This window comes from Roseateles violae, assembly GCF_030410485.1.
Lineage (GTDB): Bacteria > Pseudomonadota > Gammaproteobacteria > Burkholderiales > Burkholderiaceae_C > Roseateles_D > Roseateles_D violae.
In genome coordinates this window covers 1-54,558 of sequence record NZ_JAUHHC010000003.1, presented here as the reverse complement: position 1 = coordinate 54,558, position 54,558 = coordinate 1, and the positions used below count along the sequence as shown (strand labels likewise).

The window sequence follows — 54,558 nt, the reverse complement described above, 5'->3', positions numbered from 1 at the left end:
CTCGGCAAAGCGCTGCAGGCAGTCCAGGCCGCGCTGCATCGCCGCCTCGGTCAGCCGGCCGTCCTCGTCGAGGCCGGCCCCCAGGCGCACCGTCTCCTTCAGGTATTCGAGCCGGCGGTAGCGGCCGCGCGGCAGCTCGGCGATCTCGAGCCGGAAGCTGTTGGAGCCTATGTCGATGGCGGCGAGTGCGGTGGCGGGGTGCAGGGTCATGGCCGCGATTGTCGGGGCAAATCTGCAGCCTTCCGCGGCTGTGCCTAGAATCGCGCGCACCGATCAAGAGCCCAAGGAGCGCCCCGCATGCTGAAGCAAGACCTCGACAGCCTGACCCCCAGCCGCGACTTCAACCGCCGCGATTTCGTGCAGACGGCCGTCGGCAGCGGCTTCGCCGCCGCGGTGCTGCCGGTGACCGCGCAGACGATCAAGACCGATGCGGCGGGCCTGGAGGCCGGCGAGGTGATGATTCCGGTCGGCGACTTCAAGCTGCCGGCCTACCGCGCCGTCCCGGCCGGCAAGAAGAACGCGCCGGTCGTGCTGGTCGTCAGCGAGATCTTCGGCGTGCACGAGCACATCGCCGACGTCGCGCGGCGCTTTGCCAAGCAGGGCTATCTGGCGATCGCGCCGGAGCTCTTCGTGCGCCAGGGCGATGCCGGCAGCTATGGCGAGATCGCCAAGCTGATGTCCGAGGTGATCGCCAAGGTGCCCGACGCGCAGGTGATGGGCGATCTGGATGCCTGCGTCGCCTGGGCCAAGACGCAGGGCGCCGACACCTCCAAGCTGGCCGTCACCGGCTTCTGCTGGGGCGGACGCATCACCTGGCTTTATGCGGCGCACAACCCGGGCGTGAAGGCCGGCGTCGCCTGGTACGGCCGCCTGCTGGGGCCGACCAATCCGCTGCAGCCGCGGCACCCGATCGAGCTGGTCGGCGAGCTGAAGGCGCCGGTGCTGGGCCTGTACGGCGGCCAGGACACCGGCATCCCGCTTGACACGGTTGATAAGATGAAGGCCGCGCTGGCGGAAGGTTCGCCGGCCGCGCGGCGCAGCCAGTTCCAGGTCTATGCCGACGCGCCGCATGCCTTCAACGCCGACTACCGGCCCAGCTATCGCAAGGACGCGGCCGAGGACGGCTGGAAGCGCTGCCTCGAATGGTTCAAGGCCCAGGGCGTGGCCTGAGACCGGAAAAGAATAGATAGAAAGAATGACTGGACGAACCGCGCCGCCTCCCGGCGCGGTTTGTTTTTGGACTGACATGACCCTGCTCTATATCGTGCTGGCCACCCTGATCGGCGGCCTGCTGTCGGTGCTGATCGCCGCCAGCCTGACCGTGGCCCTGCTGGGCCGCGTGGTCAAACATCTGGTGAGCCTGTCGACCGGCGTGCTCCTGGGCACGGCGCTGCTGCATGTGCTGCCCGAGGCCTTCGAGGGCGGCGCCAGTCCGCATGCGCTGTTCATGACCCTGCTGGGCGGCCTGCTGTTCTTCTTCCTGCTCGAGAAGGCCGAGCTGTACCGCCACACCCATCACCACGAGGGCGACGGCCACCACCACCATCACCACTTCGACGAGGAACAGGCCGGCCGCGGCGGCTTCTCGGTGCTGGTCGGCGACTCGATCCACAACTTCTGCGACGGCATCATCATCGCCGCCGCCTTTCTGGCCGATCCGCGCCTGGGCCTGGTGACCTCGCTGGCCATCATCGCGCACGAGATCCCGCAGGAAGTCGGCGACTACATCGTGCTCCTGAACGCCGGCTTCTCGCGCGCCAAGGCCCTGCTCTTCAATGCGCTGTCGGGCCTGGCGGCGGTGGCCGGCGGCGTGCTCGGCTACTTCGTCGTCGGCCCCTGGGAGGGGCTGTTCCCCTATCTGCTGGTTGCCGCCTCCAGCAGCTTCATCTATGTCGCCGTGGCCGACCTGATCCCGCAGCTGCAGCGCCGCCTGCCGCTGCGCGAGACGGCGATGCAACTGGCCTGGTTGGGCCTGGGCCTGAGCCTGGTGACGCTGGTGCGCCTGGCCGCCGGGCACTGAGGACCGGCCGAGCCGGGCTCACCTCACGATCAGGACCGGGATCGTGCAGTGGGTCAGCACCTTCTGCGTCTCGCTGCCCAAGAGCAGGGCCGAGACGCCGCGGCGGCCGTGCGAGGCCATCACCAGCAGATCGCACTGGTTGTTGTTGGCGTGCTCGATGATCGCCTCCCAGGCATGCAGGGCCTCGACCGTGTGGGCCGAGCAGGGCACGCCGGCCTCGGCGGCGGTGGCGACGACCTCCTTGACGCGCGCGCCGGCAATGCGTTCCTGCGCATCGAAGAACTCCTGCGGCGGCGTCGGCTGCATCTCCGACACGGCACTGTAGGGGAAGGGCTCCTTGACGCTCAGCGTGTAGAGCTGGGCGCCGTGGACGCGGGCCATGCCGATGGCGGCGTTGACCGCCTTGGCCGTGATGTCGGAACCGTCGGTGGGAACCAGAATGCGCTTGAACATGGCAGACCTCCTGGTGGAGTGAGCAGGGGACCGGTGTTACAGCGGCTCCATCTTCGCCATTCGTCTAGCCTTTCGCAACCGGGCGGCGCGGATCGCCGGACCACTCGCTCCAGGAGCCCGGGTAGAGCAGCGAGCCGGCCAGGCCGGCATGCTCCATGGCCAGCAGGTTGTGGCAGGCGGTCACGCCGGACCCGCATTGATGCACGACCTGCGAGCCGGCGAACGGTGCCAGCAGGGGCTCGAACTCGGCGCGCAGCTGCGCCGCCGGCTTGAAGAAGCCGCGCTCGTCCAGATTGTTCTTGAACAGCCGGTTGCTGGCGCCCGGGATGTGGCCGGCCTGCTGGTCCAGCGGCTCGACCTCGCCGCGGAAGCGCTCCGGCGCGCGCGCGTCGATCAGGCGCAGCCGGCCCAGCTGTGCCAGCAGCTGATCGGCCTCGATGCTGCCGACCAGCGGCTCGCCGGGGCGGAAGTCGCCGGGCGCCGGCGTGGCGGGCAGTTCGCGGCTCAGCGGGCCGGTCCAGGCGGCCTTGCCGCCATCGAGCACGGCGACCGCCGCATGGCCCAGCCAGCGCAACATCCACCACAGCCGCGCCGCATACATGCCGCCCTGGGCGTCGTAGGCAACGACCTGGGTGTTGGTGCTCAGCCCCAGCCCGGCCATCGTGGCCGCGAAGGCCGCGCGCTCGGGCAGCGGGTGGCGGCCGCGGAAGGCGCCGTCGGGGCCGCTCTTGGGGCCGCAGAGATCGCGGTCCAGGTGCAGGTAATGGGCGCCGGGCAGATGACCCTCGGCATAGGCGCGCTCGCCGGCCGCGCTGTCGGCGAGGTCGAAGCCGCAGTCGATCAGCAATAGCGGCGCGCGGGTGGCGATCAGCTGCTGCAGTGCGGCGGCGTCGATCAGCGTGGTTTTCATCATGGGGGCTCATCCAATCAGGGTTCGGTCGTCGAATGTTGCTGGCTGTCCTTCGGCGTCGTGCTGGCGCGCAGCAGCGTCGCTGCCAGGCCGGCGGTGATGATCAGGGCCATGCCGCCCAGGGCCCAGCCGGTCACCGGGTCGCGGAACAGCGCGACGCCGTAGACAAAGGAGAACACGATGCCCAGGTACTGCAGGCAGGCATTGACCAGGGTCTTGCCCTGGCCATAGGCACGCGTCATCAGCAGTTGGGCGATCGTGGCCAGAAGGCCGACGGCCAGCAGCAGGGCGATGCCCTTCAGCGTATGGCCATGCGGGCTGCCCTGCTCGCTGAGGCGCAGGGCCAGCGTGCTCAGCGCGCCGGCCGTCACGCCGCCGACCGAGAAGTAGAAGACGATGCGGTATTCGGGCTCGCCGGCACGGCCCAGGGCCGTCACTTGCAGATAGGCCAGCGCGGCCAGCATGCCGGACAGGAGGCCGGCCAGACCATGCCAGGCCTGCTGCTGATCGATGGTCGGGCGCAAGACCAGGGCGACGCCGGCGAAGCCCAGTAGCACGGCGGCGACCAGGCGGCCGTCGATGCGCGCGCTGCCCATGATCACGGCGCCGCCCATCAGGAACAGCGCCATCCAGACCGAACTCATGTAGTTCAAGGTCATCGCCGTCGCAAGCGGCAGTTTGCCGATCGCATAGAACCACAGCGACAGCGAGATCACGCCGGACAGGCTGCGCCAGAAATGCATCGCCGGCACGGCGGTGCGCAGCGTCTGGCCGCGCACGAGACACAGCGTGCCCAGCATCGCCATGCCGACCAGGCCGCGGTACATGACGATCTCGCCGGCGTCGTAAAGCTCGGAAGCCAGCTTGACGCAGACCCCCATCGTGGCGAACAGAAAAGTGGCGGCGATCATCAGCAGCGAGGCAGGCATCACTGCATTGTCACCGCCCCGGGCCGAGCGCCGTCCCCTTGGGGGACCGACCGCCGTGTCCGGCGGTCGAGGGGCTAAGGCAACGCCACCTCGCGGCGATACCACTCGTGGAAATGCTGCATGCCGTCTTCCATCGGGCTCTGGTAGGGGCCGACCTCGTTGTCGCCGCGCTCCAGCAGCGCGCGGCGGCCGAGGTCCATGCGCTCGGCGATCTCGTCGTCTTCGACGCAGGTCTCCATATAGGCGGCCTGGTGCGCCTCGACGAAGTCGCGCTCGAAGGCGGCGATTTCCTCGGGGTAGTAGAACTCGACGATATTGGTCGTCTGTTGCGGGCCCTTGGGGAACAGGGTCGAGACGACCAGCACATGCGGGTACCACTCGACCATGATGTGCGGGTAATAGGTCAGCCAGATCGCGCCCTGCTCGGGCGGGGCGCCGTCGCGGAAGCGCAGCAGCTGCTCGTGCCAGCGCCGGTACACGGCCGAGCCGGGCTTGGCCAGCTCCTTGTGCACGCCCACCGTCTGCACCGAATGGTGGCGGCCGAATTCCCAGCTGAGGTCCTCGCAGGTGACGAACTGGCCCAGGCCCGGGTGGAAGGGGCCGACGTGGTAGTCCTCCAGATAGACCTCGATGAAGGTCTTCCAGTTGTAGTTGCACTCGTGCACCTGGACCTTATCCAGCACATAGCCGTCGAAGCTCAACTCGGCGCGCGGGCCCAGCCGCGCCAGCTCGGCGGCGACGTCGTGGCCGTTGTCCTCGAACAGCAGGCCGTTCCATTGCTGCAGCTTGTAACGGTTCAGGTTCAGGCAGGGGTCCTGCTCGAAATGCGGGGCGCCGACCAGCTCGCCCTTCAGGTCATAGGTCCAGCGGTGCAGCGGGCAGACGATATGGCTGCGCGAGGCGCCGACCTGGCCGCGACCGCGCAGCATCAGCGCCTGGCGATGCCGGCAGACATTGGAGATCAGCTCGATGCCCTGCGGCGTGCGCACCAGCGCGCGGCCCTCGCCCTCCTGGGGCAGCGCGTAGTAGTCGCCGACCTCGGGCACGGCCAGCGCATGGCCGAGATAGCGCGGGCCGCGCTGGAAGATCTGCGCCTGTTCGCGACGGAACAGGTCCTCATCGAAGTAGGAACTGACGGGCAGCTGGGTCTGGCTGCGTTCGAGGGCTGAGAGAGTGATGCTCAGGTCGGACATGATCCAAGGGCTCTTTCCAGAAACCAATGTCAACCCCCCGGACCGTTGCTGATGGGCACGAGACCGGGTTTGTGTCAAAAAGCCCGGCAAGGAACGTTCCGGCCGGGCTCGTGGCGGACCCGGCGCAGCACCATCGGATGCGTCGGGCATGAGGGCGGGATTGTACCCAGGTCGCCGTTGCCGGGCCGGCCGCTTGTCAAGACGCCTGTTCCTATTTCCCGTGGCGGCGAGGAAACATCGGGCGCGGACCGGCTGGATACAATTGTCGTTTTCGCGTATGTCGATGAGCAGAACCAGCAGCACCGCCAAGACGGCATCGAAGGATGCCGCAGCCCCAAGCAGCTACGAGCACGCACTCGAAGAGCTGGAGCGTCTTGTCGCGGCCATGGAAGGTCAAAACCTGCCGCTGGATCAGTTACTCGAGAGTTACAGACGCGGGGCAGAACTGCTGGGATTCTGTCGCGACCGTTTGCAGGCCGTAGAACAACAAGTCAAGGTGCTGGACGGCGAAGGGTTGAAACCATGGGAGGCCTCCTGAGCGTGGATTCTGGCGTGTTCGAACAATGGAGGCAGCGCTCGCTCGCTGCTTTTGAGATCGCCCTGGACGGCTTCGTGCCGGCCGGTGCGCCGGCCGGCCTCGGCGAAGCGATGCGCTATGCGGTGCTCGGCGGCGGCAAGCGCCTGCGCCCGCTGCTGGTGCTGGCTGCCTGCGAGGCGGTCCATGGCCACACCGAGGCGGCGATGCGCGCGGCCTGTGCGGTCGAGCTGATCCATGCCTATTCGCTGGTGCACGACGACATGCCCTGCATGGACGACGATGTGCTGCGCCGCGGCAAGCCGACCACCCATGTCGCCTTCGGCGAGGCGGTGGCGATGCTGGCCGGCGATGCGATGCAGGCGCTGGCCTTCGAGGTGCTGACACCGGAGACCGGCGTCGAGCCGGCGCTGCAGGCGCGGCTGTGCGCACTGCTCGCCCGCTCGGCCGGCTATGACGGCATGGCCGGCGGCCAGGCGATCGATCTGGCCAGCGTCGGCAAGCAGCTGGACGAGGCGACCTTGCGCGATATGCACCGCCGCAAGACCGGCGTGCTCTTGCAGGCCAGCGTGCTGATGGGCGCGGCCTGCGGGCCGGCCGATGCGAAGGCGACGGCCGCGCTGTCCGACTACGGCGCGGCCCTGGGCCTGGCCTTCCAGGTCGTCGACGACATCCTCGACGTGACCCAGGACTCGGCCGTGCTCGGCAAGACCGCCGGCAAGGACCAGGATGCCAACAAGCCGACCTACGTCTCGGTGCTGGGCCTGGAGGCGGCCGGCCGCCTGGCCGATCAGCTGCGCGACCAGGCGCACCGCGCGCTGGCCGCCAGCGGCCTGACCGACACCGCCTGGCTGGGTCTGCTGGCCGATATGGTCGTCGAGCGCAATAGCTGAGGCATGGCCGCGATGAGCTACCCCCTGCTGGAAAAAATCAACAGCCCGGCCGATCTGCGCCGGCTGCCGCGCACCGAGCTGGTCAAGTTGGCCGGCGAGCTGCGCGCCTATGTGCTGGACAGCGTCTCCAAGACCGGCGGCCATCTGGGCTCCAACCTCGGCACGGTCGAGCTGACCGTCGCGCTGCACTATGTGTTCAACACGCCGCACGACCGCCTGGTCTGGGACGTGGGCCACCAGACCTATCCGCACAAGGTGCTGACCGGCCGGCGCGAGCAGATGTCGAGCCTGCGCCAGCTGGGCGGCATCAGCGGCTTCCCGCGCCGCGACGAGAGCGAGTACGACACTTTCGGCACCGGCCATTCCTCGACCTCGATCTCGGCCGCCCATGGCATGGCGATGGCCGCCAAGATCAAGGGCGAGGACCGCAAGGCGGTCGCCATCATCGGCGACGGCTCGATGACGGCCGGCATGGCCTTCGAGGCGCTGAACAATGCCGGCGTCTCGCATGGCGGCCTGCTCGGCGACGTGCTGGTGATCCTGAACGACAACGACATGTCGATCAGCCCGCCGGTCGGCGCGCTGAACAAGTACCTGGCCCGGCTGATGAGCGGCAAGTTTTACGCGACGGCGCGCGAGAGCGCCAAGTCGGTGCTGAAGAACACGCCGCTGTACGAGGTGGCGCGCCGCTTCGAGGAGCATGCCAAGGGCATGGTCGTGCCGGGCACGATCTTCGAGGAGTTCGGCTTCAACTACGTCGGCCCGATCGACGGCCACGATCTCGAATCGCTGATCCCGACCCTGGAGAACCTGCGCGGCAAGAAGGGCCCGCAGTTCCTGCACATCGTCACCAAGAAGGGCGCCGGCTACAAGCTGGCCGAGGCGGACCCGGTCAAATACCACGCGGCCTCGGGCAAGTTCGACCCGGCGATCGGCTTCGTTAAGCCGGCGACGCCGCCGAAGACGACCTTCACCCAGATCTTCGGCGAATGGCTGTGCGACATGGCCGAGCAGGACCAGCGCCTGGTCGGCATCACGCCGGCGATGCGCGAAGGCTCGGGCATGGTCGAGTTCCACAAGCGCTTCCCGACCCGCTATCACGATGTCGGCATTGCCGAGCAGCATTCGGTCACCTTTGCCGCCGGCCTGGCCTGCGAGGGCCTGAAGCCGGTCGTCGCGATCTACTCGACCTTTCTGCAGCGCGCCTACGACCAGATGGTCCACGATGTGGCGATCCAGAACTTGGCCGTCGTGTTCGCGCTCGACCGCGCCGGCCTGGTCGGCGCCGATGGCGCGACCCATGCCGGCAATTACGACATCGCCTACACGCGCTGCATCCCGAATATGGCGATCCTGACGCCGGCCGACGAGAACGAGTGCCGCCAGGCCCTGTTCACCGCCTTCCGCCACGAGGGCCCGGTGACGGTGCGCTACCCGCGCGGCGCCGGCGCCGGCGTCGCGGTGGAAAAGCAGATGACGGCCCAGCCCTGGGGCAAGGGCGAGATCCGTCGCGAGGCCGGCAAGAACGGCGGCAATCGCGGCAGCGGTCCCCGCATCGCCATCCTGGCCTTCGGCACCGTGCTCTATCCGGCGCTGGAGGCGGCCGATCGGCTCGACGCAACGGTGGCGAATATGCGCTTCGTCAAGCCGCTCGATCATGAGCTGGTCGCCGAGCTGGCGCGCAGCCATGACGCGCTGGTGACGGTCGAGGAGGGCTGCGTGATGGGCGGCGCCGGTTCGGCCGTGCTCGAGTCGCTGCAGGCCGCCGGCCTGAACGTGCCCGTCCTGGTGCTGGGCCTGCCCGACGAATTCGTCGAGCATGGCGACCCGGCCAAGCTGATGGCGCTGTGCGGGCTCGACGCCGCCGGCATCGAGCAAAGCATTCTCAAGCGCTTCGGCGCGCGCCCCTCGCTGGTGAGGCCCGCCGCCAACCAGTGAGGCGATGAAGCCCTTGCGCGGGCAAGGCCGTGGCAATGCTGTCATGCTCGCGCCGAAGAAGAATCATTTCCGTCCCGCATGAACCAAGTCACCAGCGCCCTGCATATCCCCGACACCCAGAGCGAGCGCGACGAGCGCCACCTCGTGATCCAGCGTGTCGGCGTCAAGGATGTGCGTTATCCGCTGCAGGTGCAGGTCGGCAAGGCGGCCCAGCCGACGGTCGGTCTGTGGACCCTGGACGTCGCGCTGCCGGCCGAGAAGAAGGGCACGCATATGTCGCGCTTCGTCGCCTGGCTCGATGCGCTGAAGGCGCCGCTGGACGCGAAGAGCCTGCGCGAGCTGCACGGCCAGATGCTGACGAAGCTGGAGGCCGTCGAGGGCCGCATCGAGGTGCGCTTCTCCTTCTTCATCCGCAAGCGCGCGCCGGTCTCGGGCATCGAATCGATGCTGGACTACCAGGGCGCGCTGATCTCGGAGACCCGCGCCGGCCGGACCTCGGTCTGGGCCGAGGTGGCCGTGCCGGTGAAGAGCCTGTGCCCCTGCTCGAAGGAGATCTCCGACTACGGCGCCCACAACCAGCGCTCGCTGGTGACGATACGTGCCGAATTGCCGGACGCTGAACTCGGCTGGCTGGAACTGGTGCGCTTCGCCGAGGAAAGCGCCTCCAGCGAGATCTGGCCCCTGCTCAAGCGCAGCGACGAGAAGTGGATTACCGAGAAGGCCTACGAGAACCCGAAGTTCGTCGAGGATCTGGTGCGCGACGTGGCGCTGCGGCTGAATGCCGAGCCGCGGATCGGGCGCTATACGGTGGATGTCGAGAACTTCGAATCCATACACAACCACTCGGCCTACGCGCGCATCGAGCGCAACTAAGCGGCGAGCCGGCTCTCGATCGCCGCGACCTCGTCGCGCAGACAGCCCAGGAACTCCGCGGCCAGCGGCTGTCCCGGCCGATGCTCCGGCCGCAAGACGCTGACCCTGAACGGCACCGAGACCGAGAAGCGCCGCCACTGCAGCCGCTCGCCGGCGCAGGCCAGCGCCGTCAGCGGGTTGACGATGGCCAGGCCCAGCCCCTGCTCGACCATCGCGCAGACGGCCTGCGCGCTGTGCGTCTCCACCGTCATCCGACGCCGCACGCCGGCCGCGGCGAACAGCGCATCGAGCTGGGTCCGGTACGGATCTTCGGCAGCCAGGCTGACGAAGCGCTGGTCCTCGAAATCGGCCGGCTCCAGCACCGTCTTGTCCAGCAGCGCATGGCCGGCCGGCAGCACGCAGACCTCATCCAGGCTTAGCAGCGGCTCCATCGCCGTGCCCGGCGCCGCCGTGCTGCCCTCGGTCAGGCCCAGATCGAAGCGCTGGGCGCTCATCCATTCCTCCAGCAGCGGCGATTCCTGTGGCGTCACGCTCAGGCTGGCGCCCGAATGGCGCGCGACGAAGGCGGCGGAGGCGGCCGGCAGGAGCGCATGGGCCAGGGCCGGCAAGCTGAGGATGGACAGACGCTCGCCTTCCGCGCGGCCCAACTCGCCGGCGCGGGCGATGACGCGCTCCAGGCCCTGGAAGGAGCGCTGCACCTCGTCGAACAGGGCCAGCGCGCGAGCGGTCGCCTTCAGCCGACCACGCTGGCGCTCGAACAGGGCGTAGCCCAGCAACTGCTCCAAGCGCGCCAGCTCGCGGCTGATCGTCGGCTGGGAGGTATGCAGGAGGTCGGCGGCGCCGGTCACCGCGCCGGCGGTCATGACGGCGCGAAAAACCTCGATATGGCGGTGGCTGATGCTCATCGATCAAACCATATCAGGATTGAATCGACTTTCAAACTCAAAGCATTTGATTGAATGAATGAGGGCGGGCATGCTGTGCGCAGTCCAAGATCCAGGAGTTCCAGATGGCCAATCCCTTCAGCCCCGCCCGCCTGCAAGCGCTGGCCCAAACCTTCGGCAGCCCGCTCTGGGTCTATGACGCGGCGACGATCCGCGCGCGCATCGCGGCGCTGAAGTCCTTCGACACCATCCGCTTTGCCCAGAAGGCCTGCTCGAACACCCATATCCTGCGGCTGATGCGCGAGCAGGGCGTCCAGGTCGACGCCGTTTCGCGCGGCGAGATTCTGCGTGCGCTGGCGGCCGGCTACCGGGCCGGCGCCGACGGCGAGATCGTCTTCACCGCCGATCTGCTCGACCGCGAGACTCTGGCCACCGTCGTCGAGCACCGGGTGCCGGTCAATGCCGGCTCCATCGACATGCTGGGCCAGCTAGGCGCCGTGAGTCCGGGCCATCCGGTCTGGCTGCGCATCAACCCCGGCTTCGGTCATGGCCACAGCAACAAGACCAATACCGGCGGCGAGCACAGCAAGCATGGCATCTGGCACAGCGATCTGGGCGCTGCGCTCGATGCGATCGCCCGCCACGGCCTCAAGCTGGTCGGCCTGCACATGCACATCGGCTCGGGCGTCGACTACGGGCATCTGAGCCAGGTCTGCGGCGCGATGGTGCACCTGGTGCGCCAGGCCAAGGCGGCCGGCCACGATCTGCACGCGATCTCGGCCGGCGGCGGCCTCTCCATCCCCTACCGCGAAGGCGATCCGTCGATCGACGCCGCTCATTACTTCGGCCTCTGGGACATGGCGCGCCAGGAGGCGCAGAGCATCCTCGGCCACGCGCTGGCGCTGGAGATCGAGCCGGGTCGCTATCTGGTCGCCGAATCCGGGGTGCTGCTGAGCGAGGTGCGTGCAACCAAGCAGGCCGGCGCCAATCATTTCGTGCTGGTCGATGCCGGCTTCAACGAGCTGATGCGCCCGGCCATGTACGGCAGCTTCCATGCGATGAGCGTGATCGCCGCCGACGGGCGGCAGCTCGAACCGCGCGCCTCCGTCGTCGCCGGCCCCCTGTGCGAGTCGGGCGACGTATTCACCCAGGAGGACGGCGGCGTCGTCGTGCCGCGCGAACTGGGCGAGGCCCGGGTCGGCGACCTGCTGGTGATCCACGACACCGGTGCCTATGGCGCCTCGATGTCCAGCAACTACAACAGCCGGCCGCTGATCGCCGAAGTGCTGGTCGACGGCGAGGCCGAGCGCCTGATCCGCCGGCGCCAGACGGTGGAGGAATTGCTGGCCTTGGAAGCCTGAGCTTTATTGCTATCGCACAATGCGAAATCAATAGAAGTGCTCAATAGTCAGCGCCAATGGTGGTCATTTGATTAACCAAAACTAAGGGAGCGTGCATGCCGATATCATTCATGCCATCCCTTAAACCAACTGGTAATCACCATGTCGCTGATCAATACCCAAGTCCAGCCCTTCAAGACCGAGGCCTTCCACAACGGCAAGTTCATCACCGTCACCGAAGAGTCGCTGAAGGGCAAGTGGTCCGTGCTGATCTTCATGCCGGCCGCCTTCACCTTCAACTGCCCGACCGAGGTCGAGGACGCCGCCGACCACTACGCCGAGTTCCAGAAGGCCGGCGCCGAGGTCTATATCGTCACGACCGACACGCATTTCTCGCACAAGGTCTGGCACGAGACCTCGCCGGCCGTCGGCAAGGCCAAGTTCCCGCTGGTCGGCGACCCGACCCACAAGCTGACCAATGCCTTCGGCGTGCACATTCCCGAGGAAGGTCTGGCCCTGCGCGGTACCTTCGTGATCAATCCGGACGGCATCATCAAGACGGCCGAGATCCACTCGAACGAGATCGCCCGCGACGTCAAGGAAACGCTGCGCAAGCTGAAGGCTGCCCAGTACACCGCCGCCAACCCGGGCCAGGTCTGCCCGGCCAAGTGGAACGAAGGCGCCAATACCATCGCCCCTTCGCTGGACCTGGTCGGCAAGATCTGAGTTCATCGATGAAGACGAATGCTGCGAGCCCGGGAGGGCTTGCAGCTTCCCGCAGAGAGCCGCGCAAGCGTCTCTGAGAGCGCCTCGTCCGACGGGGCGTTCCCGGAGAGGCTGGCACCGCCACGCCTGAACGAACAAGGAGCAGCACCATGTTGGACGACACCCTCAAATCCCAGCTCAAGGCCTATCTCGAGCGCGTCACCCAGCCCTTCGAGGTCGAAGCCTCGCTGGACGACTCGGCCTCCTCGCGGGAGTTGCTGGGCCTGCTGCAGGACATCGCCGCGATGTCCGACAAGATCAGCCTGAAGACCGGCGGCCAGGACGCCCGCAAGCCCTCGTTCAGCCTGAAGCGCCTGGGCACGGATCAGAGCCTGCGCTTTGCCGCGATTCCCTTGGGCCACGAGTTCACCTCGCTGGTGCTGGCCCTGCTGTGGACCGGCGGTCACCCGCCCAAGGTCGAGCCCGAGGTGATCGAGCAGATCAAGGCCCTGGACGGCGACTACGCCTTCGAGGTCTATATGAGCCTGTCCTGCCACAACTGCCCGGACGTCGTGCAGGCGCTGTCGCTGATGTCGGTGCTCAACGCCAAGGTCAAGACCGTCGTCATCGACGGCGGCCTGTTCCAGGACGAGGTCAATGCCCGCGAGATCATGGCCGTGCCCAGCATCTGGCTGAACGGTGCACCGTTCGGCTCGGGCCGGATGACGGTCGAGGAGATCGTCGCCAAGCTCGACAGCGGCGCGGCCGACAAGGACGCCGCCAAGCTCTCGGCCAAGCAGGCCTTCGACGTACTGGTCGTCGGCGGCGGCCCCGCCGGCGCGGCCGCGGCCGTCTATGCGGCGCGCAAGGGCATCCGCACCGGCATCGCCGCCGAGCGCTTCGGCGGCCAGGTCAACGACACCCTGGCGATCGAGAACTACATCTCGGTGCTGGAGACCGACGGTCCCAAGTTCGCGACCAGCCTGGAGGCCCATGTGAAGGCCTATGGCGTCGATGTGATGAATCTGCAGCGCGGCGACAAGCTGATCCCGGCCGCCGAGCCGGGCGGCCTGGTCGAGGTGCAGCTGGCCAACGGCGGCTCGCTGAAGAGCAAGACCGTGATCCTGACGACCGGCGCGCGCTGGCGCAATGTCAATGTGCCGGGCGAGCAGGAGTACAAGAACAAGGGCGTCGCCTACTGCCCGCACTGCGATGGCCCGCTGTTCAAGGGCAAGCGGGTGGCGGTGATCGGCGGCGGCAATTCCGGCGTCGAGGCGGCCATCGACCTGGCCGGCATCGTCGCCCATGTGACCCTGCTGGAGTACGGCGATCAGCTGCGCGCCGACGCCGTGCTGGTCAAAAAGCTGGAGAGCCTGGCCAATGTGACCATCCTCAAGCAGGCGCAGACGACCCAGTTCACCGGTGCCAGCGGCAAGCTGAACGGCCTGAGCTATACCGACCGGGCCAGCGGCGAGGCCAAGCACATCGAGCTCGAAGGCGTGTTCGTGCAGATCGGCCTGGTGCCCAATACCGAATGGCTGAAGGGCGTGGTCGAGCTGAGCAAGCATGGCGAGATCATCGTCGACGCCAAGGGCCAGACCTCGGTGCCCGGCGTGTTCGCCGCCGGCGACGCGACCACCGTGCCCTTCAAGCAGATCATCATCGCCGCCGGCGAAGGGGCCAAGGCCGCGCTGGGCGCCTTCGATCATCTGATGCGCAGCTGATCCGGGCAGCTGGCTGCGCCTTGCAGCGCCGAATCGCGGCGCTGAAGGGCGCCGCGTCCTTCAGACTTGGGGGGGACGGCAGATTTCGGCACCGCGGCGGCGCCGGGCGGCTTATGCTCGTCGTCGGCCCTTGTTCATTCGAAGACATCAGGAGTCGCGCATGAAGAAATCGCTGCCCTTGCTATTGGCGCTGTGCGCATTGCTCGGTTCGCCGTTCGCCGCCCACGCCCTTGTCTACCAGTTCAACGCCACCCTGAACGGGCCCAGCGAAGTTCCGTCGACGGCCAGTACTGCGACGGGCATTGCCAGCCTGCAGTACGACGATCACGGCACGGCTTCGCTGCTCGACGACACCTACAGCTTCTCCGAGGCGGTGTTCGGGCTGTCCGGCCCCGCTACTGGCTATCACATCCATGCCGCGGCGTCGTCCACCGAGACGGGGCCGGTACGCATCAACTTCGCCAGCACGCCGGGTTACCTCGTGACCGTGTCGGGCAACAACGTCCTGGTCGGCGCTGCCAATCTGCCGGCGCCCGCGATTCCGGCGACGCCTTCGAGCTCGTCGAATGCCGGCTATCCGGCGATGTCATTCCTTGCCGTGCTGCAGAACGGGCTGGCCTATGTCAACGTCCACACCGCCAGCTATCCGGGCGGCGAAGTGCGCGGGCAGTTGCTGCAGGTCTCGGCAGTGCCGGAGCCGGGAACCTCGGCCCTGTTGCTGGCCGGTGCCGGCGTCATCGGCATGGCCGCGCGCCGCCGCCTGAAGCGCTGAACAGGCGGCGCTGCGGGACCAGGGCCGGCTTTGCCGGCCTTTCGCATTTGTAGACCTGCTGCGTGAGAATCGGCAGGCACTGGCTTGCCACTCGAGGAGATTCCGATGCATGAAGGTTCCTGTCACTGCGGCGCGGTCCGCCTGCGGCTGCCGTCGACGCCGACGGTAGCCACCGATTGCAACTGCTCGCTGTGCCGCCGCGGCGGCGGGCCCTGGGTCTACTTCGAGTTCGGCAGCGTCGCCATCGAAGGCCATCCCGAGTCCACGATCGACTACATCTGGGGCGACAGGACGCTGCGGACCATCCGTTGCAAGACCTGCGGCTGCGTCACTCACTGGGAGCCGCTGCAACCCACGCCCGGCTGCAAGCATGGGGTCAATCTGGGCAACTTCGATCCCGCACTGATCGCCTCGGTTCGGGTGCGCAGATTCGACGGCGCCGACAGCTGGAAATTCATCGACGAGTGAGCGCCGCCGCCGGGCTCCGCAGGATTACACCGCGCTGAGCGCCGCCGCCCGCCGCCCGCGCCACAAGCCCTCCAGGCTGTAGATCGCCAGCGCCGCCCAGATGCAGGCGAAGGCAGTGAGCCGCGCCGGCTCCAAGGGCTCGCGGAACAGGAAGACGCCCAGCAGGAACTGCATCGAGGGCGAGATGTACTGGATCAAGCCCAGGGTCGTCAGCGGCAGGCGTCGGGCGCCGGCGGCGAACAGCAAGAGCGGGATCGCCGTCACCGGCCCGGCCAGCAAGAGCCAGCCGAGCTGCGCCGAGGTGCCGGCGACAAAGGCGCTATGGCCCTGCGCGGTCCACAGCGCCAGCGCGCCGGCCGCGACCGGCGCGACCAGCAGGGTCTCCAGGGTCAGCCCCTCCATCGCGCCCAGCGGTGCCGTCTTGCGCACCAGACCGTAGAAACCGAAGCTCAGCGCGATCACCAGCGCGATCCATGGTGCGCGGCCGGTCTGCACCGTCATCCACAGCACGCCGGCCGTCGCCAGGCCGACGGCCGCCCATTGCAGCGGGCGCGGCCGCTCGCGCAGGAAGACGAAGCCCAGCGCCACATTGACCAGCGGATTGATGAAGTAGCCCAGGCTGGCCTCCAGCACATGGCCCTGCTGGACCGCCCAGACATAGGCCAGCGAGTTGACGACCAGCAGGCTGGCCGACAGCCCGAACAGGCCCAGCAGCCGCGGCTTGCGCAGCACCGCCGGCGCCCAGGCCCAGCGCCGCAGCACCGTCATCAAGAGCGCCACGAAGGCCAGCGACCACAGTGTGCGGTGCGCGATCACCTCCAGCGCCGGCACCTCGGTCAGCTGCTTGAAGTAGAGCGGGAACAGGCCCCACAGCAGATAGGCCAGCGCGGCATAGGCAATGCCTGGATTCATCTCGAACTTCTTCTTGGTGTGACGGAAGCGGCATTCTCGGCCGGCGCGCCGATCGGCGCTGGCCCAGGGCTTTAGGCACTGTTCAGCCAGCGCCCAGGCGGCAAGAATCCGTCCATGGCCCGCATCGTCTTCACCCCCCAATTGCGCCGCTTTGTCGAAACTCCCGAGGTCCAAACGTCGTGCCAGACGGTGCGCGAGGGCCTGGAGGCCGCGTTCGCCGTCAACCCGCGGCTGCGCGGCTATGTGCTCGACGACCAGGGCCATCTGCGCGCCAACGTGGTGATCTTTGTCGACGGACGGCGGCTGCGCGAGTTCCGGCTCCTGAACGAGCCGCTGGGACCCGACAGCGTCGTCCATGTGCTGCAAGCATTGTCCGGAGGCTAGACCGATGACCAATCCCAGCAAGAGCGCCTGGGTCGCCACCCGCAAGGGCCTGTTCGAGCTGCGCCACGACGGCGCCGGCTGGCAGATCGCGAACCTGAGCTTCATCGCCGAGCCGGTGACCATGGTGCTGCCAGCGCCGCCGGGGCAGCGCATGCTGGCGGCGCTGAACCTGGGGCACTTCGGCAGCAAGATGCATGCGTCCGACGACGGTGGCAAGAGCTGGACCGAGGTGGCCGTGCCGACCTTTCCCCCGCAGCCCGAGGGCGATGGCAGCGATCAGGGGCCGGCCTGGAAGCTGCAGCAGGTCTGGTCCATGGAGCGTGACGGTGCCGGCACCGTCTGGGCCGGCACCATCCCTGGCGGCCTGTTCAAGAGCGGCGACGGTGGCGCCAGCTGGCAGCTGGTCGACTCGCTGTGGAACCTGCCCGAGCGGATGGAATGGATGGGCGGCGGGTACGACGCGCCGGGCATCCACTCGATCTGCCCGCATCCGAGCAAGCCCGAGGAGACGCTTCTGGGCGTCTCCACCGGCGGCGCCTGGCGCAGCACGGACGGCGGCGCCAGCTGGCAGATCCGCGCCAGCGGCATGAATGCCGACTACATGCCGCCCGAGCGCCAGCAGGACCCGATCGTGCAGGACGTGCACCGCATCGCCCGCTGCGCCGGCGCACCCGAGGTGCTGTGGACCCAGCATCACTGCGGCATCTGGCGCTCGGCCGACAACGGCGCCAGCTGGCAGCGGCTGCATGCTGAGCCCTCCAGCTTCGGCTTCGCCGTTGCCGCCCATCCGCGCGACCCGAACACCGCCTGGTTCGCGCCGGCGATCAAGGACGAGCGCCGCCTGCCGGTTGACGCCGCCCTGTGCGTGACCCGCACCCGCGACGGCGGCAGGAGCTTCGAAGCGCTGCGTCGGGGCCTGCCGCAACAGCATTGCTATGACCTGATCTACCGCCACGGTCTCGACGTTGACGCCAGCGGCGAGCGCCTGCTGATGGGCAGCACGACCGGCAACCTCTGGGCCAGCGACGATGCCGGCGACAGCTGGCAGGCCGTCGCGCTGAACCTGCCGCCGATCTACGCGCTACGCTTCGGGGCATGAGTAGCGCCGAGGCGTCCTTTCCCCTGTTGACGAGTGCGCGGCTGCGGCTGCGCGAGCTGACTCCGGCCGACGCGCCGGCTCTGTTCGCCATCCATGGCGATGCCGAGGCGATGCGCTGGTTCGGGAGCGATCCGCTGCAAAGCGTGGCGGAAGCCGAGAAACTGGTCGAGACCTTCGCCGGCTGGCGTTGCCTGCCCAACCCCGGCACGCGCTGGGGCCTGGAGCGGATCGCCGACGGTGCCTTGGTCGGCAGCTGCGGCCTCTTCGCCTGGAACCGCGCCTGGCGCCGCTGCACCTTGGGCTATGAGCTGGCGCGTGCGGCCCAGGGCCAGGGCCTGATGACGGAGGCGCTGCTCACCGTGTTGGCCTGGGGCTTCTCGGCCGACGGCATGGGCCTGAACCGGGTCGAGGCGATGATTCATCCGAAGAACCAAGCTTCGCTGCGCCTGGCCGAGGGCCTGGGCTTCCGGCGTGAGGGACTCTTGCGCGAGGTGGCCTTCTGGGGTGGCCGGCACGAGGACCTGGAGATGCACGCTCTGCTGGCACGCGATCGTCAGCCCGCAGCCTGAGCGCGCAGGAGCTGCCACTCCGGCCCCGGCGGCGCCTTCAGCACAAGCGGCCGGCCGTCGGCCGGATGCGCAATCTGCAGCTCCAGCCCATGCAGCCACAGGCGCTGCAGGCCCAGATAGGCGGCGACCGCGCGATTCAGCGGGCCCTTGCCATGAGTGGCGTCGCCGATGATCGGGTGGGCGATGTGCTTCAAGTGCCGCCGGATCTGATGCCGCCGGCCGCTGAAGGGGCTCGCCTCGACCAGGGCGAAGCGGCTGCTCGCGAAGCGCGTATCGGTCTGCAGCGGCCATTCCAGGCGCTGCAGCAGCCGCCAGTCGGTGCGCGCGTCCAGCAGGGTCTGGCCGGCCGAGGGCTTCTCGGGGTCGCGCGCCAGCGGATGCTCGATGGATCCCGACTCGGCCGCGGGCCAGCCGCGCACCAGAGCCAGATAGCGCTTCTTCGCCAGGCCCTGCTCGAACAGCGGCCCGACCCGGGCGGCGATCTCGGCGCTGAGCGCGAACAGCAGCAGGCCCGAGGTGCCCTTGTCGAGCCGGTGCACGGGCCAGACCGGGCGGCCCAGCTGGTCGCGCAGCAGCTGCAGCGCGAAGACTTCTTCCTGCGCGTCGAGCGCTGTCCGATGGACCAGCAGGCCGGCCGGCTTGGCGATGGCGACCAGGTGGTCGTCGATGTAGACGATGGGCAACATGAGGCTTGTGAACTCTTACCGAATGCCGATGAATACGGGGCTTCCCCTCCTCAGGGGGGAATGACAGCGGCGCCGCCGACCGAAAAAATCCTGTCACAGGCCGCGCGCATGATGTGCAGGCAAACCAGCAGTCCTTGCTTTTTTCGGGAGTTGAACATGCCGCAGATTCTCCACGTCGGACACCGCTCGCCCTGGGTCAGCGCGATCGCCTGGCTGCTGATGGCGTTCGGCCTCGCCGGGCTCGCCTTCCTGGGCTATCTGGCCAGCTTCGCCGCGGCCGGCCACGACGCGCTGAGCCTGCTGACCCTGGCCGAGCTGGCGATTGCCTCGCTGCTGGCGCTGACCAGCGGCCAGGGCCTGCTGCGCCGCTACGAGTGGGGCCGCCGTCTGTCGGTGGCGCTGCTGGGCCTCTTGATGCTGGCGCTGCCGGCCTTGCCCTGGCTGACCGACTCGAGCCTGGGCCTGGCGATCCTGAGCCTGGCGATCAGCGCCGCGCTGATCTGGCCGCTGCGCCAACTCAGCTCGCTGGACGTGCGGCAGGAATTCGCCTGATCAGCGCTCAGTCGACGTCGCCGTCGACATAGAGCCAGGCGCCGTCCTCGCGCACGAAGCGGCTGATCTCGTGCAGGCGATGGGCGCGCCCGCCCATCTTGCCGCGGGCGACAAACTCCACCGTCGCATGGTCGGCGTCCTGCTGACAATGCCTTTTCACCTCCAGCCCCAGCCAACGCAGGCCCGGCTCATTGGGCGCCAGGCTTGCCGGCCGTGTGCTCGGATGCCAGCTGGCCAGCAGGTAGTCCAGCTTGTCCAGCACGTAGGCGCTGTAACGCGAGCGCATCAGCGCCTCGGCATCCGGGGCGCGCAGGCCCAGACCGGCGGCAAAGTCCTGGTGCCAGCGGCCGCAGCAGGCTTCGTAGATCCGGCCGCTGCCGCAGGGGCAGGCGGCACTGCTCGTCATCGTCATTGCAGATCCAGCTCCCAGATTTCGCCGACCAGGTCCTGGCCGAAGCTGTGGTGCGATTCGCTGCCGACGAGGATATAGCCCTCGGCCGCGTAGATGCCGCGGGCGGCCAGCAGCAGGCTGTTCGTCCACAGCCGGATGCGGCGGTAGTCGGCCCGGCGGGCGAAATCGCTGCAATGCCGGACCAGCCGCCGGCCGAGACCCAGGCCGCGGGCCGAGGGTTCGACCAGCAGCAGGCGCAGCTGGGCGACGCCGGCCTCGGGCGCGTCGCTGCCCTCGTCGCGAGCCTGGACCAGGCAGACGCAGCCGAGGCGCTCGCCCCCGCGCTCGGCGATCCAGCAGGCTTCGCGCGCGGGGTCCAGCCGCTGGGCGAGGCGGCCGGCGATCGTCGCGACCAGGGCCTCGAAGCCGAGATCCCAGCCGAACTCGGCGGCATAGAGCTGGCCATGGCGGGCGACGATCCAGCCGATGTCGCCGGGGGCGGGCGGGCGTAGCGTGACCGCGGCGGCGGCCGGCGTCGGAGGGCTCTGCATGGACATGCCGCCATTTGACCAAAAGCCGGCTCCGTAAAATGCCTGGATGAATTCCCACCCCTCTGACGATCTGTTCGGCGCGCCCGCTGCCGTTGCCGCGCCGCAGACCGGCCTGCTGAAGAACCTGAACCCCGAGCAGTACGCGGCCGTCACCGCGCCGGCCGAGCCGGCGCTGATCCTGGCCGGCGCCGGTTCGGGCAAGACGCGCGTGCTGACGACCCGCATCGCCTGGCTCTTGCAGACCGGCCAGGTGTCGCCCGGCGGCGTGATGGCGGTGACCTTCACCAACAAGGCGGCCAAGGAGATGATCACCCGGCTGACGACCATGCTGCCGGTCAATGTGCGCGGCATGTGGATCGGCACCTTCCACGGCCTGTGCAACCGCTTCCTGCGCGCGCACTGGAAGCTGGCCGGCCTGCCGCAGGGCTTCCAGATCCTCGACGCCAGCGACACCGTCTCGGCGATCAAGCGGGTGATCAAGGCGATGAAGCTGGACGAGGAGCGCTACGTGCCCAAGCAGGTGTCCTGGTTCATCGCCGGTGCCAAGGAGGATGGCCAGCGCCCCGGCGATATCGAGGCCTGGGACGAGCAGACCAAGACCCAGGTCGCGATCTACCAGGCCTACGAGGACCAGTGCGCGCGCGAGGGCGTGGTCGACTTCGCCGAGCTGATGCTGCGCTCCTACGAACTGCTGCGCGACAACCTGGCGCTGCGCCAGCATTACCAGCAGCGCTTCCGCCACATCCTGGTCGACGAGTTCCAGGACACCAACAAGCTGCAGTACGCCTGGCTGAAGATGTTCGCCCCACCGGGCAATGCGGGCGGCAGCGGGCAGAGCGTGCTGGCCGTCGGCGACGACGACCAGAGCATCTACGCCTTCCGCGGCGCGCGGGTCGGCAATATGGCCGACTTCGAGCGCGAGTACCGGGTGCGCAACGTCATCAAGCTGGAGCAGAACTACCGCAGCTTCGGCAACATCCTCGACGCCGCCAACGAACTGATCAGCCGCAACAGCAAGCGCCTGGGCAAGACCTTGCGCACCGAGGCCGGCCCCGGAGAGCCGGTGCGCGTCTACGAGCAGGCCAGCGACTTCGCCGAGGCGCAGTGGCTGATCGAGGAGGCGCAGGCGCTGCACCGCGGCGGCATCGCGCGCGCCGAGATCGCCGTGCTCTACCGCAGCAATGCGCAGTCGCGGGTGATCGAGTCGGCGCTGTTCAATGCCGGTATCCCTTATCGCGTCTACGGCGGCCTGCGCTTCTTCGAGCGCAAGGAGGTGAAGGACGCGCTGGCCTATCTGCGCCTGATCGAGAACCCGCACGACGACACCAGCTTTCTGCGTGTCGTCAACTTCCCGGCGCGCGGCATCGGCGCGCGCACGATCGAACTCCTGCAGGACGCGGCGCGCAGCAGCGGCCGCAGCCTCTACCAGAGCGTCGGCGCCGTCGCCGGCGCGGCCGGCGCCAAGCTGGCCGGCTTCGCGAATCTGGTCGACTCGACCCGCAACCTGACCCAGGGCCTGAACCTGCGCAAGATCATCGAGGAGGTGCTGGAGACCTCGGGCCTGAACGAGTTCTACCGCAATGACAAGGACGGCGCCGAGCGGCTGGAGAACCTGGGCGAACTGATCAATGCCGCCGAGGCCTTCGTCACGCAGGAGGGCTTCGGCCGCGATGCGGTCGCGCTGCCGGTCGACGAGCTGTCGCCGGGTACGCTATCTGATGGTCGGGCCGAGGGTCTGCCGGCGGCGGTCGCCCAGGCCGCCGTGACACCCGATGCGGAGACGGGCGAGATCATCTCGCCGCTGGCCGCCTTCCTGACCCATGCGGCGCTGGAGGCCGGCGACAACCAGGCCCAGGCCGGCCAGGATGCGATCCAGCTGATGACGGTGCACTCGGCCAAGGGCCTGGAGTTCGACGCCGTCTTCATCACCGGCCTGGAGGAGGGCCTGTTCCCGCACGAGAACTCGCTGTCCGACAGCGACGGGCTGGAGGAGGAGCGGCGCCTGATGTATGTGGCGATCACGCGCGCGCGCCAGCGGCTTTACCTGAGCTTCTGCCAGACGCGCATGCTGCACGGCCAGACCCGCTACAACATCAAGAGCCGCTTCTTCGACGAGCTGCCCGAGAGCGCGCTGAAATGGCTGACGCCGAAGAACCAGGGCTTCGGGTCCGGCTATGCCAAGGAGTACCAGGACGCCTGGTCGCGCGGCTCGGGCCTGAAGTCCATGGTCGGCGCCGGCAATCGCCCGGCCTGGAACAGCAACCCGCAGAAGGCCGCCTGGGTCGAGCCGCCGGTGCCGGCCGCGATGGTCAAGAAGGTCGACGACGAGCACGGCGGCCTGCGCGTCGGCAAGGGCGTGTTCCACACCAAGTTCGGCGAAGGCGTGCTGGTGACCTTGGAAGGCAAGGGCCAGGACGCGCGGGCGCAGGTGAACTTCGGGCGGCATGGGCTGAAGTGGCTGGCGCTCAGCGTTGCCAAGCTAACGCCGATCGATTGACGTCGGTGCCTGGCCCCGCGGGGAGGCGACTGCGTAAGCGACGCATCCCCCCAACAGAAGGATGCTTCACCGGGGTTGCTACCGAGCAAGCCCTGGGCCAAGCCCGTTCAGAATTCGGCTTCATGCGCTTGTTTAGGCGCGAGCCCAACTTGGATTCGGCGGGCTGCTTCGCAGACCGCTGAGCCGGTTCGTCAAGCCTCGAACCCGTCAGGAAGCACCGACATGAATCTCAATACCCCGCGGGTCTTTGTTCAAGACATTGCCGGTGCCAAGAGTTTCTACGGAGGCGTGCTTGGCCTTCGCATCAAGGCGGACGGCGAGTCGTATGGCTACTGCGTCTTTGATGCTGGCTCTGCGACGCTTGTCGTTGAGGAGGTGCCTGCTGACGCCCCCCAGGAGGACGGCGATCTCGTCGGGCGCTTCACCGGCCTTTCCTTCGAAGTGCGCAGCGTCCAAGCCGCATATGAGGATCTGCGTTCGCGCGGTGTGTCATTCAGTGGCGTGCCGGAGAAGCAGTTTTGGGGAGGAACGCTTGCCACGCTCCAGGACCCATCTGGCAACCAGCTGCAAATTTATGAGCAGCCACGGGCTTAACTCGTCGCTGGGGCCGACCCTCGCGAGCTACGCCGGCTCGGTCGTCTGAGCGGCGAGGTTGCCGCGGCGGGCGGCGACGCCGCCCGCCGAGCGTGAACCTTGCTGGCTACGAGCGAGTTCCCGGCGGCCCCTTACCGCGGCACAAGCAAGCACTCAGACCCCGATCTCCCCGCCGTCCTTGCGCGTGACCACCACCGTCGCCGAGCGCGGGCGCTTCTTCGCGGCCGTATCGGTCTGGCTGGCCGGCCAGTAGCTGCCGTAGCTCTTGGCCGCCCAGTCGGGCGCGCTGTCCTCGCCCGGGTGCTGGACGTTGAAGAACAGGGTCTTGTGGTCCGGCGTCATGGCGATGCCGGTGATTTCGCATTCCTTGGGGCCGACCAGGAAGCGGCGCACCGTATCGGCCGTCGCGCTGGCGCCCTTGATGGTTGCCGTGCCGCCTGCGGCCGCCGCCGCGCCGCCGTCGCCGACCTTGCCCGGCACCGCGGCCAGCATCATGCAGTTGGTGACGTCGGTGTAGGCGCCGTCGTCGGTCTGCACCCACAGCATGCCGCGCTTGTCGAAATACAGACCGTCGGGGCTGGAGAAGTCGTTGACGTCGCTCAGGCCCGACAGGTTCACGTCGGCCGCGGCGTCCGACTGCGCGCCGAACAGATAGATGTCCCAGGCGAACTTGGTGACGCTCGCCGCGTCCTCGCGCCAGCGGATGATGTGGCCGTTCGGATTGCCCTTTTGCGAAGTCGTCCCCTTCAGGTCCTCGTAATAGCGCGGATTGGCGGCGTCGGGCTTCAGCTGGCTGCCGCTCGGCGTGGCGCTCAGCGCGACGCGGTTGCTGTTGTTGGTCAGGGTCATATAGACCTCGCCGTTGAGCGGATTGACGGCGCCCCATTCGGGGCGGTCCATCTTGGTGGCGCCCAGCTTGTCGGCGGCCAGCCGGGCGTTGATCAGCACATCGGCCTGGTCGACGAAGGGGTAGGCGGCGTTCGTCCCGTCGAGGCCGTTCTTGCCATAAGCGAGCTCCAGCCATTCGCCGCTGCCGTCGGCGTTGAAGCGGGCGACATAGAGCGTGCCCTCGTCCAGGTACTTGGCGCCGGCCGTCAGGCCCTTGCCGACGTCGGCCGTGTCCCACAGGGCCTTGGAGACGAATTTGTAGATGTACTCGTTGCGCGAATCGTCGCCCTGGTAGATGACGACGGGCTTGCCCGCGACGGCCGGGGCGGGCCAGGCGCCCTCGTGGTTGAAGCGGCCCAGGGCCGTGCGCTTGGCCGGCACCGAGTCGGGGGCGAAGGGGTCGATCTCGACCACCCAGCCGAAGGTGTTGATGGTGTTGCGGTAGTCGTCGGCCGCCGTCGCCCCGGTGACCGAGGAATTCCAGCGCGCGAACAGATCGTCGCTGCCGGCCGTCTCCCACAGATAGGGGCTCTTGCGGTTGGGCGGCAGGCCGTAGCGGGCCAGGCTGGCGTTCTCCTTGGCCGTGCGCAGCGCCTCGTCGCCGGCCGCGCGGCTGATCACATTGAGGTAGTTCTCCTCGCAGGTCAGATAGGTGCCCCAGGGCGTGTAGCCATTGGCGCAGTTGTTGTTGGTGCCGCGCGTCTGTGTCGCGGTGCCGGAGAACTTGGTCGCCAGCATGGCCGCGCCGCGCGCCGGGCCGGCGAAGTCCATCACCGTGGCCGAGGTGATGCGGCGGTTGAAGCGCGAGCCGCGCACCATGCTCATGCCGGTGCCGCCGGCATCGCGCTTGACCTCGGCGACGCTGACGCCATGCGCGTAGATCTCCTTCTCGACCTCGGCCGCATTGCGCGCGGCGCCGGCGGCGCGGCCGGCCGGGTGCAGGCCGTAGGGCGCGACCACGTACTCGTGGTTGACGCACAAGAGGCCGCGGTCCGAGCGGTCGGCCTGGTAGGCGCCGGCCTCCGAGAGGCCGAACCAGTACATGCCGTCGTGGCCGTCGCCGATGCGGCGCTTGTAGGAGTCGGCGCTCTCGCTGCCGTCGTCCTTCCACGATTCGTCGCCGTAGTGCAGCGGGTCGCCCAGCGCATGCAGGATGCTCACCTGGTAGCCCTCCGGCACGGTGACCAGATCGTTCTTGTTCTTGGCGACGGCGGGGAAGCCGAGCTTGGGCGCGGCCGGGGCCGGGGCGGGCGTTGGTGCCGGGGCCGGCGCGGCGGTCACCGTGTCGTCGCCGCCCCCGCAGGCGGCCAGCGAGACGCCGCCCAGCAGCGCGGCGGCCGTCGTGCTGATGCCGCCCATCAGCGTCTGGCGGCGGCTCAGGCGCAGCGCCAGGATGTCGTCGATGTGTTGGTTGGCGCTGGGGTTGACGATCGCGTCGTCGTCGTAGCTGCAGGCGCTGTCGCCGGGCAGGGCTTGGCTGTTCTTCGTGATGCTCATCGAATGCTCCGCTTGAGTTAGCGGGCGCATTCTGCGAAGCGCCAATGTCAGCGCTGTGACATCGCCGAGCGCAGAGCGCCCGATCAGCTCTGCGGCAGCTCGCGCGGGGTGCCGAACATGAAGCAGTCGACGAAGGTGAAGTACAGCGAGGCGTAGAACACCGTCGACAGCACCAGGCCCAGCGGCGCGATCAAGAGCGGCAGCAATTGCGGCGCGCCCAGCAGGCCGCCCAGCAGGCTGCAGAGCAGGGCGGCGCCGATCACCAACGCGCTCCACAGCAGCGAGTTGACGACGAAGGCGCCCTTGTTGCGCCAGACGCCCAGGGTGCTGGAGAACAGCGATTGCATCAGCCCCTGGCCGCCCCAGTGCACCAACGCCGGCGCATGCCAGAAGGGCACCGACAGCAGGGCCGCCAGCGTCAGCCGCGTCATCGCGCCCCAGAACAGCGCCGGGTCGGCCGCGGCCTCGGCCACTTGCTCGGGCGGCGCGCCGCTGGCCAGCAGACGCTGCAGCGCGTCGAAGCTGCCGCCGTCGACCGCCGAGGACAGCAGGCTGATCAGCAGCGTCGCCAGCGCATAGGCACCGCACAGTTGCAGCTGCGTATTGCGGCGCTGCCGCGTCAGCTTCAGCGGAGCCAGGTAGACGGCCGCCGTCGGCGTGCGGTTCTGCAGCACCAGGTGCGTGGCCAGCATGAAGCCCAGCGACAGCAGCGGCCAGGCCATCAACAGCAGCACGATGCCGACGAAGGGCAGGAGCATCATCGCGATCGCGGCGAAGATGAAGATCGCCAGCAGGCCGGTCAGCGCCAGCGGCTTGCGCTGGAAGACCTTGAAGCCATGGCGTATCCACAGCCCGCCATTGCGTGGCGGCACCGTCTGCAGATGCAGCAGCATCGCCGTGCTCGGTGCCGGCGCGCCCGGCGGCGCGGAAGGAGAGGGAGGAAGACTGCTCATGGCTGCGAGGTCTCAGCTGCTTAGTGCATGCCAGGGGCGCGCGATGCGCTCGCGCAGCACGCGCTCGAAATGGGCCGGGTCATGGGGTTTCAGCATCGAGGCCTCGCGCGGCAAATGGAAGTCCCACAGCCGCGAGATCCAGAAGCGCAGCGCCGCCGCGCGCAGCATCGCCGGCAGCAGCCGGTGCTCGGCGCCGCTCAGGGGGCGCACCTTCTCATAGGCGGCGACGAAGGCGGCGGCGCGCGTCTCGTCCAGGCGGCCGCTATCCAGATCGATGCACCAGTCGTTCAGGCAGACGGCCAGATCGAAGAGCCAGCTGTCGACGCCGGCGAAATAGAAGTCGAAGAAGCCGCTCAGCTGCTCGCGGCCGGGAAGCCCCTCGAACATCACGTTGTCGCGGAACAGATCGGCGTGGATGGGGCCGCGCGGCAGCTCGGCATGGGTCTGCGAGGCGGCCAGCTGCTGCTGGAAGGCCAGCTCCGCGCTGATCAGCTCGGCCTGCTCGGGCGCGAGGAAGGGCAGCACCACCGGCACCGTCTCGGTCCACCAGGCCAGGCCGCGCAGATTCGGCTGGTGCAGCGGGAAATCCTGGCCGGCCAGGTGCATGCGCGCCAGCGCGGCGCCGACCTGCTCGCAGTGGAAGACATCGGGCGCCAGCTGGTGGCCGCCGCGCAGCTTGTCGACCAGGGCGGCCGGCTTGCCATTCAGCTCGAACAGGATCTGGCCCTGCTCGTCGGCCTGCGGATCGGGCACCGCCAGACCGCGCGCGGCCAGGTGCTTCATCAGCTGCAGGTAGAAGGGCAGCTGCTCGAAGCTCAGGCGCTCGAACAGCGTCAGCACGAACTCGCCGGCCTCGGCGCTGACGAAGTAATTGGTGTTCTCGATGCCGGCCTTGATGCCGCGCAGGCTCAGCAGGCGGCCCAGCCGCAGACGATCGAGGAGCGCTTGTGCTTGGTCGGGCGTGACTTCGGTAAATACGGCCATGGGCGGGCTGGCGGGCGTGTTGCGGCGGCTGGAAGGGGCGGAGCCCCGACGGTTGGGGGCGTCAGAAGTCCATCACGCGCCAGACACGCTTGCCCACCAGGTCGCGGGTGGTGTTGGCGCCGGGGGAGAGGTCGTGGGTGGCGTCGCCGACGATGATCTCGTAGGCCGGCGCGCTGCCCTTCTTCGGCTGCACGGTGATCTTGCGCGTCTCGCCGCGCACGCGCAGCTCCTCGATGCGGGTGCTGTCGTCCTCGATCACCCGGCGGTCGACCTTGGCCTCCGGCACCTCATCGGGCAGCACGGTCCAACCGGGCTTGGGCGGCGGCGGGGCGGTGGGCTTGTCGTCGGCGGCCCGGGCGGCACCGGCGGCGAACAGCGCCAGGGCGGAAAGAAGCAGGGTGGGGCGAAGCATCGGCCCATTCTATGTGTCCCAGGGCCGGTGCGCGGCGTCCGCCCTTGGACGGGCGCCGGCGGGCCGGCGCTTGCCGTGCGGCGACAATGGCTGCATGAGCAAACCAATCTTGCTGCTGGTCGACGGCTCCAGCTATCTCTACCGTGCCTACCATGCGCTGCCCGATCTGCGCGGCCCCGGCGGCGTGCCGACCGGCGCCCTGCACGGCATGGTCGCGATGATGAAGAAGCTGCGCGAGCAGATCGGCGCCGAGCACGCGGTCTGCGTGTTCGACGCCAAGGGCAAGACCTTCCGCGACGACTGGTATCCCGAGTACAAGGCGCAGCGCGCGCCGATGCCCGACGCGCTGCGCGAGCAGATCGAACCGATCCACGAGGTCGTCAAGCTGCTCGGCTGGCCGGTGCTCGAGGTGCCCGGCATCGAGGCCGACGACGCGATCGGCACCTTGGCGCGCGTCGCCGCCGAGGCCGGCCATGCGGTGATCGTCTCGACCGGCGACAAGGACATGGCGCAGCTGGTCACGCCCGACGTGACCCTGATCAACACCATGAGCAACGAGAGCCTGGACGCCGCCGGCGTGCAGGCCAAGTTCGGCGTGCCGCCCGAGCGCATCATCGACTACCTGACCCTGATGGGCGACGCGGTCGACAATGTGCCGGGTGTCACCGGCGTGGGCCCGAAGACGGCCGCCAAGTGGATCGCCGAGCATGGCTCGCTGGACGGCGTGATCGCCAATGCCGACAAGATCAAGGGCGTGGCCGGCGAGAACCTGCGCAAGGCGCTGGACTGGCTGCCGATGGGCCGCAAGCTGGTGACTGTGCGCTGCGACTGCGATCTGGCCGAGCATGTGGCGGGCTGGCCCTCGCTTGACACGCTGGCGTTGAAGGCCGTCGACGAGGCCGGCCTGCTGGACTTCTACGGCCGCTACGGCTTCAAGACCTGGCTGAAGGAACTGGGTGCGAAGACGGCCGCCGCGGCCGCCCCCGCGGAGCCGGTCAATGGCGATATGTTTGCCGACGCGCCGGCGCCGGTCGCCGCCGCGGTCGAGCGCCGCTACGAGACCATCCTCGACTGGGAGAGCTTCGAGCGCTGGCTGAGCAAGGTGCAGGCGGCCGAGCTGGTGGCGCTGGACACCGAGACCGATTCGCTGGAGCCGATGCTGGCTCGCATCGTCGGCATCTCCTTCGCCACCGCGCCGGGCGAGGCGGCCTATATCCCGCTGGCCCACAGCGGCCCCGATGCGCCGGCCCAGCTGCCGCTGGACGAGGTGCTGGCCAGGCTGAAGCCCTGGCTGGAAAACGAGCAGGCGGCCAAGCTGGGTCAGAACCTCAAGTACGACACCCATGTGCTGGCCAACCACGGCATCGCGCTGCGCGGCGTGCGCCACGACACCATGCTGCAGAGCTATGTGCTGGAGGCGCACAAGGCCCATGGCCTGGGCGCGATCGGCGAGCGCTATCTTGGCCGCAGCGGCATTGCCTACGAGGAGCTGTGCGGCAAGGGCGCGCACCAGATCCCGTTTGCCCAGGTCGATGTCGCCCGCGCGGCCGAGTATTCGGCCGAGGATTCGGACATGTGCCTGCAGGTCCATGCGCTGATGTGGCCGCGCATCGAAGCCGAGCCCGGCCTCAAGCGCGTCTATGCCGAGATCGAGATGCCGACCAGTGCCTTGCTGGCCCGCATCGAGCGCAACGGCGTGCTGATCGATGCAGCGCGCCTGCAGGCGCAAAGCCATGAGCTGGCGCAGCGCCTCGTCGCGATCGAGCAGGAGGCCTATGCGATCGCCGGCCAGCCCTTCAATCTGGGCAGCCCCAAGCAGATCGGCGAGATCCTGTTCAACAAGCTGGGCCTGCCGGTCGTCAAGAAGACGGCCACCGGCGCGCCCTCGACCGACGAGGAGGTGCTGGCCAAGCTGGCCGAGGACTACCCGCTGCCGGCCAAGATCCTCGAATCGCGCGGCCTGGCCAAGCTGAAGAGCACCTACACCGACAAGCTGCCGCTGCAGATCAACGCCAGCACCGGGCGCGTGCACACCAACTATGCGCAGGCGGTGGCGGTGACCGGCCGCCTGTCCAGCAACGAGCCGAATCTGCAGAACATCCCGATCCGCACGGCCGAGGGCCGGCGCGTGCGCGAGGCCTTCGTCGCCCCGGCCGGCTGTTCCGTCGTCAGCGCCGACTATTCGCAGATCGAGCTGCGCCTGATGGCCCATATCAGCGAAGACCCCGGCATGCTGCGCGCCTTCGGCGAGGGCGTGGACATCCACCGCGCGACCGCCAGCGAGGTCTTCGGCGTGCCGGTCGGCGAGGTGACGAGCGAGCACCGCCGCTATGCGAAGACGATCAACTTCGGCCTGATCTACGGCATGGGCGTGTTCGGCCTGGCGTCCAGCCTGGGTATCGAGCAGAAGGCGGCCAAGGACTATATCGACCGCTACTTCACCCGCTTCGCCGGCGTGCGCGACTATATGGAGCGCACCAAGCAGTTCGCGCGCGACAAGGGCTATGTCGAGACCCTGTTCGGCCGCCGCATCTACCTGCCCGAGATCAATGGCGGCAACGGCCCGCGCAAGGCCGGCGCCGAGCGCCAGGCGATCAATGCGCCGATGCAGGGCACGGCCGCCGATCTGATGAAGCTGGCCATGCTGAAGGTCCAGGCCGCGCTGGACGAGCAGGGCAAGGCCACGCGCATCGTCATGCAGGTGCACGACGAAATGGTCTTCGAGGTGCCTTCAGGCGAGCTCGACTGGGTCAAAGCCGAGGTGCCCCGGCTGATGGCCTCGGCGGCCGAGCTGCGCGTGCCGCTGCTGGCCGAGGTCGGCGTGGGGCCGAACTGGGATGAAGCCCATTGAGGCGGACCGAGGGCGATCAGTCGCCCTTGAAGCCGCTGGCCTTGACGGCCGCGGCCCAGCGCAAGGCCTCGTCCCTGACCATCTTCTCGGCCTCGGCGCGGCTGCTGCCGGTGACGCTGAAGCCGGCCTCGACCAGCTTCTGCCTGACCTCGGGCGCGCGCGCCGCGGCGGCGAACTGCTGGCTCAGCTGATCGAGCGTCGCCGCCGGCGTGCCGGCCGGCGCGAAGACCGCGAACCAGGCCGAGAAATCGACCTTGGGCAGGCCGGCCTCCGCAAAGGTCGGCACATCGGGCAGCAGCGGCGAGCGCGCCGCGGCGGTGGTGGCCAGCGCGCGCATCTTGCCGGCCTTGATCTGCGCGGCGCCCAGCGCCGTCGTCACGAAGGCGGCCTGCACATCGCCGGCAATGATGGCGGTGACCGCGTCGCCGGTGGCGCGGTAATGGATGGGCTCGATCTTGAAGCCGCCGGCCTCGGCGAACATCTCGGCGCCGAAATGGCCCGGCGTGCCGGCGCCGAAAGTGGCGAAGTTGAGCCGGTCGCCGCGCGCCTTCGCCGCCTTCACGAAATCGGCGACGCTGGTCGGCGGGGCCTGCACCGGCACGACCAGCAGGAAGTCCGAGCGCACCACCTCGCTGAGCGGGCTCAGCTCGCGCGCCGGGTTGTAGGGCAGCTTGGAGAAGGCCGCCGGCGCGATGCTGATCGAGCCGACCTCCCCCAGCAGCAAGGTCGTGCCGTCGGCCGGCGATTTGGCGACCGCCTGCGCGGCGATCTGGCCGCCGGCGCCGGCGCGGTTGTCGACCACGACGTTCTGCTTGCCCGTCTCGCCGACCTTCTGCGCCAGCAGCCGCGCGACCACATCCGGCCCGGTGCCGGGCGGGAAACCGACGATCAGCTTCAAGGGCGCGGTCTGGGCGATTGCCAGCGCCGGGGTCAGCAGCATCAGGGTGAGGAACAGGCGAGGCAGGCGCATGCGAGAGTCTCCGTTGTTGGGCCCGCAGTGTGCGCCGCCGGTCGGCGGCGGGCTGTCATCCGAGAGGCCGACAGCCGCGCCGGCGCTCAATGCGCGCCGCGCAGCGCCGCGAACAGCTCGCTCTTGAAATGCAGGCCCAGGCGCTCGAAGGCGCGGGCGCGGTAGGTCTTGACCGTCGCGCGGCTCAGGCCGAGGTCGGCGGCGATGCCGTCATAGCTCCAGCCGCGCAGCAGCCGCTCGCAGACGTCGAGCTCGCGCTCGGTCAGCTCGGCGCAACGCCGGCGCAGCGCCGCGCGCGTGTCGGGCGCCGCGCTCTGCTGCGGCGGACACAGCGCCAGATGGCGCTGGACCGTCGCCAGCAGCAGCGGCGCCAGGCCGCCGAAGCCGTCGAACTCGCCGGCGCTGAACAGGCCCTGCTGCTCGTGGCGGTACAGATTGACGGCCAGCAGGCCACCATCGGCCGCGCGCTGCACGACCGACAAGCGCTCCAGCATGCCGTGGCGGCGGTAGATCGCGTCACGGTGCGCGCTGCTGGGTGCCTCGTCGGCGCGCATGCGCAGCAGCGCCGCCTCGCCGCGGCGCACCGCGTCGAAGCTGCGGTCGGCGCGGTAGAGCCCGTCCAGATAGGCGGCAAAGCATTGCCGGGTGGTGTCGGCAACGCCGAGGCTGGACGACAGGTGCAGGATCGGCGCCTCGCCGTCGGCCAGCCGGTAGACCGACCAGGACCCCGCGCGCAGGCCACCGTCGTGGAGGCCGCCCAGCGCGCGGGCGGCGAAGTCCGGTGCACCCAGCGCAGCGATCAGCGGCAGCAGGCCGCGCAAGACGGGCGGTTCCCGTTGGGCGGTCAGCGGAACAAGCGTCGGCATCGTCTGCGGTTCTCCATGCGGGCGGTCATCCCCTGGGATGACGGCGGGGCGGCGCGGCCGGCGCGACACTGGCGCGATCCCGCCGCCCCGATCGATCTTGCCATGCCCGAACCGCTGCCGCCACCGCCCGCCCTGACGCCGATGACCCGCATCCACTGCGAGGTGCTGCCCCTGGTCAGTCTCGGCGAAGCGCCGGGCGGCGAGCGCCGCTATGTGCCGCTGGGCGGCGGCCGGGTACAGGGGCCGGAGCTGAATGGCCGCGTCGTCGAGGGCGGCGTCGACTGGCAGCTGCGCCGCAGCGACGGCGTGCTCGAGATCGCCGCCCACTATGTGCTGCGTGCCGATGCCGATGGCGGCCTGATCGAGGTGCGCAGCGAGGGCCTGCGCCATGGCCCGCCCGAGGTGATGGCGGCGCTGGCCCGGGGCGAGTCGCCGCCGCGCGAGCGCTATTTCTTCCGCACGCTGATGCGCTTCCAGACCGGTGCGCCGGCCTGGCTGCATCTGAACAAGGTGATGGCGATCGCCTGCGGCGAGCGCCGCGCCCGCGAGGTCGTGCTGGACGTCTACCGGCTGGGCTGAGTACGGCGGGCGCGCAGCGCCAGCAGGCCGGTGACCAGCAGCAGCGCGCTGGCCGGCTCGGGCACCGGCGTGCCTACGAGGACGGGATTGGCGAGCGCCGCGGCGACGCTCAGGCCCTGCGTGTCGGCAAAGCCGACGCTGAAGGTGTGGGTCGCGTCGACCGAGCCGCCATAGCGGCCCCAGCTGCCCAGCTGGATCTCGAGGAAATAGCTGCGCCCCGTCTCCAGATGGATGTCGACTCCGAAGCTGAAGGGCGAGGCCAGCACGCCGGCCTGGAAGCTGTAGGCCTCGCTGCGATAGCCGCCGGCGCCGAGCGCATGCGATTCGATCAGGTCGCCGACGAAGAAGGTGTCGGTGTCGACGCCGATGTGGTCAGCGCTCAGCGAGAACACGCTGATGCTGGCATTGAGCAGCGCCGCGGCGGCCGCCGGCGCGCCGTCGAAGCCGTCGTCGCCGACCAGATGCTGGGCACTGAAGTCAAGGCTGGCGCCGATATGGCGATCGGCCGGGCCGCTGCCGTCCCAGCGGTAGCTCTGCAGCACCGTGTTCCAGGCCGAGACGCGCGCATAGGTCGTGCCGCTAAAGGCGCCCTGCTTGATCAGCAACTGGCCGAGGCCGCCCCCGGCGTCGACCGAGGCCCGGCTGGCCTGGCCGCCGGCAATCGCCAGGCTGTTGCTGGCGACGGCGGCGCTGCTCAGCCCGCCCAGCGCGGCCTGGTAGCGTTCCTCCTGCATCGTCGCGATGAAGTCGTTGTTGATGTCGCAGCGATCGGGCAGCAGCGAGCCGGCCGCGCGCGCTTCGGGGCTGCGGCAGTCGCGCACATAGACGGCCGATTGCGCCGCGTTGGCGATCTCGAGCAGGGCGGCGGCGGCCGGGGTGGCGGCGGCCAGCAGGGCGAGCAGCGCTGCTTCGGCGGCAAGGGTGCGGGGCTGGGTGATCGGCATAGGGTCCTCGCTGGCGGTGGCAATGCATCTTCAGCGCCATGTCGCGCCGCCGCAAGACGATTTGCGCGCTCGACACGCCTGCGGCTCGGCAGTTCTGAGGATGCGCCGCGGGCACGGCGGCTTGTATTCACCCGGGCCGGCCGGCCATTACCATCGCTTCTTCTTTATCGCGAGGTGTTCCGTGAAACTCGAAGAGCTGCTGGCCAACGACGCCTTGATCCCTTCGCCGCCGGAGGCGGTCCACCGCATTCTTGCCGAGCTGCAGCAGGACGAACCCGATATGCGGCGGGTCAACCAGCTGCTGGCGGAAGAGGGGGGGCTGACCCTGCGCCTGCTGCGGCTGGTGAATTCCGCGCGCTACAGCCCCGGCGTCACGCCGATCGGCACGGTGGAGGCGGCCACGGCCCTGCTGGGCCTGAAGACGACGCGCCAGCTGGTGCATGCGGCGGCCGTCGGCGATGCCTTTCATGCGGTACCCGGCGTGAACATGCCGGAGTTCTGGCGCCACGGGCTGGACGTCGCCAAGATCGCGCACTCGCTGGCCGGCGATCTGAAGCTGGACGCCGGCATCGCCTTCACCGCCGGGCTGGTGCACGGCGTGGGCGACCTGATCCTGAAGCGGGCCATGCCCGGGCTCGCCAGCCTGCAGCCGGCTTTTGCCACCGACGACGGCCGCTATGCGGCGCAGAAGGCGGAGCTGGGCTATGCCTACCCGGAGGTCGGCGCGGCCTTCGCCGCGCGCTGGCGCTTCCCGGCCAGCCTGGTCGAGGCGATCCGCCATCAATGCGATCCGCAGGACGGCGGCGACACCCTGGCCAGCGTGCTCTACCTGTCCAGCTGGAGCGCCCGCGCGCATGAGCTGGACATCGCGGGCACCGCGCTGTTCGACAGCTTCCCGCAGGGCGTGGCGCGGGCGATCGGCCTGAGCGATGCCGAGCGGCTTTGCGACGGCCAGATCATCGAGTGGACCTCGGCGGACGAAGCGCGCGATTTTTCCTGAACGCCGTATCACGACGCAGTGAGGCGAGCGGGCGGTCATCGGCTGGCCTCGCAGCCAGGCCGTCGGCGCGCGCTCGGTTAGCATCCGCTCCCATGAATTGGCCCTATGAACTGCAAATCGGCTGGCGCTACACGCGCGCGGGCCGGGGCGGGCGACGCAACCGCTTCATCTCCTTCATCTCCGGCGTGTCGGTGCTGGGCATCGCGCTGGGCGTGGCGGCGCTGATCATCGTGCTGTCGGTGATGAACGGCTTCCAGAAGGAGGTGCGCGACCGCATGCTGTCGGTCGTCGCCCATATCGAGCTGCTGTCCTACCAGGGCCAGGCGCTGGCGGACTGGCGCCAGACGGTGGCGCAGGCCAAGGCCAATCCCGAGGTCGGCGGCGAGATCGTCGGCGCCGCGCCCTTCGTCGCGGCGCAGGCGCTGATCGCGCGTGGCGACGAGATGCGCGGCGCGGTGATCCGCGGCGTCTCGCCGGCCGAGGAGGCGACGGTGACGCCGCTGGCCGCGCAGCTGAAGGACGGCGTGCTGGCCGAGTTGCAGCCGGGCGGCTGGGGCATCGTGCTGGGCGCCGAGCTGGCGCGCAGTCTGGGCGTCTCGCGCGGCGACAAGATCACCCTGGTCGCGCCCGGCGGCCAGGTGACGCCGGCCGGCGTCGTGCCTCGTTTGAAGACCTTCACGCTCTTGGGAGTGTTCAACGCCGGCCATTACGAGTACGACAGCGGCATGGCGCTGATCCATGTCGACGATGCGGCGCGGCTGTTCCGCACCGAGGGACCGACCGGCGTGCAGCTGCGGCTGAAGGACGTGCACGAGGCGCGCCAGGTCGCGTCGCGGCTGGCGCGCACGCTGCCGCCGGAGCTGCTGGTGCGCGACTGGACCCGCACCAATGCGAACTGGTTCGACGCGGTGCAGGTCGAGAAGCGCCTGATGAGCATCATCCTGACCCTGATCGTCGCCGTCGCCGCCTTCAACCTGGTCTCGACCCTGGTGATGACGGTCACCGACAAACAGGCCGATATCGCCATCCTGCGCACCCTGGGCGCGAGCCCCCGCTCCATCATGGGCATCTTCATCGTGCAGGGCGCCGCCTCGGGCGTGATCGGCACCTTGGCCGGCGTGGCCGGCGGCCTGTTGATTGCCTTCAATCTGGACGTGATCGTGCCGGCGATCGAGCATGCGCTGAACGTCAGCTTCCTGCCCGGCAGCATCTACCTGATCAACCACATGCCCAGCGACCCGCAAAGCGGCGACATCGTGCCGATCGCGCTCACCTCGCTGCTGCTGGCCTTCGTTGCGACCATCTATCCGAGCTGGCGCGCCAGCCGCGTGCAACCGGCCGAGGCCCTGCGCTATGAGTGAGGCGCTGTTGAAGGACGACGAGCGGGTGCTCGAAGGCGTCGGCATCGAGAAGCGCTTCAGCGAGGGCGGGCTCGACGTGCCGGTGCTGCAGGGCGTGGACATCACGGTGCGCCGCGGCCAGACGCTGGCCATCGTCGGCGCCTCGGGCTCGGGCAAGTCGACGCTGCTGCACCTGCTGGGCGGGCTGGACCAGCCCAGCGCCGGCCGCATCCGGCTGATGGGCCGCGAGCTGGCCGAGCTGGGCGAGCCGGCGCTGGGCCAGTGGCGCAACCAGCACCTGGGCTTCGTCTACCAGTTCCATCACCTGCTGCCAGAATTCAGCGCGCTCGACAATGTGGCGATGCCGCTGCGCATACGCCGGATGCCGGTGGCCGAGGCGCGCGAGCGCGCGGCGGCCATGCTGGCGCGGGTGGGCCTGGCCCCGCGCGTCGCGCACCGGCCCTCGCAGCTGTCCGGCGGCGAGCGCCAGCGGGTCGCGATCGCGCGCGCGCTGGTGACCGGGCCGGCCTGCGTGCTGGCCGACGAGCCGACCGGCAATCTGGACCGCGGCACCGCGCAGACGGTGTTCGAGCTGATGCTGGCGACGGCCCGCGAGCTGGGCACCGCCTTCGTGATGGTCACCCATGATCCCGGCCTGGCCGCGCAGTGCCAGGCGCATCTGAACCTGGCCGGCGGCGTCGTCCAAGCCGAGCAATCCGTATGAGCCAATCCCAAGCCTCCCCGTCGCGCTTCATCCTCAAGCTCAGCTGCCCGGACCGCCCCGGCATCGTCCATGCGGTGACCGGCTTTCTGCTCGAGCAGGGCGGCAATATCCTGACCTCGGCCCAGCATGGCGATGCCGACCACCGGCGCTTCTTCATGCGCATCGAGTTCGAGGCCGCCGGCGAACTGGCCGCGATGCGCGCCGCCTTTGCCGCGCTGGCCGGCCAGTTGCAGATGGACTGGCAGCTGGTCGACGCGCGAGCCAAGACGCGCGTGCTGCTGCTGGTGTCCAAGCTCGGCCATTGCCTGAACGACCTGCTGTTCCGCGTGCAGACCAACCATCTGCCGATCGAGATCCCGGCCATCGTCAGCAACCACCGCGACTTCTACCAGCTGGCCGCCTCGCACAATATTCCGTTCCACCACTTCCCGCTGCTGCAGAGCACGCCCGAGCAGAAGGCGGCGCAGGAGAGGAAGATCATCGAGGTGATCGAGGAGAACCGGATCGAGCTGGTCGTGCTGGCGCGCTATATGCAGATCCTGAGCCCCGAGCTGTGCCGCTATCTGTCGGGCCGCGCGATCAATATCCATCACAGCTTCCTGCCCAGCTTCAAGGGCGCCAAGCCCTATCACCAGGCCTATGAACGCGGCGTCAAGCTGATCGGCGCGACCGCGCATTACGTGACCTCGGACCTCGACGAGGGCCCCATCATCGAGCAGGAGGTCGCCCGCATCGACCACAGCCTGCCGCCCGAGCAGCTGGTGGCGATCGGCCGCGACGTCGAATGCGTGACCCTGGCGCGCGCGATCCAGTGGCATGCCGAGCATCGCGTGCTGATGAACGGCAACCGGACCGTGGTCTTCCGCTGAGATCGACGGAGGCGGGCATGTGGATCGACAGCCACTGCCATCTGGACGCGCCGGAATTCGATGCCGACCGCGGGGCCGTCGTCGCGCGCGCCAAGGCGGCCGGCGTCGGGCAGATCGTCATCCCGGCCGTCGGCGCCTTCGATTTCGACTCGGTGCGGCTGCTGGCCCATGAGCACGGCTTTGCCTATGCGCTGGGCATCCATCCGCTCTATGTGATGCGGGCCGGCGAGGACGAGCTGACCCGGCTCGCCGAGCAGCTGCAAACCCATGCCTGCGACCCGCGCCTGGTCGCGATCGGCGAGATCGGCCTGGACTTCTTCGTGCCCGGCATCGACGCCGAGCGCCAGCGGCATTTCTATCTCGAGCAGCTGAAGCTGGCGCGCCGCCATGCGCTGCCGGTGATCCTGCATGTGCGCAAGAGCGCCGACCAGCTGCTGGCCGGCCTGCGCCGCCTGCCCGTCAGCGGCGGCATCGCCCATGCGTTCAACGGCAGCGAGCAGCAGGCAAAGGCCTTTGTCGAATTCGGCTTCAGGCTCGGCTTCGGCGGCACGCTGAGTTTCGATCGCTCGCTGCAGATCCGCCGCCTGGCCGCCGGCCTGCCGGAGGAAGCGCTGGTGCTGGAGACCGACGCGCCGGACATCCCGCCGCAATGGCTGTACAAGACCGCCGCCGAACGCGCCGCCGGCGCGGCGACTCCGCGCAACGAGCCGGCCCAGCTGCCGCGGATCGCCGAAAGCCTGGCGCAGCTGCGCGCGTGGAGTCTTGAGCAGACGGCCGCGGTGACCAGCGCCAATGTGGCCGCGGCCTTGCCGCGCCTGGCGGGTCTGGCGAGATCCTAGCGATTGCGCGGCGCGATCGGCGTCTCCGGCACCGGATAGCCGGCCGCGCCGAAGGTCGCGACGACGGCGCGGTGGGTGTCGAAATAGACCTGCCAGTAATGGTCGGTGTGGGTGTAGGGCCGCACGCACAGCAGCGGGCCCTCGGGGGTGAAGTTCAGGATCTCGACGTCGGGCGCCGGCGTCGTGGCGACATTGGGGATCGCGGCCACGGCCGCCTTCAGCTTGGCGATCGCGTCGAGCGGGTCGACGCTATTGGCCACCTTGGCCACGCAGTCGACGCGGCGCACCGGCAGGGTCGAGTAGTTCTGGATGGTTTCGGAGAAGATCTTGTTGTTGCCGACGATGGTCTGCACATTGTCCGGCGTGATGATGGTCGTGCCGAACAGGCCGATCTCGTGCACGGTGCCGGTGACGCCGCCGGCCAGCACAAAGTCGCCGACTTTGAAGGGCCGCAGCACCTGCATGAAGATGCCGGCCGCGAAATGGCTCAGCAGCCCGCCCCAGGCGGTGCCGATTGCCAGGCCCGCGCCGGCCAGCAGCGCGGCAAACGAGGTGGTCTTGATGCCGAAGATGTCCAGAATCGCCAGGATCAGGACGATGTTGAGCAGCACCGACAGGATGGAGCGCAGGTAGTTCGACAGCGTCGAGTCGACCTTGCGCCCAGCCTCCAGCGCGCGGGTGAACAGGCGTACGGCCAGATTGATAATCCAGCGGCCGACGACCCAGGCCGCCAGCGCGGCCAGCACCTTCAGGCCGAAATCGACACCCTGCGTGGCGAGAAACTGCCAGATCACTTCGGTATTCATCTTTTGCACCCCATCGTTGGACGGACGGCCCATCATCGCAAACCCCAAGCCGAAGCTGCAAGGTCTGACCCCCCTAGTGGCGTCAGATACACGCCTGCTGATGCTCGGCAGCTTTCCGGGCGTCGCCTCGCTGCAGGCGCAGGCCTATTACGGCCATCCACGCAACCAGTTCTGGCGCCTGCTCGGTGAGGTCTTTGGCCTGGCGCTGGAACCGGCCGACTATCCGACGCGGCTGGTGCTGCTGAAGGCCCATGGCATCGGGCTGTGGGACGTGATCACCGAGACGCATCGCGAGGGCAGCCTGGACAGCAGCATCCGCGCGCCGCGGGCTAGTGATCTGGCCGGCCTGGTCGCCGGGCTGCCGGCGCTGCGCGCGATAGGCTTCAATGGCGGCACCGCGCACCGCCTGGGCCTGCGCCAGCTGGGGCCGCTGGCCGTCAACTACCGTATCCTCGCGCTGCCCTCGTCGAGCCCGGCCTATACGCTGCCCTATGCGGACAAGCTGGCCGCCTGGCGCGCGCTGGCCTTTCAGGATTGATATGAAGAAAACGACACCGATGAAGTTCCTCCCGCTGCTGCTGACCGCGGCCCTGAGCGCGCCGGCCCTGGCCGCGAAGAAGATCGAGGCCGATCTGTTGCTGAAGCAGGCCGCCGTCGTCGACGTGACGAACGGCAAGCTGCTGCTCGGCAAGGCGGTGCTGACGCGCGGCACGCGCATCCTGGCCGTGGTCGACGAGAAGCAGCTCGGCAACTACGCGGCCAAGAAGACGGTCGCGCTGCCGGGCCGCTACATCATCCCCGGCCTGTGGGACAGCCATGTGCATTTCGGCGGCGGCCCGGCGCTGATCGAGGAGAACAGGCGGCTCTTGCCGCTGTACCTGGCGCATGGCATCACGACGGTGCGCGACTGTGCCGGCGACCTGACCGAGACGGTGCTGCAATGGCGCGCGCAGATCAATGCCGGCAGCCTGCAGGGGCCGACGATCTTTGCCGCCGGCGCCAAGCTGGAGGGCTACAAGCCGCTGTGGAAGGGCACGATCGAGGTCGGCACGCCGGCCGAGGTCAGCCTGGCGCTCGATGGCCTGCAGGCGGCCCAGGTCGACTTCATCAAGATCACCGAGAACACGCTGAAGCCGGACATCTATCTGGATGCCCTGCGCGAGGCCAAGGCGCGCGGCCTGCGCACCTCCACCCATCTGCCCGGTCAGATCACGCTCGCCCAGGCCAGCGAGGCGGGGCTGGGCAGCGTCGAGCACCTCACTTATCTGCTGCGCGCGGCGACCCCGCGCGAGGCCGAGCTGACGGCCCAGGTCGCGGCCGGCCAGATCAGCGGCCGCGCGGCGGCCGAGCAGAGCCTGGCCAGCTTCGACGAGGCGACCGCACGCAGCGCCTTTGCCCGCATGGCCGCGGCCGGCACCGCCGTCGTGCCGACCTTGTCGATCAGCCGCATCACCGCCTATCTGGACCAGGACGATCACAGCCGCGACGACTACCTGAAGTACCTGGGCCCGCAGCTGCGCGCGACCTATGACTGGCGGGTCAGGCGCGCGGCGCTGGACAGCCCCGAGCAGATCGCCTACCGGCATGCCAATGTCGAGCGCGCCGCCTCGCTCCTGCCGCTGCTGCAGCAGGCCGGCGTGTCCATCATCGCCGGCACCGATGCCGGTTTCCTGAACTCCTTCGACTACCCGGGCCAGGCGCTGCACGACGAGATCGGGCTCTATGTCAAATACGGCCTGACGCCGCTGCAGGCGCTGCAGTCGGCGGTGCTGGCCGGGCCGCGCTTCCTCGGCAAGCTCGATCGCTATGGCGATCTGGCGGCGGGCAAGATGGCCGACATCGTCGTGCTGGACGCCAACCCTCTGCAGGACATCGGCGCCACGCGCAGGATCCGCGCCGTCGTCGCCAAGGGCGAATGGCTGGACCGTGCGACGCTGGACCGCATGCTGGCCGAGCTGCAGCAATGGGTGGCGGAGCAGCCGCCCGCGCCGGCGGTACCGAACTGAGCGGCGCGGCGACGATGAAGGATGCGATGAACAAGAGCAAGAAGGCGCCCGGCTGGGCGCCGGCGACCCTGAGCGAATTCGACGGCGTGCGCTTTCTGCACCTGGACTCGATCTGGGTGCAGGGCGCGATGCGCATCCGCAAGCCGCAGCGCCTGGAGCTCGAATATGTGCAGCGGATGATGGCCTGGATGCTGTGGCGCGACAGCGCCGAGCTGGCCCAGGGCCACGCGATCCAGCTGGGCCTGGGCGCAGCGGCGATCACGCGCTTCTGCCACAAGCTGCTGCGCATGAAGACGACGGCGGTCGAGATCAACCCGACGGTGATCTCGGCCTGCCGCGCCTGGTTCCACCTGCCCGAGGATGACCAGCGCCTGAGCGTCGTCAATGCCGATGCCGCGCAATGGGTGGCCGAGGCCGAGCCGCAGCAGGCCCAGGTGCTCAATGTCGATCTCTACGACCATGAGGCCGCCTCGCCGGTGCTGGACGACGAGGACTTCTATGCCGGATGCCGCGCGCTGCTGGCCGAGGGCGGCTTGATGACGGTCAATCTGTTCGGCCGCGACGCCAGCTTCGCGCGCAGCGCCGGCCGCATCGCGCGCGTCTTCGGCTCCGACCAGGTCTGGAGCCTGGCGCCGACCAAGGAGGGCAACACCATCGTCGTCGCCGCGCGCGGCGTCCAGGTGCCGGAGCGCGAGGAACTCGAGCGCAGAGCGGCTAATATCGAGTCGCAATTCAAGGACCAGGGCCTGCCGGCGCGCAAGTGGCTGCGCCTGGTGCGGCCGCTGCCGCTGAGCGTGATCCAGAACATCGAGCCCCGCCCATGACCGTTGCCAAGACCAAGACCAGCGCGGCAGCCGCCGCCCATCCGGAGGGGCGGCTCGAATGGCGGACCTTGCTGCACTGGCTGCGGGAGGACGGGCTGATCGACGAGGCCCAGGTCGCGCGCACCGAGCAGCGCTTCGGCGCCGGCGACAGCTCGCTGCATGCGCTGGTGCGGCTCGGCCATGCCGGGCTGACCCGGGTCGCCAATGGCAAGGCGCTGGACCTCGATGCGCTCAGCGAATGGCTGGCGTCGCGGGCCAAGCTGCCCTATCTGCGCATCGATCCGCTGAAGGTCGATGTCGGCCGCGTCGCCGACATCATGTCGGTCGGCTATGCCGAGGCGCGGCGCTGCCTGCCGGTGGCCGTCGGCCTGACCGAGGTGACGGTGGCGACGGCGGAACCGTTCGACATCGGCTGGGTCGAGCAGATCGAATCGCACGCGCGCAAGCCGGTCAAGCTGGTCGTCGCCAACCCGCTGGACATCGCCCGCTACACGACCGAGTTCTTCACCCTGGCGCGTTCGGTGCGCGCCGCCGCCAAGGCCGGCGAACAGAGCCAGGTGACCAGCTTCGAGCAACTGGTCGAGCTGGGCAAGAGCAAGCAGCTCGATGCCAACGACCAGGGCGTGGTCCAGGTCGTCGACTGGCTGTGGCAGTACGCCTTCGACCAGCGCGCCAGCGACATCCATCTGGAGCCGCGCCGCGAGATGGGCGTGATCCGCTTCCGCATCGACGGTGTGCTGCACACGGTCTACCAGCTGCCGCCGACGGTGATGAGCGCGATGATCTCGCGCATCAAACTGCTGGGCCGCATGGACGTGGTGGAGCGCCGGCGCCCGCTGGACGGCCGCATCAAGACGCGCAATCCGGCCGGCGACGAGGTCGAGATGCGCCTGTCGACCCTGCCGACCGCCTTCGGCGAGAAGATGGTGATGCGGATCTTCGACCCCGACACCGCGGTCAAGGACCTGGCCACGCTGGGCTTTTCCGGCCACGACAGCGAGCGCTGGGAGAAGCTGGTCCGGCAGGCCCACGGCATCATCCTCGTCACCGGCCCGACCGGCAGCGGCAAGACGACGACGCTTTATTCGACCCTGAAGCGCCTGGCCACCGACGAGGTCAATGTCTGCACGGTCGAGGATCCGATCGAGATGATCGAGCCGGCCTTCAACCAGACCCAGGCGCAGGCGAACCTGGACTTCGGCTTCGCCGAAGGCCTGCGCGCGCTGATGCGGCAGGACCCGGACATCATCATGGTCGGCGAGATCCGCGACCTGGCGACGGCCGAGATGGCGATCCAGGCGGCGCTGACCGGGCATCTGGTCTTCAGCACCCTGCACACCAACGACGCCGCCTCGGCGATCACGCGGCTGACCGATCTGGGCGTGCCGTCCTATCTGATCGGCGCCACCGTGATCGGCGTGCTGGCCCAGCGCCTGGTGCGCACGCTGTGCGAGCACTGCAAGCAGCCCGACCCGAGCGTCACCCGCGATACCTTGCAGGAGATGCTCAAGCATTGGCGGATGAACGGCGGCGTCAAGCCCTACAAGGCGGTCGGCTGCCTGGACTGTCGCAATACCGGCTACCGCGGGCGCGCCGGGCTTTATGAGCTGATGCTGCTGGGCGAGTCGACGAAGAAACATCTGCACCCGACGCCGGACCTGTCGGCGCTGCGCCGCCAGGCGGTGCAGGACGGCATGCGGCCGCTGCGCCTGGCCGGCGCCATGAAGATCGCCGAGGGCATGACGACCTTGGAAGAGGTGCTGCGCAATACCCCGCAGTGGGAGAACTGACGCGAAGCGTCGGTTCCACTAAAACTGAGGCGAAGCCTCAGCTTCACTCGATCGCAGGCATGACCTCGGTTCCAGCTCTGGTTCTACCGTAGCTGAAGGGAAGCTGAAGGCTCCGCGATGTGAGCCCTCGGAGCCTGTCCACCGCTCGGCGAGCGCTTACGTGTAAACCACACGATCGGGCCGGTTTGGCGCTGCCAGAATGCCTCACCGATAAAGCCTTCTGAGGGTTTGCAATGAAGATCAAGAGTCAAAGAGACTTCTGGTCAGGGCTGATGTTCGTGGTCGTCGGCGTCGCGTTCGCCTGGGCGTCCACCTCGTACAGCTTTGGCTCATCCGCCCGTCCGGGCGCCGGCTACTTCCCCTTCGGCCTCGGCGTGCTGCTGGCCATCCTCGGGGCGATGGTGCTGTTCAAGGCACTGACGATCGAGTCCGAGGGCGGCGATCCGGTCGGCGCCTTCGCCTGGCGGCCGCTGATCGTGATGGTCGTGTCCATCGCCGTCTTCGGACTGCTGCTGCCCCGCCTGGGCATGGCGATCACGCTGCCCATCCTGGTCATCAGCTCGGCGCTGGCCGGCGATGAATTCCACTGGAAGGATGCGCTGATCAACGCGGTCGTGCTGACCGTGTTCAGCTGGATCATCTTCGTCTGGGGCCTGAAGCTGGTGATTCCGGTCTGGCCCGTCTTCATCACCGGCTGAGGGGCACGCGATGGATCTCCTGAACAATCTCGCGCTCGGCTTCGGCGTCGCGTTCACGCTGCAAAACCTGCTCTACGCCTTCGGCGGCGCGGTGCTGGGCACCCTGATCGGCGTGCTGCCGGGCCTGGGCCCGGTCGCGACGATCGCGATGCTGCTGCCCTCGATCTACGCGCTGGACGCCACGCCGGCCCTGATCATGCTGGCCGGCATCTATTACGGCGCGCAGTACGGCGGCTCGACGACCGCGATCCTGATCAATGTGCCGGGCGAGTCGAGCTCGGTCGTGACCGCGATCGACGGCTACCAGATGGCCAGAAAAGGTCGCGCGGGGGCCGCGCTCGCTGCAGCCGGCCTGGGCTCCTTCTTCGCCGGCTGCGTCGGCACGATCATCATCGCGGCCTTCGCGCCGCCGCTGACCGAGCTGGCCTTCAAGTTCGGCCCGGCCGAGTACTTCTCGCTGATGGTGCTGGGCCTGATCGGTGCCGTCGTGCTGGCCTCGGGCTCGCTGGTCAAGGCGATCGCGATGATCCTGCTGGGCCTGCTGCTGGGCCAGATCAACACCGACGTGATCTCGGGCACGCCGCGCTTCTCCTTCGACATCCCCGAGCTGACCGACGGCATCGGCTTCGTCGTCATCGCGATGGGCATCTTCGGCTTCGGCGAGATCATTGCGAACCTGGGCCAGCCGGCCGAGCACCGCGAGGTCTTCACCAAGGACGTCAAGGGCCTGTGGCCGACCAAGCAGGACTTCCAGGAAGCCTGGCCCTCGGTGCTGCGCGGCACGACGCTGGGTTCCTTGCTGGGCGTGCTGCCCGGTGGCGGCGCCTTGCTGGCTTCCTTCGCCTCCTACACGCTGGAGAAGAAGGTCACCAAGAACCCGCGCGTGCCCTTCGGCAAGGGCGCGATCCAGGGCGTGGCCGGTCCCGAGTCCGCGAACAACGCCGGCGCGCAGACCTCCTTCATCCCGATGCTGACCCTGGGCATCCCGCCGAACGCGGTGATGGCGCTGATGGTCGGCGCGATGACGATCAAGGGCATCCAGCCCGGCCCGCAGGTGATGACCAGCAACCCCGAGCTGTTCTGGGGCCTGATCGCCTCGATGTGGATCGGCAATCTGATGCTGGTGGTGCTGAACCTGCCGCTGATCGGCATCTGGATCAAGCTCTTGACCGTGCCCTACCGCTTCCTGTTCCCGGCCATCGTCGTGTTCTGCTGCATCGGCACCTACACGCTGAACAACAACAGCTTCGACGTCTATATGACGGCGCTGTTCGCGGTGCTGGGCTATCTGTTCTACAAGCTCAGCTGCGAGCCGGCCCCGCTGCTGCTGGGCTTCATCCTCGGCCCGATGATGGAAGAGAACCTGCGCCGTGCGCTGCTGCTGTCGCGCGGCGACTGGAGCACCTTCATGACGCGTCCGCTGTCGGCCGGCCTCTTGATCGCCGCCGCGCTGATGATCGTCGTCGTGATGCTGCCCTCGATCAAGAGCAAACGCGAGGAGGCCTTCCAGGACGAGGGCTGATCGAAGCCCGGCGCCCGCGGCGGCGCCTCCATCCGCAAAGCCCGCCGGCGAGCCCGGCGGGCTTTTTTTGTCTGTCGACCATGACTTCGCGGACGCCCGGGTTTTCTCGGTGATGCGCGGCCTGTGCGCATGCAGTACAAGCTCGGCTATCGGCTCGCTGTGCCTAGGCCGGTGGGCTCCAGAAGAAGAGGGCGCGTCGTGCTGCGCGGCCCGATCCAGAGGCAAGGGCGCGATGCAGGGTTTGCAGGTGCTGATCGGCGGGCTGGCGCAGGGCTGTATCTACGGCCTGATCGCGCTCGGCTTCGTGCTGATCTACAAGGCGACCGAGACGGTCAGCTTCGCCCAGGGCGATCTGATGATGCTGGGCGCCTTCCTGGGCCTGGCCCTGCTGAGCGCCTGGGGCCTGCCCTTCTGGCTGGTGGTACCGGCGGTGATCGTGGCGATGGCCCTGTTCGGCATGCTGCTCGAGCGCGTCGTCATCAGCCCCATCCTCGGCCAGCCGGCCTTCGCCATCGTGATGCTGACGGTGGGCATCGGCTATATGGCGCGCGGCATGATCACGATGATCCCGGTCATCGGCACCGAGACCCATGCGCTGGAGGTGCCCTACCGCGGCGAACTCCTGCGCTTCGCCGGCCTGGTGATCGCCGTCGAGCAGTTGGTCGTCATCGGCGTGACGGCCCTGCTGTGCGGCGGGCTCTATCTGCTGTTCCGGCGCAGCAAGGTCGGCATCGCGATGCAGGCCGCCTCGCAGAACCAGCTGGCCGCCTACTACATGGGCATCCCGGTGCGGCGGCTGAACGGTCTGGTCTGGGGGCTGGCCTCGGCCGTCGCGGCGATTGCCGGGCTCTTGCTCGCGCCTATCACCTTCGTGCACGCGAATATGGGCCTGATCGGCCTGAAGGCCTTCCCGGCCGCCGTCGTCGGCGGCTTCGGTTCGCTGCCCGGCGCCATCGTCGGCGGCCTGGTGATCGGCGTCGTCGAGGCGCTGGCCGGCTTCTACCTGCCCGAGGGCTTCAAGGACGTGACGCCCTATGTGGTCGTGCTCCTGATGCTGATGCTGAAGCCGAACGGCCTGTTCGGCGAGCGGCTGCGCAAGAAGGTCTGAAGCGATGACAGTCGACCCCCACGCTCACTTCGTTCGCTGCCCCCCGGGGGGGCGCTCAGTGCCCTTCGGGCGGCCGTGCGGGCACTGACGATGCGCTTCCTTTTCAAGACCAGCTACGACCAGGACATCGCGCTGGCCAAGCATGGCGGTCATCGCTTCTGGTACGGCCTCCTGCTGGCGCTGCTGCTGGCCGCGCCCTGGCTGGCCGACGAATACTGGCTGGCCCAGCTGACCTTCGTGCTGATCTACGGCCTGGTCGGCCTGGGCCTGATGTTGCTGGCCGGCTTCACCGGCCTGTTCTCGCTGGGCCATGCGGCCTTTCTGGGCATAGGCGCCTACACGCAGGCGGTGCTGGCCGGCCAGGGCTGGCCCTTTCCACTGTCTTTTGCCGCTGCGGCCCTGCTGTCGGCGCTGGCCGGCGCGATCGTCGGCCTGCCGGCGCTGCGGGTGAAGGGCGTCTATCTGGGCATCGCGACGCTGTCCTTCGGCTTCATCGTCGAGGAGGGGCTGGCGCGCTGGGAGTCGGTGACCGGCGGCAATGCCGGCAAGATGGTCGGCAGCCTGCAGGCCTTCGGTTGGCAGCTCGACAGCGCGGCGGGCTTCTACTTCGTCTGCCTGGTGCTGACCGTCGGCGCGACCTTGGCCGTGCTCAATCTCCTGCGTGCGCCGACCGGCCGCGCCTTTGTCGCGATCCGCGATTCGGAGATCTCGGCGCAGAGCATGGGCATCCACCTCGCCTATTACAAGACGCTGTCGTTTGCGATCTCGGCCGCGCTGGCCGGCCTTGGCGGCGCGCTCTACGCGCACAAGATCCGCTTCCTCTCGCCGGACCAGTTCAACATCCTGCAGAGCATCGACCTGCTCCTGCTGGTCGTCATCGGCGGGCTCGGCTCGGTGCATGGCGCCTTTCTCGGTGCGATCTTTCTGATCACGATGCCGCAGCTGATTGCCTTGTTCAAGGACCGGCTGCCCGACGCGATCGGCCAGGCGCCGGGCCTGCAGGCGGCCGTCTACGGCGGGGTGCTGATCCTGTTCGTGCTCTTCGAGCCGCTGGGGCTGTACGGTCGCTGGCTGAAGGCACGCACCTGGCTGCAGCTCTTCCCCTTCTACCGCCGCGGCCTGTTCAAGCGGCAGAAGAGCTTTCAGAAATCGGACCGGCTGAGATGAAGCCCCTCGTCCAAGGAATACCTTGGCCGGTCCCCCGAGGGGACGGCGATGCTCGCGGCGTCGAGCCGCGAGCACATCGCCCGAGGCGGGCCGGCTTGGGAGCGGCCCGGCGCTCGGCCCGCAGAATGCAAGTGTCATGCCTGCCACGAACGCAGATTGGACAGCCGAGATGAGCGGCGAAATCCTGCTGTCCGTCGAGGACCTGACCCTGCGCTTCGGCGGCGTCGTCGCCGTCAACAAGGTCAGCTTCGAGGTACGCCGGGGCGAGGTGTTCACGCTGATCGGCCCGAACGGTGCGGGCAAGACGACGGTGTTCAATCTGATCAGCCGCATCTATGTGCCCAGCGCCGGTGCGATCAGCTATCTGGGTCGTCCGCTGGCCAGCGTGGCGCCCCATGGGGTGGCGGCGCTGGGTATTGCGCGCACCTTCCAGAACATCGAGCTGTTCGAGCATGCGACTGTCTTGCAGAACCTGCTGATCGGTCGCCATGTCCACCACCGCCGCAGCCTCTGGGGCGAACTCTTGTTCGCGCCGGGCGTGCGCGCGGCCGAGCGGCAGACGCGGCGCAAGGTCGAGGAGGTGATCGACTTCCTGGATCTGCAGCATTACCGCGACACCCTGGTCGCCGGCCTGCCCTATGGCGTGCGCAAGGTCGTCGAGCTGGCGAGGGCGCTGGCGACCGAGCCCAAGCTCTTGCTGCTGGACGAGCCGTCCTCAGGGCTGAACGTCGAGGAGACCGGCGACATGGCCTTCTGGATCCAGGACATCAAGAACGATCTGGGCATCACGGTCCTGATGGTCGAGCACGATATGAGCCTGGTGTCCAAAGTGTCGGATCGGGTGCTGGCGATGAACCAGGGTGAGGTGCTGGCCCTGGGCACGCCGGCCGAGGTGCAGGCCCATGCCGGCGTGATCGAGGCCTATCTCGGCTCGGCCGAGGACGCCGGCAGCCTGCGCAGGAGCCGGGCATGAGCGCAGCCGAAGCCATCCTGAAGCTCGCCAACGTCGAGAGCGCCTACGGGCCGATCAAGGCGATACGCGGCGTCAGCCTGCAGGTGCGCCCCGGCGAGATCGCGACGGTGCTAGGCGCCAACGGTGCCGGCAAGACGACGATCCTGAAGACGATCTCGGGCATCATCGATCCGCGCAAGGGCTCGGTCGAGTTCCGCGGCGACAACATCACCGCACTGGATCCGGCCCTGATCGTGCAGCGCGGGCTCTCCCATGTGCCGGAGGGGCGCGAGGTGTTCCCGCTGCTGTCGGTGCGCGACAACCTCCTGATGGGCGCCTACACGAGGCGCGACCGCGATGCGGTGGCGCGCGATGTCGAGGGCGTGTTCGGCTATTTCCCGATCCTGCGCGAGCGCGCGGCCCAGCAGGCGGGCCTGCTCTCGGGCGGACAGCAGCAGATGCTGGCGATCTCGCGCGCCTTGATGGCCGCGCCCGAGCTGATCCTGCTCGACGAGCCCAGCCTGGGCCTCAGCCCCAAGCTGACCAAGGAGATCTTCGAGATCGTCGTGCGCATCAACCGCGAGCGCGGCACGACGGTGCTGCTGGTCGAGCAGAACGCCAATATGGCCTTGAACGCGGCAGACTATGGCTATGTGCTGGAGAACGGCCGCATCGTGATGGAAGACAGCTGCGAGCGGCTGCGCGAGAAGGATGACATCAAGGAGTTCTACCTGGGCATGAAGGAAGCCGGCGCGCGCGGCGAGCGGCGCTGGAAGAAGAAGAAAACCTGGCGCTGAAGCAGAGCATCGACCATGAGCAATCTCTGGGACGCCCAAACCGCCGTGCCGCCGAATCCGACGGCGATTGGCGGCGACACGCTGCCGCAGGTCTTCTGGAACGCGGTGGCCTTGCGCGGAGAGCGGGTCTTCATGCGCCGCAAGCTGCTGGGTATCTGGGAGAGCTGGCGCTGGCGCGACTGCGCCGCGGCCGTGCGCGAGATCGCGATGGGTCTGGCGGCGCTGGGATTGAAGCCCGGCGACTGCGCCTCGATTCTGTCGAACACCCTGCTCGAATGGGTGTTGGCCGATCTGGCGATCCAGTCGGCCGGCGGGGTGACCAACGGCGTCTACCCGACCGACTCGGCCTCGCAGCTGCAATACCTGTGCGAGGACTCGCGCACGGTGCTGCTCTTCGTCGAGGACGAGGAACAGCTGGACAAGGCGCTCGAGGTGCGCAGCGCGCTGCCGCTCTTGCGCAAGACCATCGTCTTCGACACGCGTGGCCTGCAGCGCTTCAGTGACCCCGATGTCATGAGCCTGGACGAGCTGCGCGCGCTGGGCCGCGAGTTCGATGCCGCCGATCCGGGCCTGTTCGACGAGCGGCTGCACAGCCGCGGGCCGGCGGACCTGGCCATCCTGGTCTACACCTCGGGCACGACCGGCAAGCCGAAAGGCGCGATGCACAGCCATGCCGGCCTCGTCTACAGCATGCGCCAGGCGGTCGTCGGCCTGCCGCAGGACGAGCGCGACGAGCGCATGTGCTTTCTGCCGCTGTGCCATATCGCCGAGCGCTTGGTCGGTGCCTATGCCTCGCTGTACTCGGGAGCGACGCTGAATTTCGTCGAGAACCCCGACACGGTGGCCGAGAACGTGCGCGAGATCGCGCCGACGATCTTCTTCGCCGTGCCGCGGGTCTGGGAGAAGTTCTATTCGGCCGTCGCGATCGCGATCAAGGAGGCCTCGCCGCTGCAGCAGCTGGCCTATCGCTGGGCTCTGGGCGTCGGCGGCGAGGTCGTCGACCTGGTGCTGGCCGGCAAGCCGGTCGGCGCCGGGCTCAAGCTGCGCTTTTTGCTCGCGCGCGGGCTGGCGCTGAACAATGTGCGCAAGCTGATCGGCATTCACCGCTGCCGGGCCCTGCTGACCGGCGCGGCGCCGATCTCGCCCGAGCTGATCCGCTGGTATCTGTCGCTGGGCGTGCCGATGCTGGAGGGCTGGGCGCAGACCGAGAGCTGTGCGCTGGGCACGATCACGCGCGCCGACGCGATGCGGCCGGGCACGATCGGCGTGGCGGCCGAGGGCGTCGAGGTGCGTGTGGACGAGGCGAGCGGCGAACTGCTGCTGCGCGGGCCGAATGTCTTCATGGGCTATCTGAACCAGCCGGAGAAGACGGCGGAGACGATAGACGCCGAAGGCTGGCTGCACACCGGCGATGTCGGCGCCGTCGATGCCGACGGCTATTTCCGCATCACCGACCGCATGAAGGACATCATCATCACGGCCGGCGGCAAGAACATCACGCCCAGCGAACTGGAGAACGAGCTGAAGTTCTCGCCCTTCATCACCGATGCCGTCGTGATCGGCGACAAGCGTGCCTATCTGACCGCGCTGGTGATGATCGACCAGGAGAACGTCGAGAAGTTCGCGCAGGACCGCGACGTACCGTTCTCCAACTACGCCAGCCTGACCCGCGCCCGCGAGGTGCAGGAGTTGATTGAGGGCGAGATCGCCAAGGTCAATCGCAAGTTCGCCCGCGTCGAGCAGATCAAGCAGTTCCGCCTGCTGGAGACGCAGCTCGGCGCCGAGGATGAGGAACTGACGCCGACGATGAAGCTGAAACGCTCGTTCGTGCAGAAGAAGTACGCGAGCCTGATCGAATCGATGTACAGCGCCGGCGCCTGAGACCGGCTTTCGTTCGCCAAGCCCAAGAAGGAGACAGACATCATGACGAAGATGAGAGCAAGCCTCGCGGCCGTGGCCCTGCTGGTCTCGGCCGGGCTGGCCCAGGCGCAGAGCCAGGGCGTCAGCAAGACGGAGATCGTCGTCGGCTCGATACAGGACCTGTCCGGCCCCTTGGCCGGCTACGGCAAGCAGGTGCGCGCCGGCATGCAGCTGCGCGTCGACGAGCTGAACGAGCAGGGCGGCGTGCACGGCCGGCGCATCGTGCTGAAGTTCGAGGACTCGGGCTACGACCCGAAGCGCGCCGTGCTGGCCGCGCAGAAGCTGGTGAACCAGGACAAGATCTTCATCATGGCCGGCCATATCGGCACGGCGCAGAACCTCGCGGCGATGCCGGTGCAGTTCGAGAAGAATGTAATCAACTTCTGGCCGCTGACGGCGGCGCGGGAGATGTACGAGCCCTTTCACAAGCTGAAGTACTCGTTTGCCGTGCCCTATTACGAGCAGATCCGCGTGATGCTGCCGCGCCTGGTGAAGGAGAAGGGCGCCAAGAAGGTTTGCGCCCACTATCAAGATGACGACTTTGGCCTCGAGGTCTTGAAGGGCGCCGAGGCGGGTTTGAAGGGCATCAATATGGAGCTGGCCGAAAAGACCAGCTTCAAGCGCGGCGCGACCGAGTTCTCGTCCCAGGTGGCCAAGCTGAAGTCGGCCGGCTGCGATGTGGTCGTGCTGGGCACCATCATCCGGGAGACGATCGGTTCGATCGCCGAGGCGCGCAAGACCGGTTTCAATCCGATCTTTCTCGGCTCCAGTGCCGCCTACACCGACCTGATTCACAAGCTAGGCGGCAAGGCGATGGACGGCTTCTACGCGACGATGGCGACCCAGCATCCCTATATGGATGAGGCCTCGCAGCCGATCCGCTTCTGGGCCACCAAGTACAAGACCAAGTTCGGCGACGACCCGACCGTCTTCTCGGTCTATGGCTATCTGATCATCGATGGCTTCATCGCCGTGGCCCAGAAGGTCGGTCCGAACCTGAGCACCGACAGCTTCATCAAGGCGATGGACTCGATGAGCTTCCCGGCCGACATCTTCGGCAGCGCACCGGCCAGCTACACCGCGACCAAGCGCCTGGGCAGCAACGCCTCGCGCCTGTCGCAGATCCAGGACGGACGCTGGAAGGTGATCTCCGACTACGTGGGTCAGTAGGTCGGCCCTGGCGCCTCGTCGCGCCACCGGCCAGGACGAAGAAGCAGGGCGCCGAGCGAAAGTTCGGCGCCCTTCTTGTTTGCCGTCGAAAACCTGTGCTACAGTAGCGGGCTTCGCTGCTCGCGGACTTCTTCGGAAGGAAGTTGGGCGGTGAGGGAAGCGGCGATGAGCACGCGGCAAGCACGGTTTGAGAAGTTTTTCGAAAGTGCT

At 68.4% G+C, this 54,558-nt stretch carries 54 protein-coding genes (1 of these 54 only partly in view); 36 read left to right on the top strand and 18 right to left on the bottom strand.

What is annotated here, in order from left to right; translation table 11 throughout:
* Positions 1-210 carry the 5' end (the start) of an exopolyphosphatase gene (gene ppx, locus QWJ38_RS10570; RefSeq protein WP_290359047.1) on the bottom strand. The gene continues 1,281 nt to the left of window position 1, outside the view, so only the first 210 of its 1,491 coding nucleotides appear in the window; the start codon lies at positions 208-210; its stop codon lies off the left edge, out of view.
* A gap of 87 nt (positions 211-297) precedes the next feature.
* Between ppx and QWJ38_RS10565 the strand changes: the two genes are divergently transcribed.
* Positions 298-1,170, top strand: a complete 873-nt coding sequence (locus QWJ38_RS10565; protein WP_290359046.1) for a dienelactone hydrolase family protein — start codon at positions 298-300, stop codon at positions 1,168-1,170.
* Between the two features lie 76 nt (positions 1,171-1,246).
* On the top strand, positions 1,247-2,020 hold the full coding sequence (locus tag QWJ38_RS10560; RefSeq protein ID WP_290359045.1) for a ZIP family metal transporter: 774 nt from the start codon (positions 1,247-1,249) through the stop codon (positions 2,018-2,020).
* An 18-nt stretch (positions 2,021-2,038) separates the two neighbouring features.
* Here QWJ38_RS10560 and QWJ38_RS10555 read toward each other — a convergent pair whose 3' ends face one another.
* From QWJ38_RS10555 to QWJ38_RS10540, 4 genes are all read right to left on the bottom strand, one after another.
* Entirely contained in the window at positions 2,039-2,473 is a 435-nt protein-coding gene (locus QWJ38_RS10555) for a universal stress protein (protein WP_290359044.1), read from the bottom strand.
* A 64-nt stretch (positions 2,474-2,537) separates the two neighbouring features.
* Complete coding sequence (locus QWJ38_RS10550) at positions 2,538-3,383, bottom strand: sulfurtransferase (protein ID WP_290359784.1); 846 nt, start codon at positions 3,381-3,383, stop codon at positions 2,538-2,540.
* Positions 3,384-3,400: 17 nt separating this feature from the next.
* A complete protein-coding gene (locus QWJ38_RS10545; RefSeq protein ID WP_290359043.1) occupies positions 3,401-4,312 on the bottom strand; it encodes a DMT family transporter in 912 nt (303 codons plus the stop codon).
* Between the two features lie 74 nt (positions 4,313-4,386).
* Positions 4,387-5,505, bottom strand: coding sequence for an aromatic ring-hydroxylating oxygenase subunit alpha (locus QWJ38_RS10540; RefSeq protein WP_290359042.1), 1,119 nt, complete (start codon positions 5,503-5,505; stop codon positions 4,387-4,389).
* 283 nt (positions 5,506-5,788) lie between these two features.
* Between QWJ38_RS10540 and QWJ38_RS10535 the strand changes: the two genes are divergently transcribed.
* The 4 genes from QWJ38_RS10535 (at position 5,789) to folE2 (ending at position 9,744) form a co-directional block, all read left to right on the top strand.
* Complete coding sequence (locus QWJ38_RS10535) at positions 5,789-6,043, top strand: exodeoxyribonuclease VII small subunit (RefSeq protein WP_290359041.1); 255 nt, start codon at positions 5,789-5,791, stop codon at positions 6,041-6,043.
* Complete coding sequence (locus tag QWJ38_RS10530; protein ID WP_290359040.1) at positions 6,028-6,933, top strand: polyprenyl synthetase family protein; 906 nt, start codon at positions 6,028-6,030, stop codon at positions 6,931-6,933. Before QWJ38_RS10535 ends, QWJ38_RS10530 begins: the two co-directional genes overlap by 16 nt.
* A 3-nt stretch (positions 6,934-6,936) precedes the next feature.
* The gene (gene dxs, locus QWJ38_RS10525) at positions 6,937-8,871 is read left to right on the top strand and encodes a 1-deoxy-D-xylulose-5-phosphate synthase (RefSeq protein WP_290359039.1); all 1,935 of its coding nucleotides are present in this window, start codon (positions 6,937-6,939) and stop codon (positions 8,869-8,871) included.
* Between the two features lie 78 nt (positions 8,872-8,949).
* The gene (gene folE2, locus QWJ38_RS10520) at positions 8,950-9,744 is read left to right on the top strand and encodes a GTP cyclohydrolase FolE2 (protein WP_290359038.1); all 795 of its coding nucleotides are present in this window, start codon (positions 8,950-8,952) and stop codon (positions 9,742-9,744) included.
* On the opposite strand, the gene QWJ38_RS10515 is transcribed toward folE2, so the two are convergent.
* Positions 9,741-10,649, bottom strand: a complete 909-nt coding sequence (locus tag QWJ38_RS10515; RefSeq protein ID WP_290359037.1) for a LysR family transcriptional regulator — start codon at positions 10,647-10,649, stop codon at positions 9,741-9,743. The genes folE2 and QWJ38_RS10515 overlap by 4 nt on opposite strands.
* A 104-nt stretch (positions 10,650-10,753) precedes the next feature.
* Here QWJ38_RS10515 and lysA point away from each other — a divergent pair, with 104 nt between their 5' ends.
* The 5 genes from lysA to QWJ38_RS10490 all read left to right on the top strand — a co-directional run bounded on the left by lysA (position 10,754) and on the right by QWJ38_RS10490 (position 15,637).
* Complete coding sequence (gene lysA / locus QWJ38_RS10510) at positions 10,754-11,989, top strand: diaminopimelate decarboxylase (protein ID WP_290359036.1); 1,236 nt, start codon at positions 10,754-10,756, stop codon at positions 11,987-11,989.
* A 141-nt stretch (positions 11,990-12,130) separates the two neighbouring features.
* Complete coding sequence (gene ahpC / locus QWJ38_RS10505) at positions 12,131-12,694, top strand: alkyl hydroperoxide reductase subunit C (RefSeq protein WP_290359035.1); 564 nt, start codon at positions 12,131-12,133, stop codon at positions 12,692-12,694.
* Between the two features lie 149 nt (positions 12,695-12,843).
* Complete coding sequence (gene ahpF, locus QWJ38_RS10500; protein WP_290359034.1) at positions 12,844-14,397, top strand: alkyl hydroperoxide reductase subunit F; 1,554 nt, start codon at positions 12,844-12,846, stop codon at positions 14,395-14,397.
* A 160-nt stretch (positions 14,398-14,557) separates the two neighbouring features.
* Positions 14,558-15,169 (top strand): CHRD domain-containing protein, encoded by a 612-nt coding sequence (locus tag QWJ38_RS10495; protein ID WP_290359033.1) that lies wholly within the window; start codon positions 14,558-14,560, stop codon positions 15,167-15,169.
* Between the two features lie 105 nt (positions 15,170-15,274).
* Positions 15,275-15,637 (top strand): GFA family protein, encoded by a 363-nt coding sequence (locus QWJ38_RS10490; RefSeq protein WP_290359032.1) that lies wholly within the window; start codon positions 15,275-15,277, stop codon positions 15,635-15,637.
* Positions 15,638-15,661: 24 nt separating this feature from the next.
* On the opposite strand, the gene rarD is transcribed toward QWJ38_RS10490, so the two are convergent.
* Positions 15,662-16,549, bottom strand: coding sequence for an EamA family transporter RarD (gene rarD, locus QWJ38_RS10485; RefSeq protein ID WP_290359031.1), 888 nt, complete (start codon positions 16,547-16,549; stop codon positions 15,662-15,664).
* Positions 16,550-16,663: 114 nt separating this feature from the next.
* Here rarD and QWJ38_RS10480 point away from each other — a divergent pair, with 114 nt between their 5' ends.
* From QWJ38_RS10480 to QWJ38_RS10470, 3 genes are read left to right on the top strand one after another with little or no spacing between them, the layout of a single operon-like run.
* Positions 16,664-16,933, top strand: a complete 270-nt coding sequence (locus QWJ38_RS10480; protein ID WP_290359030.1) for a MoaD/ThiS family protein — start codon at positions 16,664-16,666, stop codon at positions 16,931-16,933.
* Positions 16,934-16,937: 4 nt separating this feature from the next.
* Positions 16,938-18,032, top strand: a complete 1,095-nt coding sequence (locus QWJ38_RS10475) for a WD40/YVTN/BNR-like repeat-containing protein (protein ID WP_290359029.1) — start codon at positions 16,938-16,940, stop codon at positions 18,030-18,032.
* Positions 18,029-18,601, top strand: coding sequence for a GNAT family N-acetyltransferase (locus QWJ38_RS10470; protein ID WP_290359028.1), 573 nt, complete (start codon positions 18,029-18,031; stop codon positions 18,599-18,601). The genes QWJ38_RS10475 and QWJ38_RS10470 overlap by 4 nt, the downstream gene beginning before the upstream one ends.
* Here the strand turns inward: QWJ38_RS10470 and QWJ38_RS10465 are convergent.
* Positions 18,586-19,287 carry a pseudouridine synthase gene (locus QWJ38_RS10465; RefSeq protein ID WP_290359027.1) on the bottom strand — a complete coding sequence of 234 codons (702 nt, stop codon included), beginning with the start codon at positions 19,285-19,287 and terminating at the stop codon, positions 18,586-18,588. The genes QWJ38_RS10470 and QWJ38_RS10465 overlap by 16 nt on opposite strands.
* 156 nt (positions 19,288-19,443) lie before the next feature.
* On the opposite strand from QWJ38_RS10465, the gene QWJ38_RS10460 reads away from it, so the two are divergent.
* On the top strand, positions 19,444-19,839 hold the full coding sequence (locus tag QWJ38_RS10460) for a hypothetical protein (RefSeq protein ID WP_290359026.1): 396 nt from the start codon (positions 19,444-19,446) through the stop codon (positions 19,837-19,839).
* A gap of 7 nt (positions 19,840-19,846) precedes the next feature.
* On the opposite strand, the gene QWJ38_RS10455 is transcribed toward QWJ38_RS10460, so the two are convergent.
* Together QWJ38_RS10455 and QWJ38_RS10450 are read right to left on the bottom strand one after the other, a co-directional pair.
* Entirely contained in the window at positions 19,847-20,251 is a 405-nt protein-coding gene (locus QWJ38_RS10455) for a YchJ family protein (protein ID WP_290359025.1), read from the bottom strand.
* Entirely contained in the window at positions 20,248-20,781 is a 534-nt protein-coding gene (locus QWJ38_RS10450) for a GNAT family N-acetyltransferase (protein WP_290359024.1), read from the bottom strand. Before QWJ38_RS10450 ends, QWJ38_RS10455 begins: the two co-directional genes overlap by 4 nt.
* Before the next feature lie 46 nt (positions 20,782-20,827).
* On the opposite strand from QWJ38_RS10450, the gene QWJ38_RS10445 reads away from it, so the two are divergent.
* Positions 20,828-23,278, top strand: coding sequence for a UvrD-helicase domain-containing protein (locus QWJ38_RS10445; RefSeq protein ID WP_290359023.1), 2,451 nt, complete (start codon positions 20,828-20,830; stop codon positions 23,276-23,278).
* Between the two features lie 222 nt (positions 23,279-23,500).
* Positions 23,501-23,872: a VOC family protein gene (locus QWJ38_RS10440; protein WP_290359022.1), complete on the top strand. Its 372-nt coding sequence runs from the start codon at positions 23,501-23,503 to the stop codon at positions 23,870-23,872.
* Positions 23,873-24,025: 153 nt separating this feature from the next.
* On the opposite strand, the gene QWJ38_RS10435 is transcribed toward QWJ38_RS10440, so the two are convergent.
* The 4 genes from QWJ38_RS10435 to QWJ38_RS10420 all read right to left on the bottom strand — a co-directional run bounded on the left by QWJ38_RS10435 (position 24,026) and on the right by QWJ38_RS10420 (position 28,606).
* The gene (locus QWJ38_RS10435) at positions 24,026-26,257 is read right to left on the bottom strand and encodes a PhoX family protein (protein WP_290359021.1); all 2,232 of its coding nucleotides are present in this window, start codon (positions 26,255-26,257) and stop codon (positions 24,026-24,028) included.
* A gap of 83 nt (positions 26,258-26,340) precedes the next feature.
* A complete protein-coding gene (locus QWJ38_RS10430; RefSeq protein WP_290359020.1) occupies positions 26,341-27,210 on the bottom strand; it encodes a BPSS1780 family membrane protein in 870 nt (289 codons plus the stop codon).
* A 12-nt stretch (positions 27,211-27,222) separates the two neighbouring features.
* A complete protein-coding gene (locus QWJ38_RS10425; RefSeq protein WP_290359019.1) occupies positions 27,223-28,194 on the bottom strand; it encodes a homoserine kinase in 972 nt (323 codons plus the stop codon).
* A gap of 61 nt (positions 28,195-28,255) precedes the next feature.
* Positions 28,256-28,606 carry a DUF2782 domain-containing protein gene (locus QWJ38_RS10420; protein WP_290359018.1) on the bottom strand — a complete coding sequence of 117 codons (351 nt, stop codon included), beginning with the start codon at positions 28,604-28,606 and terminating at the stop codon, positions 28,256-28,258.
* Positions 28,607-28,700: 94 nt separating this feature from the next.
* Between QWJ38_RS10420 and polA the strand changes: the two genes are divergently transcribed.
* On the top strand, positions 28,701-31,457 hold the full coding sequence (gene polA, locus QWJ38_RS10415; RefSeq protein ID WP_290359017.1) for a DNA polymerase I: 2,757 nt from the start codon (positions 28,701-28,703) through the stop codon (positions 31,455-31,457).
* 16 nt (positions 31,458-31,473) lie between these two features.
* Here polA and QWJ38_RS10410 read toward each other — a convergent pair whose 3' ends face one another.
* Together QWJ38_RS10410 and QWJ38_RS10405 are read right to left on the bottom strand one after the other, a co-directional pair.
* Positions 31,474-32,427, bottom strand: a complete 954-nt coding sequence (locus QWJ38_RS10410; RefSeq protein ID WP_290359016.1) for a Bug family tripartite tricarboxylate transporter substrate binding protein — start codon at positions 32,425-32,427, stop codon at positions 31,474-31,476.
* 86 nt (positions 32,428-32,513) lie between these two features.
* Entirely contained in the window at positions 32,514-33,293 is a 780-nt protein-coding gene (locus tag QWJ38_RS10405; protein WP_290359015.1) for a response regulator transcription factor, read from the bottom strand.
* A gap of 102 nt (positions 33,294-33,395) precedes the next feature.
* Here QWJ38_RS10405 and QWJ38_RS10400 point away from each other — a divergent pair, with 102 nt between their 5' ends.
* Complete coding sequence (locus QWJ38_RS10400; RefSeq protein WP_290359014.1) at positions 33,396-33,872, top strand: DUF3237 domain-containing protein; 477 nt, start codon at positions 33,396-33,398, stop codon at positions 33,870-33,872.
* On the opposite strand, the gene QWJ38_RS10395 is transcribed toward QWJ38_RS10400, so the two are convergent.
* Positions 33,857-34,816 (bottom strand): PEP-CTERM sorting domain-containing protein, encoded by a 960-nt coding sequence (locus tag QWJ38_RS10395; RefSeq protein WP_290359013.1) that lies wholly within the window; start codon positions 34,814-34,816, stop codon positions 33,857-33,859. The two genes, QWJ38_RS10400 and QWJ38_RS10395, sit on opposite strands and share 16 nt — an antisense overlap.
* A 181-nt stretch (positions 34,817-34,997) precedes the next feature.
* Between QWJ38_RS10395 and QWJ38_RS10390 the strand changes: the two genes are divergently transcribed.
* The 5 genes from QWJ38_RS10390 to QWJ38_RS10370 all read left to right on the top strand — a co-directional run bounded on the left by QWJ38_RS10390 (position 34,998) and on the right by QWJ38_RS10370 (position 39,588).
* Positions 34,998-35,816, top strand: coding sequence for an HDOD domain-containing protein (locus QWJ38_RS10390; RefSeq protein WP_290359012.1), 819 nt, complete (start codon positions 34,998-35,000; stop codon positions 35,814-35,816).
* A 92-nt stretch (positions 35,817-35,908) separates the two neighbouring features.
* Positions 35,909-37,177 carry a lipoprotein-releasing ABC transporter permease subunit gene (locus QWJ38_RS10385; RefSeq protein WP_290359011.1) on the top strand — a complete coding sequence of 423 codons (1,269 nt, stop codon included), beginning with the start codon at positions 35,909-35,911 and terminating at the stop codon, positions 37,175-37,177.
* Positions 37,170-37,880, top strand: coding sequence for an ABC transporter ATP-binding protein (locus QWJ38_RS10380; RefSeq protein WP_290359010.1), 711 nt, complete (start codon positions 37,170-37,172; stop codon positions 37,878-37,880). Before QWJ38_RS10385 ends, QWJ38_RS10380 begins: the two co-directional genes overlap by 8 nt.
* Complete coding sequence (gene purU, locus QWJ38_RS10375; RefSeq protein WP_290359009.1) at positions 37,877-38,749, top strand: formyltetrahydrofolate deformylase; 873 nt, start codon at positions 37,877-37,879, stop codon at positions 38,747-38,749. Before QWJ38_RS10380 ends, purU begins: the two co-directional genes overlap by 4 nt.
* A gap of 17 nt (positions 38,750-38,766) precedes the next feature.
* Positions 38,767-39,588 (top strand): TatD family hydrolase, encoded by an 822-nt coding sequence (locus tag QWJ38_RS10370; RefSeq protein ID WP_290359008.1) that lies wholly within the window; start codon positions 38,767-38,769, stop codon positions 39,586-39,588.
* Here QWJ38_RS10370 and QWJ38_RS10365 read toward each other — a convergent pair.
* Positions 39,585-40,394, bottom strand: coding sequence for a mechanosensitive ion channel family protein (locus tag QWJ38_RS10365; protein WP_290359007.1), 810 nt, complete (start codon positions 40,392-40,394; stop codon positions 39,585-39,587). The two genes, QWJ38_RS10370 and QWJ38_RS10365, sit on opposite strands and share 4 nt — an antisense overlap.
* On the opposite strand from QWJ38_RS10365, the gene QWJ38_RS10360 reads away from it, so the two are divergent.
* The 12 genes from QWJ38_RS10360 (at position 40,360) to QWJ38_RS10305 (ending at position 54,348) form a co-directional block, all read left to right on the top strand.
* Positions 40,360-40,932 (top strand): DNA-deoxyinosine glycosylase, encoded by a 573-nt coding sequence (locus QWJ38_RS10360; protein WP_434063963.1) that lies wholly within the window; start codon positions 40,360-40,362, stop codon positions 40,930-40,932. The genes QWJ38_RS10365 and QWJ38_RS10360 overlap by 35 nt on opposite strands.
* Positions 40,933-40,951: 19 nt before the next feature.
* Positions 40,952-42,400, top strand: a complete 1,449-nt coding sequence (locus QWJ38_RS10355; RefSeq protein WP_290359006.1) for an amidohydrolase family protein — start codon at positions 40,952-40,954, stop codon at positions 42,398-42,400.
* Between the two features lie 26 nt (positions 42,401-42,426).
* Complete coding sequence (locus QWJ38_RS10350) at positions 42,427-43,224, top strand: spermine/spermidine synthase domain-containing protein (protein ID WP_290359782.1); 798 nt, start codon at positions 42,427-42,429, stop codon at positions 43,222-43,224.
* Complete coding sequence (gene tfpB / locus QWJ38_RS10345; RefSeq protein ID WP_290359005.1) at positions 43,221-45,014, top strand: type IV pilus assembly ATPase TfpB; 1,794 nt, start codon at positions 43,221-43,223, stop codon at positions 45,012-45,014. The genes QWJ38_RS10350 and tfpB overlap by 4 nt, the downstream gene beginning before the upstream one ends.
* A gap of 233 nt (positions 45,015-45,247) precedes the next feature.
* Entirely contained in the window at positions 45,248-45,712 is a 465-nt protein-coding gene (locus QWJ38_RS10340) for a tripartite tricarboxylate transporter TctB family protein (protein WP_290359004.1), read from the top strand.
* Positions 45,713-45,722: 10 nt separating this feature from the next.
* Entirely contained in the window at positions 45,723-47,234 is a 1,512-nt protein-coding gene (locus tag QWJ38_RS10335; RefSeq protein ID WP_290359003.1) for a tripartite tricarboxylate transporter permease, read from the top strand.
* 232 nt (positions 47,235-47,466) lie between these two features.
* Positions 47,467-48,342, top strand: a complete 876-nt coding sequence (locus tag QWJ38_RS10330; protein ID WP_290359002.1) for a branched-chain amino acid ABC transporter permease — start codon at positions 47,467-47,469, stop codon at positions 48,340-48,342.
* 90 nt (positions 48,343-48,432) lie between these two features.
* Positions 48,433-49,509 (top strand): branched-chain amino acid ABC transporter permease, encoded by a 1,077-nt coding sequence (locus QWJ38_RS10325; protein WP_290359001.1) that lies wholly within the window; start codon positions 48,433-48,435, stop codon positions 49,507-49,509.
* Positions 49,510-49,678: 169 nt separating this feature from the next.
* Positions 49,679-50,482 (top strand): ABC transporter ATP-binding protein, encoded by an 804-nt coding sequence (locus tag QWJ38_RS10320; RefSeq protein WP_290359000.1) that lies wholly within the window; start codon positions 49,679-49,681, stop codon positions 50,480-50,482.
* Entirely contained in the window at positions 50,479-51,258 is a 780-nt protein-coding gene (locus QWJ38_RS10315) for an ABC transporter ATP-binding protein (RefSeq protein WP_290358999.1), read from the top strand. Before QWJ38_RS10320 ends, QWJ38_RS10315 begins: the two co-directional genes overlap by 4 nt.
* A gap of 15 nt (positions 51,259-51,273) precedes the next feature.
* The gene (locus tag QWJ38_RS10310) at positions 51,274-53,139 is read left to right on the top strand and encodes an AMP-dependent synthetase/ligase (RefSeq protein ID WP_290358998.1); all 1,866 of its coding nucleotides are present in this window, start codon (positions 51,274-51,276) and stop codon (positions 53,137-53,139) included.
* A gap of 51 nt (positions 53,140-53,190) precedes the next feature.
* Positions 53,191-54,348, top strand: a complete 1,158-nt coding sequence (locus QWJ38_RS10305; protein ID WP_290359781.1) for an ABC transporter substrate-binding protein — start codon at positions 53,191-53,193, stop codon at positions 54,346-54,348.
* Positions 54,349-54,558 lie beyond the last annotated feature (210 nt).

What these genes read in the sequence shown, in the direction of transcription:
- QWJ38_RS10340 (WP_290359004.1), top strand. Translation starts at nt 45,248, where the DNA reads ATGAAGATCAAGAGTCAAAGAGACTTCTGGTCAGGGCTGATGTTCGTG.
- QWJ38_RS10420 (WP_290359018.1), bottom strand. Translation starts at nt 28,606, where the DNA reads ATGCTTCGCCCCACCCTGCTTCTTTCCGCCCTGGCGCTGTTCGCCGCC.
- QWJ38_RS10565 (WP_290359046.1), top strand. Translation starts at nt 298, where the DNA reads ATGCTGAAGCAAGACCTCGACAGCCTGACCCCCAGCCGCGACTTCAAC.
- QWJ38_RS10540 (WP_290359042.1), bottom strand. Translation starts at nt 5,505, where the DNA reads ATGTCCGACCTGAGCATCACTCTCTCAGCCCTCGAACGCAGCCAGACC.
- QWJ38_RS10465 (WP_290359027.1), bottom strand. Translation starts at nt 19,287, where the DNA reads ATGTTGCCCATCGTCTACATCGACGACCACCTGGTCGCCATCGCCAAG.
- QWJ38_RS10335 (WP_290359003.1), top strand. Translation starts at nt 45,723, where the DNA reads ATGGATCTCCTGAACAATCTCGCGCTCGGCTTCGGCGTCGCGTTCACG.
- QWJ38_RS10430 (WP_290359020.1), bottom strand. Translation starts at nt 27,210, where the DNA reads ATGAGCAGTCTTCCTCCCTCTCCTTCCGCGCCGCCGGGCGCGCCGGCA.
- QWJ38_RS10440 (WP_290359022.1), top strand. Translation starts at nt 23,501, where the DNA reads ATGAATCTCAATACCCCGCGGGTCTTTGTTCAAGACATTGCCGGTGCC.
- folE2 (WP_290359038.1), top strand. Translation starts at nt 8,950, where the DNA reads ATGAACCAAGTCACCAGCGCCCTGCATATCCCCGACACCCAGAGCGAG.
- QWJ38_RS10545 (WP_290359043.1), bottom strand. Translation starts at nt 4,312, where the DNA reads ATGCCTGCCTCGCTGCTGATGATCGCCGCCACTTTTCTGTTCGCCACG.
- tfpB (WP_290359005.1), top strand. Translation starts at nt 43,221, where the DNA reads ATGACCGTTGCCAAGACCAAGACCAGCGCGGCAGCCGCCGCCCATCCG.
- ahpF (WP_290359034.1), top strand. Translation starts at nt 12,844, where the DNA reads ATGTTGGACGACACCCTCAAATCCCAGCTCAAGGCCTATCTCGAGCGC.
- QWJ38_RS10470 (WP_290359028.1), top strand. Translation starts at nt 18,029, where the DNA reads ATGAGTAGCGCCGAGGCGTCCTTTCCCCTGTTGACGAGTGCGCGGCTG.
- QWJ38_RS10350 (WP_290359782.1), top strand. Translation starts at nt 42,427, where the DNA reads ATGAACAAGAGCAAGAAGGCGCCCGGCTGGGCGCCGGCGACCCTGAGC.
- QWJ38_RS10370 (WP_290359008.1), top strand. Translation starts at nt 38,767, where the DNA reads ATGTGGATCGACAGCCACTGCCATCTGGACGCGCCGGAATTCGATGCC.
- QWJ38_RS10535 (WP_290359041.1), top strand. Translation starts at nt 5,789, where the DNA reads ATGAGCAGAACCAGCAGCACCGCCAAGACGGCATCGAAGGATGCCGCA.
- QWJ38_RS10480 (WP_290359030.1), top strand. Translation starts at nt 16,664, where the DNA reads ATGGCCCGCATCGTCTTCACCCCCCAATTGCGCCGCTTTGTCGAAACT.
- QWJ38_RS10400 (WP_290359014.1), top strand. Translation starts at nt 33,396, where the DNA reads ATGCCCGAACCGCTGCCGCCACCGCCCGCCCTGACGCCGATGACCCGC.
- QWJ38_RS10410 (WP_290359016.1), bottom strand. Translation starts at nt 32,427, where the DNA reads ATGCGCCTGCCTCGCCTGTTCCTCACCCTGATGCTGCTGACCCCGGCG.
- QWJ38_RS10315 (WP_290358999.1), top strand. Translation starts at nt 50,479, where the DNA reads ATGAGCGCAGCCGAAGCCATCCTGAAGCTCGCCAACGTCGAGAGCGCC.
- QWJ38_RS10310 (WP_290358998.1), top strand. Translation starts at nt 51,274, where the DNA reads ATGAGCAATCTCTGGGACGCCCAAACCGCCGTGCCGCCGAATCCGACG.
- QWJ38_RS10515 (WP_290359037.1), bottom strand. Translation starts at nt 10,649, where the DNA reads ATGAGCATCAGCCACCGCCATATCGAGGTTTTTCGCGCCGTCATGACC.
- QWJ38_RS10455 (WP_290359025.1), bottom strand. Translation starts at nt 20,251, where the DNA reads ATGACGATGACGAGCAGTGCCGCCTGCCCCTGCGGCAGCGGCCGGATC.
- QWJ38_RS10380 (WP_290359010.1), top strand. Translation starts at nt 37,170, where the DNA reads ATGAGTGAGGCGCTGTTGAAGGACGACGAGCGGGTGCTCGAAGGCGTC.
- dxs (WP_290359039.1), top strand. Translation starts at nt 6,937, where the DNA reads ATGGCCGCGATGAGCTACCCCCTGCTGGAAAAAATCAACAGCCCGGCC.
- QWJ38_RS10320 (WP_290359000.1), top strand. Translation starts at nt 49,679, where the DNA reads ATGAGCGGCGAAATCCTGCTGTCCGTCGAGGACCTGACCCTGCGCTTC.
- QWJ38_RS10550 (WP_290359784.1), bottom strand. Translation starts at nt 3,383, where the DNA reads ATGAAAACCACGCTGATCGACGCCGCCGCACTGCAGCAGCTGATCGCC.
- rarD (WP_290359031.1), bottom strand. Translation starts at nt 16,549, where the DNA reads ATGAATCCAGGCATTGCCTATGCCGCGCTGGCCTATCTGCTGTGGGGC.
- QWJ38_RS10435 (WP_290359021.1), bottom strand. Translation starts at nt 26,257, where the DNA reads ATGAGCATCACGAAGAACAGCCAAGCCCTGCCCGGCGACAGCGCCTGC.
- QWJ38_RS10355 (WP_290359006.1), top strand. Translation starts at nt 40,952, where the DNA reads ATGAAGTTCCTCCCGCTGCTGCTGACCGCGGCCCTGAGCGCGCCGGCC.
- QWJ38_RS10495 (WP_290359033.1), top strand. Translation starts at nt 14,558, where the DNA reads ATGAAGAAATCGCTGCCCTTGCTATTGGCGCTGTGCGCATTGCTCGGT.
- QWJ38_RS10450 (WP_290359024.1), bottom strand. Translation starts at nt 20,781, where the DNA reads ATGCAGAGCCCTCCGACGCCGGCCGCCGCCGCGGTCACGCTACGCCCG.
- purU (WP_290359009.1), top strand. Translation starts at nt 37,877, where the DNA reads ATGAGCCAATCCCAAGCCTCCCCGTCGCGCTTCATCCTCAAGCTCAGC.
- QWJ38_RS10395 (WP_290359013.1), bottom strand. Translation starts at nt 34,816, where the DNA reads ATGCCGATCACCCAGCCCCGCACCCTTGCCGCCGAAGCAGCGCTGCTC.
- QWJ38_RS10365 (WP_290359007.1), bottom strand. Translation starts at nt 40,394, where the DNA reads ATGAATACCGAAGTGATCTGGCAGTTTCTCGCCACGCAGGGTGTCGAT.
- ahpC (WP_290359035.1), top strand. Translation starts at nt 12,131, where the DNA reads ATGTCGCTGATCAATACCCAAGTCCAGCCCTTCAAGACCGAGGCCTTC.
- QWJ38_RS10555 (WP_290359044.1), bottom strand. Translation starts at nt 2,473, where the DNA reads ATGTTCAAGCGCATTCTGGTTCCCACCGACGGTTCCGACATCACGGCC.
- lysA (WP_290359036.1), top strand. Translation starts at nt 10,754, where the DNA reads ATGGCCAATCCCTTCAGCCCCGCCCGCCTGCAAGCGCTGGCCCAAACC.
- QWJ38_RS10385 (WP_290359011.1), top strand. Translation starts at nt 35,909, where the DNA reads ATGAATTGGCCCTATGAACTGCAAATCGGCTGGCGCTACACGCGCGCG.
- polA (WP_290359017.1), top strand. Translation starts at nt 28,701, where the DNA reads ATGAGCAAACCAATCTTGCTGCTGGTCGACGGCTCCAGCTATCTCTAC.
- QWJ38_RS10490 (WP_290359032.1), top strand. Translation starts at nt 15,275, where the DNA reads ATGCATGAAGGTTCCTGTCACTGCGGCGCGGTCCGCCTGCGGCTGCCG.
- QWJ38_RS10460 (WP_290359026.1), top strand. Translation starts at nt 19,444, where the DNA reads ATGCCGCAGATTCTCCACGTCGGACACCGCTCGCCCTGGGTCAGCGCG.
- QWJ38_RS10425 (WP_290359019.1), bottom strand. Translation starts at nt 28,194, where the DNA reads ATGGCCGTATTTACCGAAGTCACGCCCGACCAAGCACAAGCGCTCCTC.
- QWJ38_RS10305 (WP_290359781.1), top strand. Translation starts at nt 53,191, where the DNA reads ATGAGAGCAAGCCTCGCGGCCGTGGCCCTGCTGGTCTCGGCCGGGCTG.
- QWJ38_RS10475 (WP_290359029.1), top strand. Translation starts at nt 16,938, where the DNA reads ATGACCAATCCCAGCAAGAGCGCCTGGGTCGCCACCCGCAAGGGCCTG.
- QWJ38_RS10445 (WP_290359023.1), top strand. Translation starts at nt 20,828, where the DNA reads ATGAATTCCCACCCCTCTGACGATCTGTTCGGCGCGCCCGCTGCCGTT.
- QWJ38_RS10325 (WP_290359001.1), top strand. Translation starts at nt 48,433, where the DNA reads ATGCGCTTCCTTTTCAAGACCAGCTACGACCAGGACATCGCGCTGGCC.
- QWJ38_RS10560 (WP_290359045.1), top strand. Translation starts at nt 1,247, where the DNA reads ATGACCCTGCTCTATATCGTGCTGGCCACCCTGATCGGCGGCCTGCTG.
- QWJ38_RS10530 (WP_290359040.1), top strand. Translation starts at nt 6,028, where the DNA reads ATGGGAGGCCTCCTGAGCGTGGATTCTGGCGTGTTCGAACAATGGAGG.
- QWJ38_RS10405 (WP_290359015.1), bottom strand. Translation starts at nt 33,293, where the DNA reads ATGCCGACGCTTGTTCCGCTGACCGCCCAACGGGAACCGCCCGTCTTG.
- QWJ38_RS10330 (WP_290359002.1), top strand. Translation starts at nt 47,467, where the DNA reads ATGCAGGGTTTGCAGGTGCTGATCGGCGGGCTGGCGCAGGGCTGTATC.